Below are 57671 nucleotides of genomic sequence, written 5' to 3' on the forward strand. Positions count from 1 at the left end.
AGCTCCGCCCCCACAAAGTTCATCACCGAGAAGCCCGCCGATTCGTCTCGTACGAACCGGCGGGCTTCGGTGTGCGATGACCGATCACGGATGCGTGCGCAGGTACTCCAGCTGGGCCTGCACCGAACTGCGCGCCGCCAGCCACAGTCGTTTGTCGACGTCGGCGTAGACCTTGCGGACCACGGCCATCGCGCCCGCGTCCGGACCGAGTTCCCGCAGCGCCGCGCGCACTTGCTCCAGACGCTCCTTGCGGTGCTGGATGTAGTACCGCGCGACGGGCGCGAGATCGGGATGATCGGGACCGTGCGCGGGTAGCAGCGCCTTGCCGGAGCCCACGGCCAGCAGCCGGTCCATCGAGGCGAGATAGTCCGCGAGGGTGCCGTCGGTGGAATCCAGGACGGTGGTGCCGCTGCCCAGGATGGTGTCGCCGGTGAGCACGGCGTCGTCGAGTACGAAACTCACCGAATCACCCGTGTGCCCAGGGGTAGCCAGCACCGCTATCCGGAGTCCGGCCGCCTCGATCACCTCGCCGTCCGCCAGGACCGCGTCCGAGCCGCGCAGGAACGAGCGGTCGGTGGCGCGCACCGGCGTGCCGGTCAGTTTCACCAGCCGGTCGATGCCGCCGGTGTGATCGTGATGCCGGTGCGTGATCAGGGTCAGCGCGATATTGCCGTCGGTGACCCGGGTGATGGCCTCGCTGTGCGCCTTGTCCTTCGGGCCCGGGTCGACCACCACGTACTCCGGGCAGTCCGGCGCCCGCAGGATCCAGGTGTTGGTGCCTTCCAGAGTCATCTGGCCGGGGTTTTCCGCGAGCAGCACCGCGGCGGTCTCGGTGACCTGCCGCAGCTGCCCGTACGCGGGATGTTTCAGCACTCCCCCGCCTCTCCGCGACTTTCAGGCCGGGCTGAGAGCCGCATCAGCTTGCATCGGCGGCCGGCGGTCGTGTCGGCGGCCGGTTTCGGGCGTACCCGGCGAATTGCCCACGTGCACACCGAATGGTAGCGGCTAGGCCGTGCCGAGCACGTCCCGCAGATGCCCGCGGACCTGTGCGACGGCCGCTCGCGCCGCGCCCGCGTCGGCGCCCGCGGTGAAGAAGCCGTGCATCGTGCCGTCGTAGCGCCGGGCGGTGACCGGCACGCCCGCCGCGGCCAAGACGCGCGCGTACTCCTCGCCTTCGTCGCGCAGCGGGTCGTATTCGGCGGTCAGCACCAGGGCGGGCGGCAGACCGGCGTGGTCGGCGGCCAGCAGTGGCGAAGCGAGCGGATCCGATCCGTCCGCGGGATGAGCCAGATAGTTGTTCCAGAACCACCCGACTGTGGATCGGTTGAAGAACACCGGATCGGCGTAGTCCGCCATCGACCCGCCGCGCCGCCCGCAGTGGGTATTCGGATAGATCAGCACCTGCGTCGCGATCGCGGGGCCGCCCTGCTCGCGCAGCAGCAGGCAGACGGCCGCGGCGAGATTCCCGCCAGCACTGTCCCCGGCGACCGCCAAGCGATCGGGATCGCCGCCGAAACCCGAGGCATAGGCCGCTACCCAGCGCAGGCCGGTGGCGCAATCGTGCACGGCGGCAGGAAATTTGTCTTCGGGCGCGAGCCGGTAGCCGACCTGCACCGTCACACAGTCGGCCGAGTTGGTCAGCCTGCGGCAGATCGCGTCGCCGGTGTCGAGATTGCCGAGTGTCCAGCCGCCGCCGTAGTAATAGACCAGGACCGGCCGGGGCCTGGTGGCCGCGCCGTTCGGCCGGTAGACCCGGATCGGCAGCCAGCGATCGCCGGTTCCGGCGATCACGGCGTTGATCACGCTGTGCACAGGTTCCGGCTGCCCGCGCGTCGCCCGGACAGCCGTCGATTCGGCGGCGCGGGCCTGCGCGACCGTGAGCTGGTTCAGCGCCGGCGGGTTTTCCGAGATCGCCAGTTCACGTAATTGCCGCACTTGTGGGTGAAGCGGCATGTGATCCTCCTCGATTGCGCGGAAGCCATTGTTCAGCTATCTATTTCGGTGCTTCCGTGCCGAGGATGCTGCCGCCCTTGTCTGCGGGTCAACCCCTATACAGCACCCCCCGATCGGCTCACCGGACCACGACCGCGATCCGAAGCTATTGCTGTGCAACATGTTTGGGGTGGCTGGTGCGGGTGCGGCCGACCCTGCCTCGGTCCAGGAACGGCGATGCCGCGGAAACTGGGGGCAAACGCCGACTTATGACGGAAGAAAATCCGTCATATTCGCGAGGCACTGATCAGGGGTATTCGGCACTCCGCTACAGGCCGAATCGGAGGGAGCGCACAGCTCGAGCCGAATCAAAGATTCTGCTATATGCTCACTTTGGGGGTGGCGGGATGCAGTGCGACAGTCCGCTCGGACGAGGCGGCTATTCGCACGGTCGGCGTACGCCTCAATATTTTGATCGATTGATACGGGGGGCGGCACAGCCATCATGGAGTTCTCAATCCTGGGTCAACTGAGAGTAAGCGCCGACGGCAAGGAGCTTCCTCTCGGTGGAATGACGCAGCGAGCGGTGCTGGGCTATTTACTGTTGAATGCCAACCAGGTTGTACCGACCAGTCGCTTACAAGAGGTTCTTTGGCAGGGTGAACCGCCGTCGACCGCGCGCAAAATCATCCAGAACTCGGTCTGGGCGATCCGTCGCTTGATTGCCGACCACGCCGACGAGAAGGTGGCTCTGACAACGCGGGCCCCGGGATATCTTTTCTGGCTGTCCCCGGAATCGCTGGATCTGCACCGGTTTCGGCAACTCGCCCTGCAGGGCAGGCTCGCGATCGGCACCAGGAACTTCGAGGACGGCATCGAGCTGCTGCGCAAAGCGCTGGCGCTGTGGGCGGGCAACGCGCTGGAGGATCTGGGCGAGTCGCATACCCGCTGGTCGGAGCTGGTGGCGATCGAGGACGAGCGCATGGCGGTCTACGAAGACTGCTTCGACGCGGCCCTGGCCTGCGGCCGGCATCGGGAGCTCACACCCGAATTGGAGGTGCTGACCAATGCGGAACCGCTGCGCGAAAACCTGTGCCGGCAATACATGCTCGCGCTGTACAGATCCGGGCGGCAGGTCGACGCGCTGAACGTCTTCCGCCGCACCCGGGACGCGCTGGTGCACACCGTCGGCATCGAACCGGGCCACGAACTCCAGCATCTGCACCGGCTCATCCTGCGCCAGGACCCTATGCTGCTGGGTCAGCTGGACGGGGATTCGACGGGGTGGATGCGGCGGTAGCCGGCCGGGCGAGCCGCAGCACGTACCGCAGTTCCGAGCGCCGTGCCACGTTCAGTTTGCGATAGGCGCGGGTGAGGTGCTGTTCCACGGTGCTGATGGTCACCCCCAACGCGTCGGCGATGTCGCGATTGCGCGCACCGTCGGCGGCCAGCCGCGCGACCCGTGCTTCCGCTGGGCTCAGCCGGTCGGCCGCGGCTTGTTGCGTGGCCGCGAGCGAGTTCTGCTCGAGCAACGCCGGCCGGTGCGGCTCGACGTATTGCCGGGCGGCGCCGCATTCCCGGGCCATCCGAGCCACCTGGCGCCCCAGGGTGCGAGAGCGGTGCGCCGGTTCCAGTCCGGGCGTCTCGAGCACGCGATACGCTTCGGCCAGCGCCGCGAGCACCCGGGCGATTTCCAGTTTGTCACCGGAAACCCTTGCGATGGCCTCGGATTCGCGCAGCAATTCCAGACGTTGCCGGCGATCCCGGGCCGCGGCCAGCAGCCGCAGCGACACCCCTCCGGTCGGGTGCGCGTCCGCCCGGGTCAGTCGCGCCAGATGCGAGGACGCGAAATACTTGGCACGGTCCGGCTCACCGCGTCGAAGGTAGGCCTCGGCCAGGTCGTTACGCCACGGCACGAGGCCGGGCAGGTCGATGTCCCAGCGTCGCATCAGGTCGCCACAGGTCCGGAAATCCGTGATGGCGTCCTCGACGCGGCCCTCGGCCAGCGCCAGATGGCCGCGAGCGTGCAGGTAGCCGAGCCCGAACCGGGAGCGGAACAGCGATTCCGGCACCGCGCGGGCCAGCTGGGTTCGGGCTTCGGCGAGCCGGCCCGCCGCCGTAAGGGCGGAGACCAGAATCGCGATCGGGCCGCCCACCATGGTGCCGAGGTTCTTGGCGGGTATCTGATTCAACGCCAGCGTGGCCGAACGTTCCGCGGTCGCCAGATCTCCTTGCCGCAGTGCGATATCCGCACGCAGACCGGCGAAGATCGCCTTCCAGGCGGGGCCGTGGCGCGCTTGGGCCTCGGCGAGCAGCACGTCGCACCACGAGGCCGCGGCGGGAAGCCGGTCCACCAGGATCAGGCTTTCCACCGCCACGGTCAGGGCATCGACGGTGGCCGCACTGAGCCGGTGGCCGGCCAGGATCCGTTGCGCCCCGGCCGCGACCTCGCCCTGATCCGCCCCGGTCACGATGGCGGACAACACCGTCGCGGCCAGCGCCGGAGCCGAGCGCGCACCGGCGCGGGGCGCACCGGCCACACCGCCTGCCGGGCGGCGCGGTCGTGCCAGGTCCGGGTACGAATAGGCCAGCCAGGCCTGGAGAAAATCCACTTCGTCGGTTCCGGCGGGCGCGCTCGTATCCGGCGACCGGGCCAGCAGGGTCAGCGCGTGCTCGGCGTCGTCGAGGCACCCGTGCCACAGCTGATATCGGATGACGCACGGCAGCGTCCGGTGCTCGAGCAGGCCGGTGCGCGCGGCCGCGGTGACACGGGTGAAGCTGCGGGTCGCCGTCGATGGATTCACCTGCGACTCGATCGCCGCCGACTGCGCCGAGATCGCGGCCCGGTCGGCGGCTCGCCGCGTGACCCCATAGGCGAGTTCGAGGTACTGCAGCGCGCTGTCGAGCCGGTCGTCGCGGCGGGCCTGTTCGGCTGCGGCGCGCAGCACGTCGGTGGCCCAGGCGAATTGGGCGTGGCCGGCGCCGAGCAGCAGCTCGGCGACCACGCCGGCCGACGCCCGGTGCTCGTGTAGCAGCCCCGCCGCGCGGTGGAAGAGTATCCGGCGAACGTCGTAGGACATGTCCCGCAGCAGACGCTGCCGTACCGTGGGCAGGCACAGGCGCCCGCCCTCGATCAGACCGTCTTCGGTCAGCTGTTCCAGCACCGCGTCGACCCATGCCGCATCGGTTTTCAGCAGCACCGCCACGCGCTCCGCGGTGCTCTCGTCACCGAGTACCGCTATCGCCTCCGCGACCCGCCGTTCGGAATTCGCGGCCGCCCCGGAAGCGATTCGAACCACTCCAGCCCCCATTAGTGCATCCAGATTTCATTCAGCCGTTATAGGAGGGTTGCGCCGCTCCGGACAATAGTCGCCGCGCCGCCTCGAAACCGGATCGTGCGCACGCTTCCAACGGCGCGCCGAGCAGGTAATCGCCGGCCAATTCGAGACCGGCGAGACTGTGCGCTTGTGAATTTATCTGTGACAGAAAGTCACCATGAAATGGCAGATATCCACAATAAGCGGAATCCCACTGCTGGGTGACCATCCGCACGCGCTCGACTTTGCCGACTCCCAGCATCTCCTGAATCCGCGCTTGGGCGTCTTCGATCCACCCCGCCAACTGGTCGGCCGACGGTAATGGGCGGGCCGCCCGGCCGCTGAAGGTGTAGCGCACCACGTTGAGATCGTTGACGCCGTAGACACCCGCGTTGCTGCACGGTCCGTCGTCGAGGGCGATCGCGCGAATCGCCGGGCTGAAGACCGGGCGGTCGTATTCGACCACCGCGACGGTCGCGGGAAAATAGTTGACCCCCAGCAACAATCCGCTCAGACTCGGCAACTCCGACTTGACGATCGCGGCGGCGGCGTAGGCCGGCACGGCCAGCACCACGCCGTCGTAGTGCTGCTCGACCGGCGGCTCGTCCCCCGTCACCACGCGTAGTCCGGTCACCCGTCCGTGCCGCACGACGAGTCCGTCGACGCGAGAATGGAGCCGCACCGTCACGCGTTTCGACAAGGCCTCGAACGCGGGCTCGATCCCATGGGTCAGCTGGTCGTAGTTGTCCAGCATCATGGCGAGGTTGGTGCCGAAGGTGCCGAGGTAGACCTCGTCGGGTTCGGCGCCGTTCATGCGCACGGTCATCGGGCGGAACAGATTCTGGGTCAGGTCCGGCCCGAAGTGCTCGCTCAGCGGAATGTGGTCGCTCTTGGCGGCGATCTTGGTGAAGGCCGGCGAACCCAGGAACCGGTTCTCCACATTGCTTTTCACGCGGGTGCCCAGGTACAGCAGCTTCCCCACATCCTTGCGGGACCCGATCCGGCCGAGGCTCTTGCGCATCTCGCTGAACAGATGCTGACTGTCCAGCGTGGTGAGCTTGCCGTCGATCATCCGGGAGGTGTTGATGCCGAACGGCTCGTACAGGTGTACGCCCAGGTCGGCCAGCAGGGCACGCAGGGTCGCATAGTTGTGGCCGATGTTCTTGCCGCCCATCATGACCGGGCGTTCGCCGAGCCGGTTGATGCCGCACCGGCCGCCGAGGGTGCCGGTGCTCTCGATCAGGTCGACCCGGTATCCGGCCTGCTCGAGCCGGCACGCCGCGGCGATGCCCGAAATGCCGCCGCCGACCACGGCGACCTGGTTACCGATCGTGTGTGCTGAAGATTCCACTGGTCCGACTCCTAGACGTACAGGGAAGGGGCGTGCGGATAGGGCGCCAGTTCGATACGGGCCCGGCCGATCTGTTCACCGAACTGGTGCAATGCCAGATCGGCGAAGTACTCGCCGAGGTCCGCCTCGGCCGCGCCGGCGACGACGGTGCAGTCCAGGCGCGCGTCGAGTTCGGCGAAGTCGGTGAACTCGGCCTCGATGCCGACGATCGCCGCCGCTTCGGCCGCCAGCGACCCGGCGGCCACGGCGGCGAAGATCGCCGCCTGCCGGAACGCTTCGATCAACAGCGGGCCGGGCACGTGGTCGTATTCGTGATCGAAGAACGAGGGGTGCGCCGGGTTCGCGATGACCGGGAACTGCCATCCGGCCTGCTCGGGCAGCGCGACCGCCGTACCCAGCACCACATTGCGCGGATCGCGTCGGCCCACCAGGACCGGATCCAGCGGCGTCGAGCCGGTGGGCAGGCCGAATTCGGCGGACTGCAGCGAACGGCGGTAACTGCGCAGTTCGTCGTACGCCTCAGCGGGGAAGGCGATTCCGCCGCCGGTGAGGGTCATCGCCAGCGCACCCCCGACAGTCACCGTGGTGTCGAAGGAGGTGTCGGTGAAGTAGCCGCGACTGGCCGAGGCGCCGTCCGCGCGCGCCCGCACGATCCCTTCCAGCGGTGTGCGTTCGTTGTCGCGGAAGGCGCTGAGATCTTCGACGCAGATCGCCAGGCGCTGCAGACTCACCGGAGTGTTCGGCGGCACGCGCAAATAGCGGTGCCCGATCACGATCAGGGCTTGGCGCACCGCCTCCACGACCGAGAGCGGGTCGTGAAAGCGGGCCACCCGGTCGAACCACAGGGAGTGGGCCCGCGGCAGCTGGATCGCGGCCAGGTATTCGTCCGGCCCGGCGGCCGCGGTGTCGGCGACGAACACCTCACCCAGCGCCCGGCGGTGCGCCAGCCCGCAGGGCACCGTCTGCTCGAACCGCAACTCCCCGGAATGGGAGTCGGCGGCCGATATCGTCTCTTCGGTCGTCATCTCGTCCTCATAGTTTGATCAGCGCGTTCTCATCGCCGACGGTCTCCAGGGCGCGGTCGCGGATCAGTTCGGCGAGGGCGCGTGCGGTCGGATGGGTGAACAGGTCCTCCAGGGACAGCCCGATGCCGGTGAGCACCACCAGGCGGCTGCGCAATTCCAGCGCCGACAGGGAGGTGAGGCCGACCTCGAGGATGGTCGCCTCCACATCGATCTCGTCGTCGGCCAAATCGATGAGTATTTCCCGGATCTGGGACTTCACCAGCGTCAGCACCGCATCGACCTGCGCCGTGTCCGGCAACTCCAGCAGGCCGGCGCGCAGTGCCTCGGCAGCCTGCTCGCGCGATCGAATGTCGAACTCGCCCGCGGAGCCGGTGGTGTCCTGCTCCTCCTCGGAGCTTCCGCTCCAGTAGTTGCGCCGTTGAAATCGGTAGGTGGGCAGGTCGACGGCGCGGGCGCCGGAATCGGCGAACGTCGCGGCCCACCGCACGGGAACCCCCCGCGTCCACGCGCCGGCCAGCGCCCGCAGCAGGCCGCGCTCCTGCTGGTCGACGCCGCGCATGACGGGGATCGCCGCGCAGGCCGCGTCGGTCATGCACTCGTGACTCAGCCCGGACAGCACCTCGCCCGGCCCGACCTCCAGCAGCGTCGTGACCCCCGAGGCCAGCAGGAACTGGACGCCGTCGCCGAATCGGACCGGTTCGCGCGCCTGCCGCACCCAGTAGGCGGGCGACTGAAGTTCCGCCGCGGTCGCGAGTACCCCGGTGACATTGGAGACGAGCGGGATGCTCGAGTCCCGCAGCCGCACCGCCCCGAGCACCGCCGCGTACTCGGCCAGCATGCTGTCCAGCTGCGGCGAGTGGAAGGCTCGCTCGGCCTTGAGCCGCTTGATCCTTCGCCCACGTTCGCGCCAGCCGCGCGCCACCGCCAGCACCGCGTCCTCGGCGCCGGAGATCACCGTCGAATTGGGGCCGTTCGCCGCCGCCACCGCCACCTGGTCGGCGTATTCGGCCAGCGCGGCGGTCACCTCCTCGAACGAGGCCCGCACCGAGACCATGGCGCCCGGCGGGAGCGCCTGCATGAGACGGCCGCGCGCGGCCACCACGGCGACCGCGTCGGGCAGGGACAGGACGCCGCCGATATGCGCGGCGGCCAGTTCGCCTACGGAGTGCCCGAGCACGAAATCCGGTTGTACGCCCCAGGACTCGAGCAGACGGAACAGGGCCACCTCGACGGTGAACAGTGCGGGCTGGGTGTAGTCGGTGCGGTCCAGCAGAGTGCCGGCCGAGCCGAAGATCACCTCGCGCAGGGAGCCGTCGAGATGGGCGTCGAAGGCGGAGCACAGCTCGTCGAAGGCGGCCGCGAAAACCGGGAACCGGTCGTAGAGTTCGCTGCCCATCCCCAGCATCTGGCTGCCTTGACCGGGCAGCACGACGGCGAGCCGGCCGCGTTGGCGCGCCCGGCCCTGCACCGTGGCCGGCGCGAACGCGTCCTGCGCCACCGCGGCCAGACCCGCCGCGAAATCGGTGCGACTGTCCGCGATCAGCACCGCACGGTGCTCGAATGTCGCGCGGGTCGCGGCCAGCGAGTATCCGATGTCGGCCAGCGCGCGATCCGGATTCGCCACCAGGGCCTCACGCAGCGCGACGGCTTGGTCGCGCAGCGCGCCCGGCGATTTCGCCGACAGCACCCACGGTTGCGTGAGTACAGCCGGATCGGTTGGGCGATCGGGTGTTTCGGCCGTCGACTCCGGATCGTGCTCCAGGACGACATGCACATTGGTACCGCTGATGCCGAACGAGGACACCGCCGCCCGCCGGGGCCGCCCGGTCCGCGGCCAGGGCTGCGCGGCGCCGGCCAGCCGGACCGGGCCCACCGTCCAGTCGACGTGCGTCGACGGCTCGTCGACATGCAGGGTCGCGGGCACGGTGCCCGCCCGCATCGCCAGGACCGCCTTGATCAGGCCGGCGACCCCGGCGGCGGTCTGGGTGTGCCCCATATTCGACTTGATCGAGCCCAGCCACAGCGGTGACTCCTCGGGCCGATCGTGGCCGTACACCGCCAGCAGCGCCTGCGCCTCGATCGGGTCCCCGAGAACGGTGCCGGTGCCATGCCCTTCGACGACGTCGATGTCCAGGGGCGAGAGCCGGGCGTTGGCCAGCGCCTGCCGGATGACGCGCTGCTGGGCCCGGCCGCTGGGCGCGGTCAGCCCGTTGGATGCGCCGTCCTGGTTCACCGCGGAACCGCGCACCACGGCGAGCACGGGATGCCCGTTCTTGCGTGCGTCGGACAGTCTTTCGATCAGCAGCAGCCCGGCGGCCTCACCCCAGGCGGTGCCGTCGGCGCCGGAGGCGAACGCTTTGCACCGCCCGTCCGGAGCGAGCGCCCGCTGCCGGGAGAAGATCGAGAACGGCGCGGCGGTCGCCATCACCGTCACCCCGCCGACCAGCGCCAGCGCGCATTCGCCGGACCGCAGCGCCTGCGCGCCCTGATGCAACGCCACCAGTGACGACGAGCACGCCGTGTCCAAAGTGACCGCGGGACCCTCGAATCCGAACAGGTAGGAGATCCGGCCCGACGCGACGGCCGGCGCGTTGCCGGTCAGGGTGTAGCTCAGCCCGCCGGCCCACGACTCGGGGTCGGTGAGCGCGTAGCCCTGATCGTTCATCCCGATGTAGACACCGGTCGCGCTGCCGCGCAACGAGGTCGGATCGATCCGGGCCCGTTCGATCGCCTCCCAGGCGACCTCCAGCAGCAGCCGGTGCTGCGGATCCATCGACCGGGCCTCGCGCGGGCTGATCCCGAAGAACCCCGCGTCGAACCCGCCCGCGTCGGCGATGAACGCGCCGGTCCGCACCTCGGACGCGAAATCCGCGTCCGGGTCCGGATCGTAGAACGCGTCGAGATCCCAGCCTCGATCGTTCGGGAAGTCCGACATCAGATCCCGGCCCTGCGCCAGGGCCTGCCACAGCTCCTCGGGTGCGCGCAGCCCACCCGGGAAGCGGCAGCCGATGCCGACGATCGCGATGGGCTCGGACAGTCTCGCGTCCAATTCCCTTACGCGCTGCTGGCTTTCGTGGAGTTCGCGCGCCGCCTTCTTCAGGTACTTGCGAAGCTCCGCCTCGGTCGCCATCAGATCGAGCCCGCCGCACCGTAAGCCGCGGCCGAGCGCGGCTTGTCGATGAAGTCGAACAGCTCGTCGTCGTCGGCGCTGTCCAAGCTGGTCAGGACCTCGTCGGCTTCTTCGCCGCGCAGTGTGCGGAGCAGTTCGGTCAGCCTGGCGGTGATGTCGTCGAGCTCCGAGCGGTCGAGTTCGACGTCGGCGCAGACACCGCGCAGCGCGTCGATCTGCGCCACGATCCGCGCCGGACGGTCGTCGGCCGGGGCGATCTGCTGGCGCAGGTACCCCGCCAGCGCGCCCGGCGTCGGATAGTCGAACACGACGGTGGTCGGCAGCTTCGCTCCGGTCGAGGATTTGAGCCGGTTCCGGAATTCCACGGCGCTGAGCGAATCGAAACCCAGGTCCATGAACGGCTGGTCGACGCCAACCGCCTCGGGCGAATCGTGCCCCAGCACCGCGGCCCCGTGCGCTCGGATGATCTCCAGGATCAGCCGCTCCTGTTCGGTTTCGCTCTTCCCGATCAGGCTCGCCACCAGCTTCGAGGACTCGACCGACCCGCCGTCGGCGGTCCGCCGGCCGGCCCGCACCACCGCGCGCAAGGTGGCCGGCAGATCGTCGATGTTCTTGCGCAGGGTCGCGACGTCGATCTTGGCGGGCACGGCGGTGGCCTGCCCCAGGGTGAGCGCCGAGTCGAGCAGGGCCAGCCCCTCCTCGTCGGAGATCGGGAGGAAGCCCTCCCGATGGATCCGGGCGCGGTCCTGGGCGGTGAGGTGCTCGGTCATCCCGGTGGCACGTTCCCACAGACCCCAGGCCAGCGACGTCGCCGGCAAGCCGAGCGTGTGCCGGTGCTGGGCCAGCGCGTCCAGGAAGGCGTTGGCCCCCGCGTAGTTCGCCTGACCGGGTGAGCCGAAGACGCCGGCCACCGACGAGAACAGCACGAACAGCGACAGGTCGAGCTCACGCGTCGCCTCGTGCAGGTTCCACGCGGCGTCGGCCTTGGACCGGAACACGGCTTCGATGTGCTTCGGAGTCTGGCCGATGAACAGCGCGTCGTCGATCACACCCGCGGTGTGCACCACGGCGGTCAGCGGATGGGCGGTCTCGATGCCGGCCAGCACCGCCGACAGGGCGGCGGGGTCGGCGACGTCGCAGGCGGCGAAGCTGACCCGCGCGCCCTGCGCGGTGAGTTCCTCGGCCAGTTCGCGCGCCGAATCCGCTTGCGCGCCACGCCTGCTCACCAACAGCAGATGCCGGACGCCGTACCTGGCGACCAGGTGCCGGGCGACCAGGCCGCCCAGCGATCCGGTGCCACCGGTGATCAGCACCGTGCCCTCGGGGTCGAGCGCGCTGGGGATCATCAGGACGTTCTTGCCGATGTGGCGCGCGGAGCCCAGGAACCGGAACGCCTCCGGCGCCCGGCGCACATCCCAGGTGGTCACGGGCAGGGTGGTCAGCGCTCCGGCTTCGAACAGGCGGACCAGCTCGAGCATGATCTCGTGCAACCGGTCCGCGCCCGCCTCCATCAGAACGAAGTTGCGGTACCAGACCCCGGGATGGGCGGCCGCGACCTCGTCGGGATCGCGCAGATCGGTCAAGCCCATCTCGACGAAGCGCCCGCCGCGCGGCAGCAGCCGCAGCGACGCGTCGACCATGTCACCGGCCAGCGAGTCCAGCACCACGTCCGCTCCTCGACCGTCGGTCGTGGCCATGAACTTCGCCTCGAACTCGGTGGTCCGGGTGTTGCCGATCTGGTCCTCGTCGAAGCCCTGGGCCTTGAGCACCGGCCATTTCGGGGTGCTCGCGGTGACCAGTAGTTCCACGCCGAGATGCCGGGCCAACTGCACCGCGGCCATACCGACGCCGCCGGTGGCGGCGTGGATGAGCAGGGTCTCCCCGGCCTGCACCTGAGCCAGATCCACCAGGGCGTAGTAGGCGGTGGCGAACACCGCGGGTACCGCGGCGGCTTGCGCGAACGACCATCCGGCGGGCATCGGGACGAGGGTGCGGCGGTCGGTCACCACGGTGGAGCCCACCCCGGCGAACAGGCCCATCACCCGGTCGCCCGGCGCGAATTCGGTGACCTCGGACCCGACTTCCAGCACCACGCCGGAACCTTCGCCGCCGATCGGGGCGTTCGGGTCGGGGTACATGCCGAGCACGATCAGCACGTCGCGGAAGTTCATGCCGGTGGCGCGCACCGCGACCCGCACCTGATCCGGCCCCAGCCCGAAGGTCTCGACCGGGGTGAGAACCATGTTGTCCCCGCTGAGGGCGCCGGTGCCGAGCGCGGTGAGCGCCCAGTCCGTCGTGCCGGTGAGTGCCGCCGCACCGACGGTGTCGGCTCCCGCCCGGCCCACGCGCGGCGCGTGCAGTGCCGTCGCACGGACCGCCAGTTGCGGTTCGGTGTCCACCGCCAGCGCCACCGCGACCGCGTCCCGATAGTGCGTCCAGTCGTCGACGTCGACGACCATGATCCGGCCCGGGTTCTCGTTCTGGGCGCTGCGCAGCATGCCCCAGATCGAGCCGGCCGCGAGATCCGCTATGTCCTCGGCGCCGTGCACCGCCACCGCCCGCCGGGTGACCACCACCAGCGGGGTGTCCGGGGTTCCGCTCGCCAGCAGCGTCTGGACGCGGGTCAGGACCTCGGACACGCGCTCACGCACCACCTCCGCGGCGGAGCCGTCGGCGTCGGCGGTCAGCCGCAGGACGATCGCCGTGCGTCCGCCGCCTTCGTACTGCTCCACGTGCAGAGTGGACGACGACGCGACCTCGGCGCGGACCGAATCTTCCTCGGAGGCGTTGTCCGGCAACGCCGTCCACGCCCCCTCGGCCGGGGCGGTCTCCGGTCGCGTCACCGGCACCCAGCCCAGTGCGAACAGCGATTCGTCCGAGCTCGCCGTGCTGCCGCGCAGCTGATCCATCGACACCGCGCGGACCGTCAGCGCCTGCACGGTGGCCACCGCCCGGCCGGACGGGTCGGTCAGGACCAGGCCGATCCGATCGGCGCCGTCCGGCGTCACGCGCACCCGCACGGTGGTGGCGCCGACCGCGTGCAGTGCGACGCCCTCCCACGCGAAGGGCAGCCGGATCTCCCCGGCACCGGCGCTTTCCGCGTCACCGGTGAACGCCATCGCATGCAGCGCGGCGTCGAGCAGTGCCGGGTGCAGCCCGAAACGCGCTGCTTCCGAATGCGATTGGGCGGGCAGGGCGATCTCGGCGAACACTTCCCCGCCCAGCGACCAGGCGGCGCGCAGCCCGCGGAACAGCGGCCCGTACTCGTAACCGATACCGGCGAAGTTCTCGTAGAGCTCGGTCACCGCAATCGCCACCGCGCCGACCGGCGGCCAGGGCGCCAGGTCATCGGCGGGCACCTGTTCGGTGGCCGGCGCGAGCACACCCACCGCGTGACAGGTCCAGGTGCTCTCGGCCCCGAAGTCCTCGGCCACCGTCGCGGGCCGCGAGTAGATCGACACCGATCGCTCGCCGGACTCCTGCGGAGCGGCCGCGACGATCTGCACCTCCACGCCGTCCGTAGCCGGCAGGACCAGCGGTGCCTGCAGAATCAGCTCGTCCACCTGCGGGCAGTCCAGCAGATCGCCGATGTGCAAGGCCAATTCGACGAACGCGGTGCCGGGCAGCAGCACCGATCCGCTGATGGTGTGCTCGGCCAGCCACGGGTGGGTGTGCTGGGACAGCCTGCCGGTGAGCAGCAGCCCGCCGCCCTGCGCCGGTGTCACCGTCGCCCCGAGCAGCGGATGCTCGCTCGTGCCCAGGCCCGCGTCCCGGATATTCCCGCCGCCGAGCGGGCAGTCCAGCCAGTAGCGTTTGCGCTGGAACGGGTAGGTGGGCAGGACGACTCGACGCGCACCCGCCGCCGTGAGCGCCGCCGTCCAGCCGACGGAAGCGCCGGCGCCGTGCGCGGTGGCCAGCGCCGTGAGCAAACCGGTCAGCTCGTCGCGCTGCGGCCGGAGTACCGGCACCACGGTGATGTCGTCCCAGTCCGTGTCGGCGACGCAGTCCTGGGTCATCGCGCTGAGCGCGGCGCCGGGTCCGACCTCGACGAAGACTTTCGAGCCGCCGTGGCGGCGCGCCCACTGCGCACCCGCCAGGAACTGCACCGGCTCCCGCAGATGCCGGACCCAGTAGTCCGCGGAGTGCAGATCGGCGGTGTCGGCCAGCTGCCCGGTGAGGTTGGAGATGACGCCGAGCGTCGGCGTCAGGGGGGTCAGGCTCGCGCAGACCGCCCGGAATTCTTCCAGGATCGGGTCCATCAGCGGCGAGTGGAACGCGTGGCTGACGCGCAGCTGCTTGGTGCGGATTCCCTGTCCGGCAAGGGTTTCCACGATCCGCGCCACGGACTCGGCGACGCCGGAGACCACTACGGCGTTCGGGCCGTTGACGGCGGCGATGCTCACCTCGTCGGTGTGCCCGGCGAGCAAGGGCCGGACCTGTTCCAGCGGCGCCGCCACCGCGACCATCGCCCCGCCGGTGGGCAGCGACTGCATCAGCCGGCCGCGGGCCGCGACCAGTTTGCAGGCGTCGGCCAGTGACCACACCCCCGCGACATAGGCCGCGGTGATCTCCCCGATGGAGTGACCGATCACGTAATCGGTGCGCAGTCCCCAGGATTCGGTCAGGCGGTACAGCGCGACCTCGACCGTGAACAGGGCCGCCTGGGTGTAGGCGGTCTGATCCAGCAGCTCGGCCTCGGGGCTGTCCGGCTCGGCGAGGATCACCGCGCGTAGCGGGGTGTCGAAAGCGCCGTCGAAGTGGGCGCAGACCTCGTCGAAGGCCGCCGCGTACACCGGGTAGGCGGCGATCAGCTCCCGGCCCATGCCGACCCGTTGCGCGCCCTGGCCGGGGAAGAGCAGCGTCGTCTTGGTCACCGAACCGGCGACGCCGGTCACGACCGCGTCGGTGCGCACGCCGGTGGCCAAAGCTTGTACGCCGTCGAGCAATTCGGCGCGGTCGCGGCCCAGGATCACCGCGCGATGCTCGAAGGTGGCTCGGCTCGCGCTCAGCGACAGCCCGATATCCAGCGGTGCCAGATCGGGATTCGCCTGCGCGTGCGCGCTGAGCCGCTCCGCCTGCGCCGTCAGCGCCTCCGGGGAGCGCGCCGAGAGCAGCCACGGGATCAGCGGCATCGGAGTCGCGGTGGGTTCGATGACCTCGGCCGGCTCGGAGTCGGGTTCGGTGTACTGCTCCAGCACCAGATGGGCGTTGGTGCCGCTGATGCCGAAGGAGGAGACCGCGGCCCGGCGCGGACGGCCGTTGCGCGACCAGGGCCGCGACTCGGTCACCAGCCGCACTTCGCCGACCGTCCAGTCCACATGCTTGGACGGTTCGTCGACGTGCAGGGTCGGCGGCATGACGCCGTGCTCCATGGCCTTGACCAGTTTGATGACGCCCGCGACACCGGCAGCGGCCTGGGTGTGGCCCATATTCGATTTGATCGAGCCCAGCCACAACGGGTTGCCGTCGCGGCGCTCGGCGCCGTAGGTCGAGAGCAGGGCGTGCGCCTCGATCGGATCGCCCAGGGCGGTGCCGGTCCCGTGGCCCTCCACCAGGTCGATCTCGGCGGCGGGCACGCCGGCGTTGGCCAGGGCCTGGCGGATCACTCGCTGCTGGGCCGGGCCGTTCGGCGCGACGAGCCCGTTGGAGGCGCCGTCCTGGTTCACCGCGCTGCCGCGGATCACCGCCAAAATCGGGTGACCGTTGCGGCGCGCGTCCGAAAGGCGTTCCAGCAGTACCATGCCGACGCCCTCGCCCCAGGAGGTGCCGTCCGCGGCCGACGCGTAGGACTTGCAGCGCCCGTCGGCTGACAACCCCCGCTGCGCCGAGAAGCCCACGAAGGCTTCGGTGGTCGCGAACACGCACACGCCGCCGGCCAGGGCCAGGCTCGACTCCCGGGTGCGCAGCGACTGCACCGCCTGGTGCATCGCCACCAACGACGAGGAGCACGCCGTGTCCAGCGTGACGGCGGGGCCTTCCAAGCCGAGCGTGTAAGCGATCCGGCCGGAAGCGACGCTGGAGGTGCGCCCGGTCAGCAACAGCGCGCCGAGCCCTTCCCGGTCGCCGGTGATAGCCGGTCCGTAAGGAGTGGAGATCAGTCCGGCGAATACGCCGGTGTCGGAGCCGCGCAGCGTCGCCGGGTCGATGCCCGCACGCTCCAACACCTCCCACGCGGACTCCAGCAGCAACCGCTGCTGCGGATCCATCGCCATCGCCTCGCGGGGGCTGATCCCGAAGAACGCGGCATCGAAATCGGCGGCGTCATAGAGGAATCCGCCGTCACGCACGTACGAGGTGCCCTCTTTCTCCGGGTCCGGGTCGTAGGTGTTCAGATCCCAGCCCCGATCGGTCGGCCAGCCCGACACCAGGTCGCGGCCCTGCGCCACGACATCCCACAGGTCCTCGGGCGAGGCCACGCCGCCGGGGAATCGGCAGGCCATGCTGACGATCGCGATCGGCTCGTTCGCCCGCGCCACCGTCTCCTGCAGGCGCTGGTGGGTGGTCTGCAACTCGGTCGCTGCTCGCTTGAGGTATTTGCGGAGCTCTTCTTCGTTCGCCATGGGATACCGACCTCTAATTCGTGTGCTTTTCGGAAAAGGCTACGGACACCCGTGTAATTGCCCGGTAATCCTCGAGTCTGCGACTATTTCGACGTGCCTGATTACTCGGCAATTACCAGCCGCTGCAACGGGATCCGTTGACGCCGCGTACCAGGGCCCTTAGCCTCGGCTACCATGACCTCATCGCGTTCCCCGGGCCACTCGCGTTTACCGCGGATCGCGGTCATCGGGGCCGGCATGTCGGGTATCTGTATGGCGATCACATTGCAGCGTGCCGGGTTCACCGATTTCACGGTATTCGAGAAAACTTCCGCGATCGGCGGAGTCTGGCGTGACAATACCTATCCGGGATTGACTTGCGATCTGCCGTCCCGTATCTACCAGTTCAGTTTCGCGCCCAATCCGGAATGGTCCAGCTTCTTCTCACCCGGTGCGGAAATCGACCGATACCTGACCGACGTCGCCCATCGGCACAATCTCGAACCACATATCAGATTCGATACCGAAGTCCGTTCGGCTGAATTCGACGGCACCGCCTGGACCGTGCGCACCGACGACGGTGTGGAGATTTTCGATTTCGTCGTGTGCGCGACCGGAATTCAACACAATCCGCATATCGCCGAGCTGCCCGGCATGGCGAGTTTCGCCGGTTCGATATTTCATTCCGCGCGCTGGGATCACAGCGCGGAGCTGGTGGGCCGCCGGGTGGGCGTGGTGGGCACCGGCTCGACGGGCGTGCAGCTGACGACCGCGCTGGCCGGAAAGGCCGCGCACTTCTCCCTGTTCCAGCGGACCGCTCAGTGGATGCTGCCGGTGCCGAATCCCCGGTACTTCGATATCGCCCGATGGTTGCGCCGGCGGTATCCGGTATTGGACCGGCTCAGTTACCGGACCATCCATTTCAGTTGCGAATTCCTGTTCGACGCCGTGATCAACCCGGGATGGCGGCGCACCGCCGCCGCCTGGATCTGCCGGGCCAACCTGCGCCGGGTCCGCGATCGCGACCTGCGCCGGGCACTGACTCCCGACTACGTGCCGCTGTGCAAGCGCATCGTGGTGTCGACCAAGTTCTACCGCGCGGTGCAGCGACCGGATGTCTCGGTGGTCACCGACGCGATCGAGCGCGTCGAGCCGCGCGGGATCGTCACCGCGGACGGCACGCTGCACGAACTCGATGTCATCGTGCTCGCGACCGGGTTCGACCCACGCAGCTATATGCGTCCCATGAATTTGATCGGCACCCATGGCCGAACCATCCACGAAGAATGGGAATCCGGTCCGAACGCATTCGAAACCGTGGCGCTGCCGGGATTCCCGAATGTTTTCCTGATGTTGGGCCCGAACAGTCCGGTGGGAAATTTTCCGCTGACCGTGGTAGCCGAATGGCAGGCGCAGCACATCGTCGGCTGGTTGCAGCGCTGGAGCAACGGCGAACTCAGCACCGTCGAGCCGACCCGGGCGGCGGCCGAGGAGTATAACGCGAAAATCCGCGCGGCCATGCCGAATACGGTGTGGACCAGCGGTTGCCAGAGCTGGTATCTGGGCGCCGACGGCAGCCCCGATCTGTGGCCCTTCACTCCTCGTGCGCATCGCACGATGATGCAACGCATTCCGGACCTCGCGAATTATCACATCAGCACCCCCGCGCACCCTGCCCGCGTCGGCGAAATAGCGGAAGACTGAGTCGCCGCCAAACCCGTTCCCTGTACGGCTATTTCAGTTAGGATTACCGCCATGATCCACTGGTGGGGAAACATTCTCATCGCACGCCCGCGTGCGATTCTAGCGTTTGTGGTAGTCGCGATTATAGGCGCGGGAATTTGGGGCCTGGGGGTGATGAACCATCTCAGTCTGGGTGGATTCACCGACCCGGACAGCGAATCCACCTACGTCGACGAATATGTCGAGCAACATTTCGGCCGCATCGATGCCAGCGACCTCATCGTCCTGTACCGCCCGCAATCCGGTCAGTCGCTGGACGCACTCGGGCCGGCGGTGGCGGCATCCCTCGAGCACATCCCCCCGGATCGGATGGTCGCCACGCCGCGGACCTACTGGTCCATCCCGAATTCGGACCTGACCAAGCTGGCGTTCCGCTCCACCGACGGCAGCACCGGTCTGGCGACCTTCGCGTTCTCCGGTGACGAGGACGCCAGAATCCGCACCTACCTCGATGTTCGCGATCACCTGCGGATCCCCGGCGTCGAGGTCCGCTTCGGCGGTATCGCGGCGGTCGCCGACGCGTACAACCAGGAAGTGCTGACCAATGTGGTGCGCGCCGAACTGGTGTCGTTCCCGCTGATGCTGATCCTGCTGCTGTTCGTGTTCGGTGGCTTCGTCGCCGCCGCGGTGCCGCTCGCGGCGGCGGGATTGTCGCTGCTCGGTGCGTTTTTCGCGTTGCGCATGCTGCAGCAGTGGACCGAGGTCTCCGCCTTCGCCGCCAACACCGCGTCGCTGATCGGGCTGGGTCTGGCCGTCGACTACAGCCTTTTCATGGTCAGCCGGTTCCGGGAGGAGCTGCGCGCCGGGAGCAGCACCGAGGACGCGGTCCGCGCGATGATGGTCACCGCCGGTCGCACCGTCGCCACCTCGGCGGTGCTGCTGGCCTGCGGGTCGATCGGCATGATGTTCTTCGATCTGGCGTTGATCCGCTCCCTGGCCTACGGCGGGCTCGCGGCGATGACGATCGCGGTGGTGGTGTGCCTGACCGTGCTACCCGCCACCTTGCTGCTGCTCGGGCCGCGGATCAACGCCCTGGCGTGGCGGCGCGGAGTCATCGACCGGGTCGAGCAGCGATCGGTGACCTTCTGGGGCAACTTCGCCGACCGGGTGCTGCGGCGGCCCGTCGCGGTGTTCGCCGCGGTGACGGCGGTGCTGGCGGTCTGCCTGCTGCCGCTGTCCGGCATCAAGATCGGCGACGTCGACCACAACGGGCTACCCAGCGGTGCGCAGGCGCGCGTCACGATGGATCAGTTCTACGCCGACTTCCCGTTGGCCCGCACCGGCGCGAAAATCCTTGCCCAGCATGCGGACGGGACGCCGGCGAGCGCGTCGGAAGTCGCCGCGATCACTCGCGCGGCCGAACGCGTGCCCGGTGTCTTCCGGGTGGAAGCGGTGGGCGGCCCCGACTCCGGGGTGATCTACGCCCGGTTGACCGACGCCGAACGCAGCCCGGCCGCGCAACAGACCGTCGACAAGTTGCGCGCCATCGCCACCGAGCCGGGGACGGCACTGAAAGTCGGTGGTACCACGGCGGTTTCCCAGGACGGCATCGCCGCCACCAAAGAGCGGATCCCGGCGATGCTGGGATTCATGGTGCTGGCCACCTTCCTGGTGCTGCTGCTGAGTTTCGGGTCGGTGGTGCTGGCGGTGAAGGCGGTGCTGATGGCCGCCATCAGCCTCGGCGCCACCTACGGGGTGCTGACGTGGATCTTCGTCGACGGCCACGGGGCGGGATTGCTGGACATCACGCCCAGCCCGATGTTCGCGCCGATCGCGCTGATGCTCTCGACGCTGGTGTTCGGGCTCTCCAGCGATTACGAGGTGTTCCTGTTGTCGCGGATGGTCGAATCGCACGTCGACGGCGACGACACCGACACGGCGATCCGCAACGGCATCGCCCACACCGGCCGAGTCGTCACGGCAGCGGCGTTCCTGCTGGTCGCGGTGACCGTGGCCTTCTCGCTGACCTCGCTGACCATGATCCGGCTGATCGGTGTCGGCGTCATCGTCGGCCTGCTCATCGATGCCACCATCGTGCGCATGCTGCTGGTCCCGGCCAGCGTGAAACTCATGGGCCGAGCCAACTGGTGGGCCCCCGGGCCGCTCGCCGCCATCATGGCTCGCGCCGGCCACTCGCGGGTCCGCACTCCCGCGCAACAGCACGGGCTGCTCGAGTCCGCCGACAGTTCGAGTTCCTGATCCGACGAGAAGCGCTCCCGCACACCCTCTTCCGGAGGGGGTGCGGGAGCGCTGGTTCGTCACCGGGTCAGGCCGGGACGCCGGACGGGTAGGTGGACTCCCCGGCCTTGTCGGTGCGAACGTCTTCCGGGGCCACCGACCGCAACGCCGATTCCGCCTTGAGCATCATCTCGTCGAACTCCGCGGCGGCATCCGAATCCAGCAGGACCGCGCCGCCCGCGCCGGCCCGCAGCAGACCGTCGTGGATGACCGCGGTGCGGATGACGACGTTGAGGTCCGCGGTGCCGTTGGCAGCCAGGAAACCGAGTGTGCCCGAGTAGATGCCGCGGGCCTGCGTCTCCAGTTCGTCGGTGATCTCGATCGACCGCAGCTTCGGCGCTCCGGTCATGGAACCGCCGGGGAAGCAGGCCCGCAGCGCGGCGATCACGCTTACTTCGGGTCGTAACCGGCCGCGAATGGTCGACACCAGCTGGTGCACCGTGGCGTAGGACTCCACCCGCATGAACCCCGGCACCGACACACTGCCGATGTCGCAGACCCGGCCCAGATCGTTGCGCAGCAGGTCGACAATCATGAGGTTCTCCGCACGAGTCTTGGCGCTGCCGGCCAGTTCCCGCGCGAGGGCCAGGTCGACGTGCGGATCGTGATCGCGCGCGGCGGTGCCTTTGATCGGCTTGGACTCCACCACGCGTTCCGGCGAGACCCGCAGGAAGCGTTCCGGCGAGGAGCACAGCACGTGCAGTTCGCCGAATCGCAGGTAGGCCGCGTGCGGTGCCGGGTTGGTGCGGCGCTGCCGGCAGTACAGCTCCAGCGGGTCGCCGCGAAACGGCGCCTCCACCATGGTGGTCAGGCAGATTTCGTAGCTCTCCCCCGCGTGCAACTGATCAATGCACTGCTCGACGTTGTGCTCGTAGGTTTCCCGGGATTGCACCAGCCACGGTTCCGGGTCGAATCCCAGCACCGCCGATCTCGGGGGCGTGCCCTCGGCGGCCGACCACCCGGAGATCCGTTGCGTGGTCTGCGCGAGCCAGTGCCCGGCGCGCCCGGCGGCACGCGGCTCATCGGGGAACATCGTGACCACCCAGGTGCTGTCGTCCTCGTGATCGACGACGACGAGGCGGTCGGCCGACATCCACAGCGCGTCCGGATACGACGACACATGCTTGTTGGGCGACCCGCACTCCTCTTTCAGTTCATAACCGAAGTAACCGACGTAACCGCCGGTGCAGTCGAACGGCAACTCCGGGGTCGGCGGCAAGGCGCGCTCGGCGAGACGCCGATCCAGCACCTCGAACACCGAGCCCTGCTCGGTCCGCGTCGCACCGCCGGCGGCGCGCACGCCCACCACGCCCGAAGCCACGTCATAAGTGAGGGTTTCGCCGAGCGGGCCGTCGGCCGCACCCAGATAGGAGAAGCGCGACAAACCTGGCTCGACGCGGCTGCTGTCCAGCCAGAACGAGTGCGCGGCGTTCGCGAACAGCGTGCGGTACACCCGCTCGGTATCGACCGCACCGTCGATCCGCCGATGTTCGACCCGCCAGCGCGCCGCGGGTAGCGCGGGCACGGCGTTCGTTTCCGCGCGAAAGTCGCTGGGCCCCAGCGCGGTACCGTCGCTGTCCGCACCCACCAGCGCCCGGAAGTTCTCCAGCAGCCGCGCACCGTGCTCGGTGGCGATCGACTCCGGATGGAACTGCACTCCCCACCACGGCTCCCGCAGGTGCCGCAAACCCATCACCACGCCGTCGGCCGACCACGCGGTGACCTCCAGTTCCGGCGGCAACGGCGATTCGACACACAGCGAGTGATACCGCACGGCCGTGAAATCTTGGGGAATGCCGGCGAACAGGTCGGCACCGCTGTGCCGGATCTGTTCCAGGTGACCGTGCCGCGGCGCCGGAGCGCGCACCACCTCCGCGCCCGCGACGTAGGCCAGTGCCTGATGACCCAGGCACACGCCGAGCACCGGAAGCCCGGTGCGGCGGATCAGATCCAGGCTCATCCCGATATCGCGCGGCGTGCTCGGGGTGCCCGGACCAGGCGAGATCACCAGGGCGTCGAACTCGCCGGGTGCAATCGTGCGCAGCGCCTCGTCGTCGTTGGTGTAGACCACGGGTTCGCAGCCGTAGACCGCCGCCATCAGCTGAAAGAGGTTGTAGGTGTAGGAGTCGTAGTTGTCGATGAGTAGCGTCCGCATATCAGCTCCGGCTCTTGTTCGGTTACTCGTGGACTTCGGCGGCCGTCACTGGTTCGGTCGCGCCGACCCGTGCCACTGGTCGATGAATTCGAAGAGGGTCGCGTCGTCGGCTGCGGCCAGCTCCGCGCCCGCGGGCTGCTCGCCTGCGTTGCCGGCTTCCTCGAGGCGGCCGAGCAGCTCGCCGAGCCGCAGCGCGACCGCGCCCAGATCGGTGCGGGCCACGTCCGCCGCGACGATCCGCGCACCCAATTCCTCGACGAGCGACAACAATCCGGCGGTTCCGTTCTGCCCGCCGCCCATCGTGTCGCTGATGTGGCGCGCCAGCGCCGCGGGTGAGGAGTAGTCGAAGACCACCGTGGTCGGGATCGTCACATCGGTCACCGCGCGCAGGCGATTGCGGAACTCGACCGACCCGATCGAATCGAAGCCGAGGTCGTTGAACTGCGCGTCCGCGGCGACCGCGCCCGAGCCGCGGTGTCCGAGCACCGCGGCGGCGTGCTCGCGAATCACGTCCAGTACCAGCCGTTCTCGTTCGCTGGCCGGCTTCCCGTCCAACCGCGATTCGAGCTTGCCCGCATCGGCCGCGGCGGCGGCCGGGACCGAGACCAGCCCCTGCAACACCGCCGGCAGCGACGATCCCGAGGCGCGGGCGGTCAACGCGGCGAGATCGAACCGCGCCGCGACCGCGCAGGCCGGTCCGAACGCCAGCGCCCGGTCCACTAGGGCGAGCCCGTCGGCGTCGGACAGGCCGAGGATGCCGTCCCGGCGGATCCGGGCCTTGTCCCGATCCGCGAGCCGTCCCGCCATCCCGGTGGGGCTGTCCCACAGCCCCCAGGCCAGGGCGGTGGCGGGCAACCCGGCGCGGCGGCGGCGCACGGCCAGCGCGTCCAGGAAACTGTTCGCCGCCGCGTAATTCGCCTGGCCCGGCGTACCCAGCACACCGGCGATCGACGAATACAGCACGAACGCGGACAGATCCAGGTCGCGGGTCGCCTCGTGCAGATTCCAGGCGGCGTCCACCTTCGGCCCGAACACCGCCGCTACCCGCTCCGGAGTCTGGGCCAGGAACGAGGCGTCCTCGACGACGCCGGCCACGTGCACGACCGCGGTCAGCGGGTGCGCCGCGGGGACATCGGCCAGCAACTTCGCCAGCGCCGCCCGGTCGCCGACGTCGCAGGCCACGAGGTCCACCCGTGCGCCGAGCGCCCGCAGGTCCGCGGCCAGCCGATCGGCGCCGGGCGCATCCGGGCCGCGACGGCTGGTGAGCAGCAGGCGCCGCACACCGTGCGCGCTCACCAGATGCCGGGCCAAGCGGGCGCCAAGACCACCGGCCGCGCCGGTCACCAGGACGGTGCCGTCCGGGTGCAGCGGCGGCGGGATCGTCAGCACGAGCTTGCCCACGTGCCGCGCTTTCCGCAGGAACCGCAGGGCCTGCGGGGCGTAGCGAGCATCCCACGCGGTCAGCGGCGGCGGTGCCAGCACACCCCGGCCGAACAGCGCCATCAGCTCGGTGAAAATCTGCTGGATGCGATCCAATCCGGCCTCCATCAGCAAGAAGTGGCGGTACCGTACGCCCGGATACCGGGCGGCGACCTCATCCGGGTCGCGGAGATCCGCCACGCCCATTTCGATGAAGCGCCCGCCCGGGCGCAGCAATCGCAGCGACGCGTCGACGCGATCCCCGGTCAGCGAATCCAGCACGATGTCGACCCCGCGCCCCCCGGTGGCCGCGCGGAACACGCTCTCGAAGGCGGCGGTGCGGCTATCGGCGATCCGGTCCTGCTCGATCCCCATCTGCCGCAACACATCCCACTTCGGAGTGCTCGCCGTCGCGTAGAGCTCCAGGCCGAGATGGCGGGCCAGCTGCACGGCCGCCATGCCCACCCCGCCGGTGCCCGCGTGCACCAGCAGTGACTCGCCACCGGCCGCTCCGGCGAGGTCGACCAGCGCGTAGTAGGCGGTGGCGAACACCACCGGCACCGAGGCGGCCTGGGCGAAGGACCATCCCGGCGGCATCGGGGCCAGTGCCCGGCGATCGGCGACCATGGTGGACCCCATCCCGGGGAACAGACCCAGGACGCGATCACCGGGCCGCAGGTCGGTCACGTCGGCGGCCACCGCCCGCACGATCCCGGCGCCCTCGCCGCCGAGCGGGGTGCTGCTGTCCGGGTACATCCCGGACACGATCAGCACGTCACGGAAATTCAGTCCGGTCGCCCGCAACTCGACCAGCACCTGGCCCGGCGCCAGCTCGGCCGGGCCGGAACCAGCTGCGAGCACCAGATTCTCGCCGGTGCAGGTGCCCGCGCCGCGATGGACCAGACGCCAGTCGCCGGTGCGGAACAGCTCTGCCGCGCCGACCGTGCCGTCGCCGTGCCGATCCAGCCGCGGCACATGGAACACGTTGTCGCGCAACGCGAGATACGGTTCACCGGCGTCCAGCACGGAGGCGACGGCGTCGCGGTACCGCGACGGCTCATCGACATCCAGCAGGATGATCCGGCGGGGGTATTCGTTCTGCGCGCTGCGCAGCAGCCCCCACACCGCCGCGCCGGCGAGGTCGTCTATCGTTCCGGCGTCGCCGACGGCCACGGCCCCTTGCGTCACCACCACGATCGTGGCGGCGTCCCGGGCCAGCAACGCCTGGACCCGGGCCAGGATCCGCTCGACCCGTTCGCGCACCGCGGCGGGCACACCGGCAGCCGAATCCGTTTCCGCGCAGCGCAGGACGACCGCCGACCGGCCCGCACCGGCGAACCGTTCGAACGTCTCCTCCGACGACCACTCACCACTCGCGGCGGTCGTCGGGCCGGCGGGTACCCACGTCATTTCGTAGAGCCGCCCGGCACCCGAAAGGGACTGTTCGCGTGCGGCCGGACGCAGACCCACCGCGTCCACCCGCGCCACCGGTCGGCCCTGCGGGTCCGACAGCGACAGCTCGAAACGATCGCCACCCAGGGGCCGCAGCCGGACCCGCAGGGCTGCCGGGCCGCCGGAAAACAGCTGCACACCCTCCCACACGAACGGCAACCGCATCGCCGCGCCCGGCGCCTCCGCTTCGGCGGCGGCGATGACCTGCAACGCCGCGTCGAGCAATGCCGGATGCACTCCGAACTCGGTCGCGTGGGCCCGGATCTGTTCCGGCAGTGCGACTTCGGCGAGGATTTCCGCGCCGTGCCGCCACACCCGGCCCAAGCCGCGGAAGGCGGGACCGTACTGATATCCCTGAGCCCAGACCAGGTCGTAGTGATCCGGCCTGGTCAGAGGCTCGGCACCCGGCGGCGGCCAGGGCTCGGTCTCGGGCGGCGGCGGCAGCGGGTCGGCGGCCACCAGGGTGCCGGTGGCATGCGTGGTCCACTCCGCGTCCGAGTGGTCCGCATCCTGCCGCGAGAAGATGCTCACCCGGCATTCGCCGGCGGCCGACGCACCACTCACCGCGACCTGCAACTCGACGAAACCCTGTGCCGGAAGCACCAAGGGCGCGCTGAGCACCAACTCGGTCAGGCGCTCGCGCCGCACTCGCGCGCCCGCGTGTAAAGCCAACTCCAGCAACGCGCTCGCGGGCAGCAACACCCGATCCTGGATCCGGTGCTCGGCCAGCCACGGCTGGCGCGCCGCCGACAATCGCCCGGCGAGCAGCAACCCGCCGTCGGCGGCGATATCGACCATCGCACCCAGCAAGGGATGTTCCGGCACCGACAAGCCGGCGGCCGCGATCCCCGCCGCTCCGGCAGTCGGCGAGGTCCAATACCGTTCGCGCTGAAAGGGATAGGTCGGCAGGGTGATTCGGCGGGCGCCGGCCCGGGTGCACGAATCGAGCCAGGCGGCGTCCAGGTCCACCGGTTCCGGTGCCCAGCCCGGTGCGGTCAGGTCTTTCGCCACCGTGGCCAGTCCGTCGCACAACTCGTCCCGGTCGCGGCCGTACACCACTATCCGATGCTCGAACAGCGTGCGCGTGGTCAGCAGCGAGTAGCCGACGTCCACCGGATCCAGTTCCGGGACACGGTCGAGAAAGTCCGTCAGCCGCGTCACCTGCGCCGCGAGCGCGGCCCGATTCCGGCCGGACAGCACCCATGGAATGGGCTCCAGCCCAACGGATTCGGTACCGCGCGCCGCTTCGGCGGACGCGCCGGGCTCCTCCAGGATCAGGTGCGCGTTGGTCCCTCCGATACCGAACGAGGACACCCCCGCCCGGCGCGGCCGGCTCGCCCGCGGCCACGGCCGCGCTTCGCTCGCCAGCCGGATGGTGCCGCTCGACCAATCCACATGGGGCGTCGGCCGATCCACATGCAGGGTCGGCGGCACCAGCTCGTGGTGCATCGCCATGACCATCTTGATGACGCCGGCGAACCCCGCGGCCGCCTGGGTGTGACCGATGTTCGACTTCACCGAGCCCAGCCACAGCGGCGCGCCCGCCGGCCGATGCCGACCATAGGTGGCCAGCAGCGCTTGCGCCTCGATCGGGTCACCGAGAGTCGTGCCGGTACCGTGCGCCTCGACCACGTCGACCTCCCCGGCGGGTACGCCCGCATCGGCCAGCGCCCGCCGGATGACCCGCTGCTGGGCGGGCCCACTGGGCGCGGTCAGGCCATTGGACCTGCCGTCCTGGTTCAGCGCCGAACCGCGGATCACCGCCAGCACCCGATGCCCGTGCCGATGCGCGTCGGAGAGCCGTTCCAGCAGCAGGACCGCCGCGCCCTCACCGAATCCGGTGCCGTCCGCCGCGGCCGAGAACGGCTTGCACCGCCCGTCGCCCGCCAGCCCGCCTTGCCGATCGAATTCGGCGAATACGCTCGGTGTGGACATGATCGTCACGCCACCGGCGAGCGCGAGCGAACATTCCCGCAACCGCAGCGCCTGCGCCGCCTGATGAATCGCCACCAGACCCGACGAGCAGGCCGTATCGACGGTGACCGCCGGACCCAGCAACCCGAGGGTGTAGGCCAGCCGCCCGGACAGCACGCCGGACAGCCCCGCCACGCCGACCCGGTCACGGTTCTCGGCGGTGTAGTCCTGATACATCGCGCCGATGAACACGGCGGTGTCCGACCCGCGCAGGGCCGCGGGATCCTGGGCGGCGTGCTCGATCGCTTCCCACGCCACTTCCAGCAGCACCCGCTGCTGCGGATCCATCGACCGGGCCTCGCGCGGACTGATCCCGAAGAACTCGGCGTCGAAATCGGCGGCGCCGGCGAGGAATCCGCCCGTGTCGAAGTCCAGTTCCTCGGCGTGCCAGCCACGGTCCGCCGGGAACGCGCCGAGCACGTCGCGTCCCTCGGCGACCACATCCCACAGCGCGTCGGCGGAATCGATGCCACCCGGGAAACGGCAGCCGATCCCGATGATGGCCACCGGGTCCGACAGTGCGCTGTCCTGATCGCCGGTCATCTCGGTCGTCTCGGTCGTCTCGGAGACCGGGTGTTCGCCGACACCGATCACCCGGGCCAGATGCTCCGCCAGTTCCCGCGCGCAGGGATGGTCGAAGGCTACGGTCACCGGCAGGTCCAGGCCGGTTTCGCGGACCAGGGCGTTGCGGATGCGCACCGCGCCGATCGACGTCAGACCTTGGTCCCTGAAGGACATCTCGGGTGCGAGCGCCGCACCGTCCACGAGCTGATCGCCGAGGGCCGCGGCCACCGCGTCCCGCACCAGCCGCGTCAGCACCGCCAGCGCCTCGGCGGGCGTCCGTTCGTTCAATCCGGCGGTCAGGTCCGCCAGGGTGCGCTCATCGGACTGGTCCCAGGATTCCCGGTCGGCCGGGCTCCGCCCGATGTACAGCACCGGCGGGGTATCCCGGCGCGCCATCGCGTCGAAGATCGCGGGCAGATCGAGATCCGCGGGACTTCCGGTGCAGACCAACAGGGTGCCGTGCACGACGCGCGCGACCCGCGGATTGCGAAGGGTCGCCTCGTACCAGCCGATCGCGGCGGCCGAGAGCACCGCCTGCGGATCCTCGGGGTCCTCGGCCAGGACCAGCAGGACCCGGGTCGGGTGTTCCCGAGCCTCGAGCGACGAGCACAGGTCCAAAAACCGGGTCATCGCCCGCGCACGATCATCGCCCAGCCGTCCGAATACGGCTGTGCCAGAACCATTTCCGTCCGTCGCCAATTGATCGGCGATGTCGTCCAGGGAATCCACGCAGACCACACCGGTGTGGTCGGACCACTGCCGGAGGTGGTCGACCAGCCGGGCGTCCGGCAGTTCGGAGAGCACGACGAGGTTCGCCGCCCGATCGCTGGCGACCGCGCCCGGCGCGATCGGACCAGCGCCGACGAAGCGCGGTTCGACCAGGTCACCCGATCGAACCACGAGCTGGTCGTCGCCCTCGGCGCTGGCTATCGCGCGCACGACCGTGTCATCGGTGTCCGGCGTCTCCCCGGCGATGTCGATCAGCGCTATCCGGCCGGGGTACCTGGCTTGCAGGCTCCGGACCGATCCGAACAGCGCCGCCTGACCGGGATCGCAGGCCGCGCGGGCGGTACTTCCGTCGCGCGTCACCACGACCACCGTCGCCGGTCCCTGGAGCGCGGTCCGGACATCGGCCTCCAGCGCGGTCACCGCCGCGACGACCGCCGCCGGACCACTGCCCACCGGTAATGCGCTGCGCGACAACACAATCGGCTCGGCAGCCGACGCTCGGGCGAGCCGGGCGGGCCGGCGCGGCACCCAGTCGAGCTCGGCCCACATGTCCCGGGCGCCGTCGGAGCTGCCCAGCCAGCGCCGGGGCAGTCCGGCCAGCGCCTGCCGGACGATCTTCCCCGACGGAGTGCGCGGCACCGCGGCGATCTCGAAGACGTCGGTGGGCACCTTCGCATGCGGCAGCGCCCGGCGGCAGCCGACCACGAAGGCGGCCAGGTCCAGACCACCGGGCGCGAGTACCACCAGCACCGCCGGCACTTCCCCGAACACCTCGTGCGGTTGCCCGACCACGGCCGCGTCGGCGACGCCGGGCAGACCGCGCACCACCTCCTCGATCTGGGCCGGGTGGATGTTCTCCCCGCCCCGGATGATCAGTTCCTTGATCCGGCCGGAAATGCTCAGGGTGCCCTGCGCGTCACGGGTCGCCAGATCGCCGGTGCGAAACCAGCCGTCCACCATGGCCTCAGCGGTCTGGTCCGGCTGATTGTGGTAGCCCAGCATCATGTTCGGGCCGCTGATCCAGATCTCCCCTTCCAGGCCCGGCGCCACGTCCTGTCCGGTGTCGGGGTCGACGATGCGCACCCGCACGCCTTCCACCGCGCGACCCACCCCGTGCCGCGCCGATCCGCCCGGCGGGTCCATCGCCGCGATCGGACCGCACGCCTCGGTGCAGCCGTAGTTGTTGAGCAGCGGAATCCCCAGCAGCTCCTGCACATTCGCGGTCAGCTCCGCGGAGACCACGGCGCCGGCGGTCAACGCGGCCCGCAGCCGGTGCGGCGGCGCGGCGCCTTCCCGCACGGCCTGCGTCAACCGGTGGAAGGAGGTGGGAACGCCGACCAGGATGGTCGCGCCGGAGCGCTCCAGCGCGTCCAGCACCACGCCACCGGAATACCCGTCGATGATGGTCGCGCCGCAGCCGACCGACACCACCCCGAGCACGCCGAGATGATGGCCCAGGCAATGCGACAACGGCACCGGCCACAGCAGCCGGTCCTCCGGCGACATCCCGAGCACCGGGACATACCAGTGCTGGGTCCCCCACAGCGATTGCCGCAGCGTCGACCGCACGCCCTTCGGGCGTCCCGTGGTCCCCGAGGTGTACAGGATCCAGGCGAGATCATCGAGCCCGAGATCGTCCCGCGCCGCAGATACCGGGCCGCCGGTGGCCAAATCCTCGAAGGCGATGCCCCGCTCGGACTCCGGGCTCGGCTCGGTGACGATCAACGTCAGCCCGGGGTAGTCACCGGCCAGCTCCCGTGCCGTGTGCGAGGTCGTCATCAGGACGGCGGCGCCGCTGTCCGCGAGGATCCAGCCGACCTCGGCCGGCGAGGAATGCGCGTTGATCGGCACCCCGACCGCCCCGGCGCGCCACACCGCGAGATAGGCCTCGGCCATCTCGACCGTGTTGCCGAGTTTCAGCGCCACCCGGTCGCCGCGGGCTACGCCCAGATCGGCGAGATGCCCGGCCAGGCGGGCGGTCCGCTCCGCGAGTTCGGCGTAGGTGAGCTCGCGGCGGCGATCACCGAAGGCCACCTTGCCGGGCCACAACCGCGCGTTCCGGGAAATCGAATCCGACAGTGATCGAACTACATCGATGCGCGTCAACGACGAAACTCCTTGCGTTGCATGCCGGCAACCCCAGCCGCGGCCTGACCTACAGGTCCGGCCTCAACTTCTATCGGGGGAATTCATGCCGAGACACCCCTAGACCACGCACCCCTACGGGGTGCGCGCGGGCACGCGAGGAGCCGCCGCGACTACGCGGCGGGAGGTTCGATCCCGGCTAGTAGAGAGCCGGGACGAAACGTTTGGTGTGATCGATGTAGGTCGTATACCGCTGGCCGAACGCCTTGCGCAGCACGCCCTCTTCGGTGCGCGCTCGCACATCATGTGTCACCACGATGAGCAGGACCGCGACGAGAAATCCGGCCCTGGGCACCATCAGCAGCGTGCTCGCGTAGGCGCCGATGACGCCGGTATAGATCGGATGACGGATCAAGGCGAACGGCCCGCCGGTCATCAGCTCATGGTCCGCGTCGATTTCGGCGCGCAGCCGCCAGGATCCGAAAACCAGGAAGGTCCACACGATCAGCGCAATCGAGGCCGCCGCGAGCACGATTCCCGAGATCGCCGACCAGGGTCGCGGATCCACGAGCAGCGGGCCGGCGAGACCCGGACGGACAATCCAGGCGGCGAAAACCACGTAGTAGAGCGCCATGGCGACAATCACCCACACGACGACCGGGTCTGCGCGGCGCGGGCCGTCCGCCGGCTCGGGTGACCGAGACCGGACGCCGACCAGAATGCGCCCGAAAATCACCAGCAGCAGAGCGGCATTGATCGCGCCGACTATCGCGATATCGAGCGGGCGGTCGAATGCCATCGCTTACCCCCGGCTGTCGACGGCCACGGCGACATCGACGGTGCCCCGCGGCGTGTGGGCCGTGCCCCGCGGCGTGTGGGCGTCGAGGACGGCGCGTAGTACCGATTGCTCGCGCGCCAGTTCCAGGTAGGCCTCGGCCGCGGTCTGGCCCTGTATCTGTGCCTGGTCCAGTTTGGCGTCGAGGTGTAGTTGCCAGCGGTATCGCAGCGCTGTGACGAGTCCGGCGGGACCGCCGAACAGCCGGTCCAATCCGGGGATGTCTTCGAACAGATCCGGTCGATGTGGGTCTACGGCCGCGCGGTCGAGCAGAGCGTGCACGATGCCGGTGCGGGCGTGCTGGTCCTCCCAGGACATGGCCTGCGCCTTTCGTCCATCCAGTGATGCCTATGACGCTACGGTCGCCCGCGGCCGGTGTCGTCGTGCCAGGGACGCAAGCCGATCTCCTACCGGAAGCGGAGATCGGCACCGTTCTCGGCACGATGTATCGGGCCCGGCATGTGGTTAACCTGGCAAGGTGGATGTGACGCGCGCCGCACTCGACTCGGACGGAGAGCCACCCGTGGCTTCGCGTCGGCTCGGCGCGCAGGTCCGGCGGAAAGTCCGCAATTTCGTGCGTGATCCGGTGGGCGAGGCGAGCCGCCGCATCGAGCAATTGCCGTTCGACTACCCGCCCAAGGTGATTCTGGTCGCCGATATCGCACTGGCCGCGATCACCGTCTGCGCGGTCGTCCAGCGGCACGACTATTTCGGCACCCTCATACCGTTCCTCGCGGCGCCCCTGACCTTCCTGTCGATTCCGTTGTTCCTCGTACTCGGGATCTCGCCGCGGCCGATTCAGATGGTGCTGGTGGCGATGTCCTCCACCGCGCTGTTCCTTATTCAACCGGCACCCACAGATTTCGCGCCGTTCATCTTGGTGGTCGCGGTCGGCAAGGCCGCCGCGATCGGGAGCAAACGGTTCACCGCGCTGCTCGCGGCGGCCGCCCTGGCCGAACTCCTGGCCTTCGACATGCTCGGGCACGTGGCGTGGTCGGATACCGGGCAGCGGTTCGAGGGCGCGCCGATGTACAGCCTCGGCGTCGCGCTGGGCTGGATGGTCGGCGTGATGATGCAGTATCAGCGCCGATTCCTCTACCGGGAGCGCGAATATCAGGCGGTGCGCTCGGTGCAGGCGGCCGAGGAGGAACGGCGGCGGATCGCGCGGGAGGTGCACGATGTCATCGCCCATTCGCTGAGCATCACCCTGCTGCACCTCACCGCCGCGCGGCACGCGCTGAAAACCGATCGCGATGTGGACGAGGCGGTCGACGCCCTGGTCGACGCGGAACGGCTGGGCCGGCAGGCGATGGCCGACATCCGGCGCACGGTCGGCCTGCTCGGCGCCGGGCCGTCCAAGCAGGACGCTGAGCCGGGCGTCGCGGACATCGCGGATCTGGTCGCCGATTGCGCCCGCGCCGGGCTCGGCGTGGAATACCAGGCCACCGGCGATCTCAGCTCCGTCACGGCCACGGTGGGGCTGGCGCTGTACCGCATCGGCCAGGAATCGCTGGCCAACATCGCCAAGCACGCCGACGGCGCCACGGCGACCGTGCGGTTGACCGTCGGTCCGGCCGACGCGGCGCTGCTGGTGCGGAACTCGCTGCCGCTGGGCCTATCCGAGCGCGGCGAGAGCGGGATGGGGCTGTCCGGTATGCGGCAGCGCGCCGAACTGCTCGACGGTGAGGTCGTGGCCGGCCCCTACGACGGCGGCTGGTCGGTGCATGCGCGTATCCCGCTGGCACCGACCCGCAGCGTGTGGTTTGTGCCGCTCACCGGAAGCCCCTAGCCGCTGTCAGTCCCGCACTTCGGCGATGATCTCGACCTCGACCGGGACACCCTTGGGGAGCTCGGCCACGCCCACCGCGGCGCGCGCGTGCACGCCGGCCTCGCCGAAGACCACACCGAGGAACTCCGAGGCGCCATTGACGACCAGGGGCTGATCGGTGAAACCCGGTGCGGAGGCGACGAAGCCGGTGACCTTCACGATGCGCACCACATTGTCGAGTCCGACCAGGGCGTGGATCGCGGCCAGCGCGTTCAGCGCGCAGGCCTCGGCGGCCTTGGCCGCCTCGTCGAGGGAGATCTCCGCGCCGGCCTTGCCGACCCACGGGAGTTCACCTTTTACGAACGGGATCTGGCCCGAGGTGTAGACGAGCGACCCGCTCCGCACCGCCGGTACGTAGGCCGCGACCGGCGCTGCCACCTCGGGCAGCGTCAGGCCGAGCTTGTCCAGGTTGGCTTGCCACTGGGTGCTCATCGCTTACTGCTTGGGGCGCTTGAGGTAGGCGACGTGCTGCTCACCGGTCGGGCCGGGCAGCACCGAGACCAGCTCCCAGCCGTCGGCGCCCCACTGGTCGAGGATCTGCTTGGTCGCGTGCGTCAGAAGCGGAACGGTGGCGTACTCCCACACGGTCAAGTCACTCATGGGGCGAGTCTATGGTGCGGCCCGCGACGCCCGGCGTGCGCGTGCCTTCATGCGAAGCCGCCGACGACGGTTAGCTACGTCTCACTGTCTGATACAGAACTGCCGAAACGGCGCGCCTGTAGCGGATCCCTCAGGCGTGAAGTCGAAACGAGTTATAGGCTCGCGAACGTGGGAGTACCAACAGCAGTGCCCATTTCGGCTGGGCCGACGGGCGATACAGGGGCGGAGCCGGGGCTCGAAACGGGCTGGCCGGCCCGCGCCGAAAAAGCGCGGCTGCACTTCGTCTCCGGCAAGGGCGGTACCGGAAAGTCCACGGTCGCCGCCGCCTTGGCGCTCGCACTGGCCGCCGGTGGCAGGCGCGTACTGCTGGTCGAGGTGGAGAGCCGGCAGTCCATTGCCCAGCTGTTCGATCTGCCGCCGTTGCCGCCCACCGAGACCAGGATCGCCACCGCCGACGGCGGCGGTGAGGTGGTCGCGCTGGCGCTCGACATCGAGCACGCCTTCCTGGAATACCTCGACATGTTCTACAACCTCGGCTTCGCCGGCCGGGCCATGCGGCGGATGGGCGCGATCGAGTTCGTCACCACCATCGCGCCCGGTCTGCGCGATGTCATCGTGACCGGCAAGATCAAGGAATGCGTTGTCCGCGTGGACAAGGCGGGCAAGCAGGTCTACGACGAGATCGTGGTGGACGCCCCGCCGACCGGCCGCATCGCCAGCTTCCTCGACGTCACCCAGGCGATGAAGGAAATCGCCAAGGGCGGCCCGATCGCCTCGCAGGCCGAGGGCGTATCCAAGCTGCTGCATTCGGACCAGACGATGATCCACCTGGTGACGCTGCTGGAGGCGCTGCCGGTGCAGGAGACCGCCGACGCGGTCGCCGAGCTCACCGCCAACGACCTGCATATCGGCAGCGTCATCGTGAATCGGGCGACCGAGGGGCAGTTGCCCGCCGAGGTGCGCGCCCGCGCCGCCACCGGCGAGATCGATCGCGAAGCCATCGCCGCGGGCCTGGCCAAGGCCGGAATCTCGTTGTCCGACACCGATTTCCAGGGCCTTGTCACCGAGGCCGTGGAACATTCGGCGACGCTGCAGGCGCAGGACGCGAGCGCGAACGAACTGAAGAAGGTCGACGTGCCACAGCTGTATCTGCCCGCGCTGGAAGACGGCATGGACCTCGGCGGCCTCTACGAGCTGGCCGAACATTTGAGCAAACAGGGGGTCAAGTAGTGGTCCCGCTGGATATTTCGAAGATCATCGAGGATCGCACCGCCCGGGTCGTGGTGTGCTGCGGTTCCGGTGGTGTGGGCAAGACGACCACCGCCGCCGCCATCGCGCTGCGCGCCGCCGAGATGGGCCGCAAGGTCGTGGTGCTGACCATCGACCCGGCGCGCCGGCTGGCCCAGTCACTCGGCGTCGCCGACCTGGACAACACCCCGCAGCGGGTGGAACTCGGGCCGGAGGTCGAGGGCGAGCTGCACGCCATGATGCTGAACATGCGGCGCACCTTCGACGACATGGTGCTCGAGCACACCAGCCCGGAGAAGGCGGAGCAGATCTTCGCCAATCCGATCTACCAGACCGTGGCCTCGTCCTTCGGCGGCACGCAGGAGTACATGGCGATGGAGAAGCTCGGTCAGCTGGCCGGGCGGCGGGAGTGGGACCTGATCGTGGTCGACACGCCTCCGTCCCGCAACGCGCTGGACTTCCTGGACGCGCCCAAGCGGCTCGGAAACTTCCTCAACGGCAAGATGATCCGGCTGATCATGGCGCCGGGTCGCGGCGTGGGCCGGTTCGTCACCGGTGCGATGAGCCTGGCCATGCGCGGTGTGTCGACCATCGTCGGTGGGCAGATGCTCAAGGACGCGTCGAACTTCCTGCAGTCGCTGGAGTCGCTGTTCGGCGGTTTTCAGGACCGCGCCGATCGCACCTACGCGATGTTGTCCAAGCCCGGCACACACTTCCTGGTGATCGCCGCGGCCGAACCGGACGCGCTGCGCGAGGCCTCGTTCTTCGTGGACCGGCTCTCGACGGAGAAGATGCCGCTGGCCGGGCTGGTGCTGAACCGCACCCATCCGGCGCTGAGCGAGTTGCGCGCCGATCACGCGCTGACCGCGGCCGACCAGTTGGCCGAGGCCGATCCGCTGACCGCGGCGGTGCTGCGCATCCACGCGCAGCGCATGGTGACCGCCAAGCGCGAGCAGCATCTGCTGCATCGGTTCACCGGCGCGCACCCGCGGGTACCGATCGCGCCGGTGACCGCACTGCCGTTCGAAGTGTCCGATCTAGCCGCCTTGCGGGCGGTCGGTGACCAGCTGACCGGCGTCCGGCCGCGCTCCGCCTGATCGCTTAAACGTTCGATTATCAGATCCAATTGCTATGGGACAAAACGAAACCGAGCCCGCAACGCGGGCTCGGTTTTCGGATTCCTCCGGCTCAGATCGCGATCTGATGCTGCCGCTGGGCTTGGAAGAAGTCGGCCCAGGACGTCACCTCCGGATGCTGTTTCAGCAGCGCCCGGCGCTGCCGTTCGGTCATACCGCCCCACACACCGAATTCCACCCGATTGTCGAGCGCGTCGGCGCCGCACTGCATCAGCACCGGGCAGTGGCGGCAGATGGTGGCGGCTTTGCGCTGCGCCGCACCGCGGACGAACAGCTGATCGGGATCTACTTCCTTGCATCGAGCCTGGGCTACCCAGGCGATTCGCGCTTCGGCCTGCTCTACGTCCAATCGAGCGATGGGGGTTGTCATATGCATTTGGTGGGCCCCTTTGCAGTCCGAACACCGGGTCACGGCGCTCCAGAATCGCGTGCAGCCCTCGCAGCAACCCAAACCCCGCTGCGAACTGCACCACATTCCACTTTGAGTGTTAGCTCTATCACACTGGGTTCTCAATCTAGGTAAAGGTATGGGCCTAGCGCAAGACCGTCTCGAGATTTTTTGGTACGACCGTCCCCGCAATCACGAGAGAGAACCGGGCGGTCGAGTCGGCACGCTCCCCGCCATCTCGCGACACGCGGCAGCCCACACGACGACACGCCCAACGTGGGTGCGAACCGCGCGTTCAGAAGAATGCGCAAACACACCGGAGAGACCCGGAGGGGTTACCCGTAGGCTGGAGTTCGTGCCGATCACGCCGAATTCACCCACCCCGTCGGCTTCGCCTTCCGATATTCCGCGGACCCTCGCGAAACTGGCAGGCAGTTGCGCGTTGGCCGCGGTGCTCGTCGCCGGGCTGTTGTTCCCTCTCGCAGGCGGTTTCGGATTCGTCTCCAACCGCGCCGCCGACGCCGTGGACAATGTGTCCGCGGAACTGGTGGAGGGCACCGTGCCCGCCGTCTCGACGATGGTGGACACCACCGGAGCGCCGATCGCGTGGCTGTACGAGCAGCGCAGATTCGAAGTCCCCAGCGACAAGATCTCCAACGACATGAAGTTGGCGATCGTCTCCATCGAAGATCGGCGGTTCGCCGACCACGCGGGCGTCGACTGGCAGGGCACGCTGCGCGCCTTCCTCACCAACACCAGCAGCGGCGAGGTGCAGCAGGGCGCGTCCACCCTCGACCAGCAGTATGTGAAGAACTTCCAGCTGCTCGTCGTGGCCAAGACCGACGCCGAGCGCCGCGCCGCCATCGAGACCACCCCGGCTCGCAAGATCCGCGAGATCCGCATGGCGCTCACCCTGGACCGGGAACTCACCAAGGACGAGATCCTCACCCGGTACCTCAATCTGGTCCCGTTCGGAAACTCCTCCTACGGCATCCAGGACGCCGCCAAAACCTACTTCGGCGTCGACGCCGCACAGCTGAACGTGTCGCAGTCCGCGATGCTGGCCGGCATGGTGCAGTCCAGCTCCAAGCTGAACCCCTACACCAACCCCGACGGCGTGCTGGCCAGACGGAACATCGTGCTGGACACCATGATCCAGAACATCCCCAGCCGGGCCGACGAATTCCGTAAGGCCAAGCTGGAACCGCTGGGCGTGCTGCCCGAGCCCAAGGGCCTGCCGCGCGGCTGCATCGCCGCCAACGATCGTGGATTCTTCTGCGACTACGCGGTGCAGTATCTGGCCAACGCCGGCATCAGCCGCGACCAGATCGACAAGGGCGGCTACCTGATCAAGACCACCCTGGACCCGGCGGTGCAGGATTCGGTGAAGCGGGCGGTCACCGAGACCGCCAACCCGAATCTCGACGACATCGCGCAGGTGATGTCGGTCGTCGCGCCGGGCCAGGATTCGCATCCCGTCGTCGCGATGGCCTCCAGCCGCACCTACGGACTCAATCGCGACGCCAACGAAACCATGCAGCCCCAGCCGTTCTCCCTGGTCGGTGACGGCGCCGGCTCGGTCTTCAAGATCTTCACCACGGCCGCGGCGATGGAAAAGGGTATGGGCATCAACGCCCAGCTCGACGTGCCCGGCCGGTTCGACGCCCGGGGCATGGGCAACGGCGGCGCCCGGGGTTGCCCGCCGGAGACCTACTGCGTGGAGAACGCGGCCAAGTACAAGTCGCCGATGTCGGTGACCGAAGCGCTGGCCACCTCGCCGAACACCGCGTTCGTCAAGCTGATCCAAGCCGTGGGCGTCACCCCCACCGTCGACATGGCGGTCCGGCTGGGCATGCGCTCCTACACCGAGCCCGGCACCTCCGGCCACAGCAACCAGAGCCTGGCCGACATGATCAAGGACCAGAACCTCGGCTCGTTCACCCTGGGCCCGGTCCCGATCAACCCGCTCGAGCTGTCCAACGTCGCGGCGACGCTGGCCTCCGGCGGCAAGTGGTGCCCGCCCAACCCGATCCGCGAGGTGGTGGACCGCACCGGCAAGACGGTGCCGCTGACCCAGCAGGCCTGCGAGCAGGTCGTCGAGCCGGGCCTGGCCAACACCCTGGCCAACGCCATGGGCAAGGACCACGATCCGGGCGGCACCGCGTCCGCCGCCGCCGGTTCCACCGGTTGGAACCAGCCGGTCGCCGCGAAGACGGGAACCACCGAAAGCCACCGCTCCTCGGCTTTCCTCGGCTTCACGAACTCCCTCGCCGCCGCCACCTACATCTACGGTGACAGCCCGACGCCCGGGGAGATCTGCTCGTTCCCGCTGCGCAACTGCGGTAGCGGCAACCTGTTCGGCGGTAACGAACCCGCCCGCACCTGGTTCAACTCCGTGAAGGCCGTGCTCGACCGATACCCGGCGGGGTTGCCGCCGCTGGACGACAAATACGTGCGCGGCTCGAACAACGCGCAGGTTCCCGATGTCGTCGGGCTGAACCAGGGTGAGGCGACCGCCGCGCTGAAGGCGGCCGGATTCCAGGTCACCGCCGTGAACGGAAACGGTCCGCTGCCCAAGGGCGCGGTGATGAGCACCGCGCCGAACGGCTCGGCGATCCCGGGCTCGGTGGTGACGATCTACGTCAGCGACGGGACCCAGCGCGCGCCCACTCCCGCCCCGGGGCCGGCCCCGCCACCGCCGCCCGCGCTGCCGCCCGGCCTGCCGCTGCCGCCCTGGTGGCCCAGGTAGCTCCGCACGCGAAACCGCCGCCCCGGATCACTCCGGGGCGGCGGTTTCGTTTCAGCCGGTGTCAGAGCCGGGCTTTGACGGCCGCCGAGATGCGGGAGCCGTCGGCCTTGCCCTCGGCGAGCGCGGTGGCGATCTTCATGACCTGACCCATCTGACGCATGCCCGGACGTTCGCCGTTCTCCTGCGCGACCTGAGCGATCGCGGTGTCGGCCAGATCGGCGACCTCGGCCTCGGTGAGCTGCGACGGCAGGTACTCGTCGATGATCCGGGCCTCGGCGTGCTCGTTGGCGGCCAGTTCACCGCGGCCGTTCTGGGTGTAGATCTCAGCCGATTCGTTGCGCTTCTTCGCTTCCTTCTGCAGCACGACGATGACCTCGGCGTCGGAGAGTTCGCGCGCCTCCGAACCCGCGACCTCGGCGTTCTGGATAGCGGACAGCAGCATGCGCAAAGTGGCTAGGCGCAGCGTGTCCTTGGCTTTCATCGCGGCGGTCATATCCGTCCGCAACCTCGCTTTGAGTTCCGACATGGCCCTCACGGTAGCCGCTGCGTCGCGTCCGGCCCACTACATTTGCGGGCGCGGGCGGGGGACACACCCCTGTGCCTCAACACACTCGGCGGTTCGCGGGGGCCTCACCTATGCTGGGCAAATGCCCGTGTTTTCGACCTCCGCTGTCCGCCGAACCGCGCTGGGAGCCACCGGGGCCGCAGTGGCCGGAATCGGTTACGCCTCGCTGATCGAACGGAACGCGTTCGTGCTGCGTGAGGCCACCATGCCGGTCCTGCCGCCGGGTTCGTCGAGCCTGCGGGTGCTGCACATCAGCGACCTGCACATGACGCCCGGCCAGAAGCTCAAGCAGCAGTGGCTACGGGAGCTGGACCGGCTGGAACCCGACCTGGTCGTCAATACCGGCGACAATCTGTCGCACCTGAAGGCGGTGCCCGCGGTGGTGCAGGCCATGGGTGGATTGCTTTCCCGCCCCGGCCTTTTCGTGTTCGGCAGCAACGATTACTTCGCGCCGGTGCCGAAGAACCCGCTGAAGTACTTCAAGAAGGACCACCGGCGGGTCTACGGCGCGCCGCTGCCCTGGCAGGATCTGCGCGCGGCGTTCAACGAGCGCGGCTGGCTCGATCTGACGCACGTGCGCCGTGACCTCGAGGTGGCGGGCGTGCGCATCGCCACGGCGGGCGTCGACGATCCGCATCTGCAGCGCGATCGCTACGACACCGTCGCCGGCGCGCCGAACCCGCTCGCCGACTTGCGGATCGGGCTCACCCACTCCCCCGAGCCCCGCGTGCTCGACCGGTTCGCCGAGGACGGGTACGACCTAGTGCTCGCCGGGCACACGCACGGTGGGCAGTTGGTGCTGCCCGGTTACGGTGCGCTCGTCACCAACTGCGGGATCGACAAGTCCCGGGTGAAAGGTCCGTCGAAGTGGGGCGGACACACGCAGCTGCACGTGTCCGCGGGGGTCGGCACCTCGCCGTGGGCGCCGTACCGGTTCTGCTGTCGTCCGGAAGCCACGCTGCTGACGTTGGTCGCGGCGCCGCCGAAGCGTCCGGTCAGCGAATCCGATCGCGGGCGCTCCACTTCCGAGGCCGTAGCCCGTTGAGTTAGCCGTACGCCCCGCAGCTTGCTAGGGTCCCCTGCCGAGACGAGAAGTCAACGCAGGGGACAACTTTGAACAGCAGAGGGTTCGATGGTCCGCGCGACGAAGTCGTGGGCGGCACCGGGGTGGGGTATCCCCAGCAGGCAGTATTCGAATATTCGGGCGCCGCACCGCAGTCCGGGCAGTGGCAGCAGACCGGCTCGGGACCGGACATGCGATGGCAGCCCGCGTTTCAGACCGCCCCCGGGCAGGCCGATCCCCGGTTCGCGGTAGATCCGTCCTTCGGCGCGTATCCCGCACCTCCGCCCGGTCCCGCAACCGGTTGGTCAATGCCCGTGCCGACGGCGCACGGCGGTCCCGGATTCGGCGCTCCCCCACCCAAGTCCGGCGGCGGCAAAGGGTTGATCGGGCTCGCGGTGGCCGTGCTGGTACTCACCGGGGGCGCGACAGCGGTAGCCCTGCACGGCGAATCCGAGGACCCCGGCATCGGCGACGCGCCCGGCATGGTGAGCGCGCTGTCGACCAAACCCGAACCGGCCGCCAAATCGAAGGCGACCACGCCGGCCGCCGCCCCGAACACCGAGAAGCCGATGGTGCCCGGCTACCAAGTGGTGCTCGCGCCGGACAGCGGCGCGGCCTACGACGTCCCCGCCGATTGGACCGTGGCGCCCCCCGACGTCACCGGCAAGTTCGGCGCACCACCCAACACCGTCATGGGCAAGGGCATGGCCTCCGAGGGCAAGGACTACTGCCCCGGTTCGACCCGCACCGTGGCCCTGCTCACCGGCTCCGACGCCGCCGATACCACCAGCGCCGCAATCGAACTCGGCACCAAAGCCGCGCAGGCCTACTCCGGCGGCGCGAACCCCGGGCCGCCCCAGCCACTGGCCTCCTACGACGGCACCCAGAACGGCGTCTTCGTGGAAACCAGGGGCCGCATCAACAACCCCAATCCCGGCTGCGCCGCCGAATACTCCGTCTACACCTTCGCCACCGCCGCCGAAGAGGGCAATTTCGTCATGGTCATCGCCGCCGACATCGGCGTCCCCAAAGCCGTCGACCCGGACACCGCCAAACGAATCTTCGCCAGCGTCCGCCCCCTAACCACCTGACCAAGCGCCCAAATCAACCCCCTGACCTGCGGATTTAACTCCTACCCCCGCCCTGTTGTAAGCTACTCCAGGTTCGCTTCACGGGGTGTGGCGCAGCTTGGTAGCGCGCTTCGTTCGGGACGAAGAGGTCGCAGGTTCAAATCCTGTCACCCCGACGTGTTGGTTGAGACACAAGAAAGGCCCTGACCATTGGTCAGGGCCTTTCTGCTTTTCGTCGGTGCGAGCCGCCCGAGACGTCAGTCGGGCACGTTCTTGGGCCGGTCACATGTCCCGACGACAGAGTTGAAATGCAGGCCCTTGGGGCAGTGCTTCTCGCTGGGCCTCCAGTTGTGACAAACATAGAACGTGCCCTTGTTATCGGGGTCGGTGAACACACCGAATCGCTTCGGGCACTGGTACTTGTGGGGCGCAGCGGAAGCGATACCGGGCCCGATCAAGCAGCTGGCGATTGCTGCAATGGTGACGACTGCACGAATCATTCGAACCCCTGTCTCCATAGTTGGTCGCGAACCTGCCGCAGGGCTAGGTTATTTGCCAGGGGCGGAAATTCTCGGCGCTGAAGTCGGCGATTCGAGACCGCCCGTCGAGGATTGCTCGGGGCGGCGAATCCTCCGCACATGTGCCTTGTGCCAGCCATGTACGGAGTTTCACGCCGATACAGATTGCTGCCGTGGCATGGCCGTTGGCCCTTTCCCGCGCCGGGTTACGGAAAGATGCCATGCTCCGGCATATCCAGGCCTATCGTTGGGGCCGTGGAATCTCCTGTGCCACATGCGGACAACAAGCGGGCGGCGTTTCGTGAGCTGGTGGACCGGGTCTTGAACGGGCCGGGGCGCGCGGCGCCGGATGAACGTGCCCGCGCGTTCCACAACACCGATGTGCCGCCGCCGTTGCAGCCGCTGATCGACAAGGTCGCCACGAAACCGGCGGAGATAACGGACGCGGACTTCGAGGCGGCTGCGGGGTTCAGCGAGGACCAGCTGTTCGAACTGGTGATCGCCGCCGCTGTCGGCCAGTCGACGCGGCAGTACGACGCGGGGCTGGCTGCCTTGGCCGAGGCCACCGGTAATCAGGAGGCCCGCTGATGCGGCTCGACATCCTCGACAACGGTTACCGCCCCACGACCAAAGCGCTGTTCGCCCTGATCCGGTTGTTCTCCCGGCAGCCGATCCCGGACGCCGCCAAACTGGTCTTCTACCGCCCCGACTTCTACGGCGACCGCGCCAAAGAATTCACCCACCAGGCCATGCGCGGTCCATCCATCTGGTCGGTAGGTGATCGCGAGCTCATGGCGGCCTACGTATCGAAGGTCAACGACACCGCGTTCTGCGTCGGCGCACACACCGCCACCGCGTCCCAGGCCTACCAGGACGAAGCGAAAGTCCGCGCGGTACTGACCGACCTCGATTCCGCCCCCATCGACGACGGGCTCCGCGCAACGCTCGGAATGCTCGCCGAACTGACCCGCGAGGGCACGGTAACCGCCGACGACATGCGAAAAGTCCTCGCCACCGGCGTCACCCCCCAGCAGATCGAGGACGCCCTCGCCGTCTGCGCCGCCTTCAACACCACCGACCGCCTGGCCGACGCCTTCGGCTTCGAACTCCTGAGCCCGGAGGGCTACGCGTCGGGAGGCAAGTACCTGTTGAAACGGGGCTACCGGTAGGACCGCCTGGCGCGATGTCCTAAAACTTAAGACAGAATCAGTAGTTCTGTCCTAAGATTAGAGACATCGAGACAAGGAGGCCCGCCTTGCTCTACGCGACACCAGAGCTCGATGCCACCGATCAAGCGGTGCTACGGGGCATCTATCGACGGCGGGACGCGTTGGCCTCGGCCATGCGTGTACCCAAACGCTGGCCCGGACTGTTACGCCGGAACTTGATGGCCCGTGCGATCCGCGGCTCGAACAGTATCGAGGGATACGTCGTCGAGACCGACGATGCGGCCGCAGCTGTCGACTACGAGGAGGCACTCACCGCCGACGAGCGCACCTTCGCGGAGATTCGCGGTTATCGACAGGCGCTCGGCTACGTGCTCACCGTGGCCCAGGAGGCCGGCGCGATCGACGAATCCACCATCAAGGCATTGCATTTCATGATGCTGGGCCACGATCTACGGAAAAGTCCCGGGCAGTACCGCACTGGTTCGATCTACGTCCGGGACGATGCCACCGGTGACACCGTCTACGAAGGTCCAGGTTCGGAAATGGTCCCCGCTCTGATGGCTGAACTGGCCGAATCCCTCGGCAATGATGTCGAACCCATCATCGCGGGTGCCATGGCTCATCTGAACCTGGTGATGATTCATCCGTTTCGCGACGGAAATGGGCGGATGGCTCGCGCGCTGCAGACCTTGATGGTTTCACGCGGCGGCATCGCCGAACCGCCGTTCTGCAGTATCGAGGAATGGCTCGGCGCGAACACCGAGGACTACTACCGAGTGCTGGCGCGTTCGGGATCCGGCAGCTGGTCTCCGGAACACGATGCGCGACTGTGGTTGAAGTTCAACCTGCGTGCCCACGATATCCAAGCCCAGACCGTCGAAGGCCGCATGCGGCGTACCGAGGAAGCCTGGGCTCGACTCGATCAGGTCGTTGCTGCCCATAAACTGCCCGATCGCGTCTCGGACGCGCTCTACGACGCTCTGATCGGGTTCCGTATTCGACGGCACAGCTATTCGACCCGCGCCGAGATCGACGATCGCACCGCTACCCGTGATCTGAAAGCGCTCACGGACCTCGAACTGCTGTCCGCCCGCGGAGCGACCAATACCCGGCACTACGTCGCGGGCGACAAGTTGCTGGCACTGAAAATCGCGCTCCGAACCGACGTTCCGCGACAGATCAACGATCCCTACCCCCGCCTGAGGGCCGACCTGCTCACGCCCTAGCGGGTGCGGGATCGACCTTGGTTACGGGAACTATCCCGCGCCGCTGTGGGTTCCGGGTCACCATGGACAGATGAGTGAGCACCGACGGCCTGTCCTTTATGCGATCGCTACCGGGGCTTCGGCCGCGCGGGATATCGGGAAGTTGGTGGATATCGCGCAGGCGGCGGAGTGGGAGGTGTGTGTTGTCACTTCGCCGGCGGGGCGGCGGTTTATCGATGTGGCGGAGTTGGAAGGTAAGAGCGGGTATCCGGTGCGTAGTGAATACAAAGAGCCTGGGACGCCGGATCTGTTGCCGGCCGCGGACGCGATGATCGTGGCGCCGATTACCGCGAACTCGCTGGCCAAGTGGGCGGCGGGGATTTCGGATACCTTGCCGCTGGGGTTGCTGGTGGAGGGGCTTGGTAAGGGGTTGCCGGTGGTGGCGGTGCCGTTCTCGAATCGGGCGCAGTTGGAGTTTCCGGCGATTCAGGAGGCCATCCGGCGGCTGGCGGAGTGGGGTGTGATCGTGGTCGGCGGGGCGGATATCGATGAGCCGCACGAGCCCGGCGAAGGGGCGCGACATATTCCGCGGTTCCCGTGGGCACGGACCTGGCAGGCGCTGCTGACGCATCCGCGATATCGCCGGCCGGAGTAGGCGGCTGTGAGCGGAGTTTAACCCGCCGCTTACCTTGCGCGATCTGGTAGAAACGCGAGGTCAATAGCGTATACACCTATGTCGACACGGGTGGCTACAGCGGCGGGACGGCCGCTGCGGGATGTGGTCTACGAGACCTTGCGCGGTGAGTTGATGAACGGGGACATCAAGTTCGGCGAACGGCTCACCGAACCGAAACTGTCCGCGCGATTCGGGATTTCGCGGACGCCGATCCGCGAGGCGCTGACGGTGCTGTGCTCGGACGGGCTGCTGCGGCGCGAGGAGTACGGGTTCAGTCCGGTGCGGCCGAGCATTCCACTGATTCGGGATCTTTACGAACTGCGAATCACACTGGAGCTGGGCGGGATTCAGCGTGCGATCAACAATCCGGCGGTTCGGCACGACCGAGAGCTCCTGACCGGCGAGCACGCGGCCTGGCTGGCGTTGCGGGCCGATCCGCCCGAGCAGGAGCCAGGTTTCGTGGTGCGCGACGAGCAGTTTCACGTCACACTGCTGCGCTCGGCGGGCAACGCGGAGCTGGTGCGGGCGCTGGAGTCGGTGAACTCCCGGATCCGGCACGTGCGGATGTACGACTTCATGGTCAACAACCGGATCGAAACCACCATCACCGAACACCTGGCGATCCTGGATGCCGTGCTGGCACCGGATCTTCCGCTGGCCTATCGGCTGCTGCACCGGCACATCGGCGAATCGCTGGACGTGGTGCTGGACCGGGTCAGCCGGGCGATGGCCGCGATGTCCCTGGCCACCGAATGAACTCCGCGAAAGGCGCACTGATGCCGGCGGCACACGCCTCCCCCACCGAGCGGGTCACCGCGGCTTACCGGCGCATCGCCGAGGTGGACCGGCCCGAGGTCTGGATCACCCTGCGACCGGAAGCCGAGGTCACCGCCGAGGCAGCGGCGATCGAGACTCGGCTGCTCGCGGGTGAAAACCTGCCGCTGGCGGGGACATTGGTGGCGGTCAAGGACAACATCGACGTGGCGGGATTGCCGACGACCGCCGCCTGTCCCGAATTCGCCTATCCGGCCGAAGTGTCCGCTGTCGCGGTGCAGCGACTGGTCGCGGCGGGCGCGGTGGTGCTCGGCAAGACGAATCTCGACCAGTTCGCCACCGGCCTCGTCGGCACGCGCAGCCCCTACGGCGCGGTGCGGCATGCGCGGTACCCGGAGTTGATTTCGGGCGGGTCCAGTTCGGGCTCCGCCGTGGCGGTGGCGCTCGGGCTCGCCGATCTCGGAATCGGCACAGACACGGCGGGTTCCGGGCGCGTTCCGGCGGCACTGCACGGCATCGTCGGCATCAAGACTTCGCTGGGAATCATTCCGGCCCACGGCGTGGTACCGGCCTGCGCCGACTACGACGCCGTCACGGTTTTCGCCGCCGATCTGGCGCGTGCGGTCGACGCCGCGGCCGTTATGGCGGGCCCCGAACCCCGGGATCCGCGCAGCCGAGTGTGGCCGGCCGATGTCCGGCTCGCCGCGCCCGCGTCCCCGCGGCTGGCGGTCCCTCGCGCCGCGGATCTCATCCCACTCGCCCCGGCCTATCGGGCGGCATTCACCAGAACCGTTGCCGCCGTGCAGGATTCGGGAGTCAGCACGACGGAAGTCGACATCTCCGGCCTGCTCGACGCCGCACGGCTGCTCTACGACGGCGCCATCGTCGCCGAACGCTATGCCGCCGTCGGCGCGTTCCTCGACACGGCGCCCGCCGGAGCCGATCCGGTGGTCGCGGCCATCATCGGCGCGGCCCGGGACACCACCGGACCCGGTTTCGCCGAGGACCTGGGCACGCTGACCGAAGCCCGTGCGGCAGCGCTGGAACTGCTCGCCGACTTCGACGGACTGCTGCTGCCGACCACCACCGAGCACCCGAGTATCGCCGCGGTGCAGGCGGATCCGCTCGGTATCAATCGCCGCATGGGCACTTACACGAATTTCTGCAACCTGCTCGATATGGCCGCCGTAGCGGTGCCCGGCGCACCCACCGCCGACGGCAAACCGTTCGGCGTGATGGTGGTGGTGCCCGCGTTCGCCGATCAGGTCGCGGTCGACCTCGCCGCCCGTATCACCGGCGCCGCGGCCCCGGCCTTGATCGATCACGGCGTGGACCTCGCGGTGTTCGGAGCACACCTCCGGGGCCAGCCGCTGCACTGGCAGTTGGAACAGATCGGGGCCCGGTTCACCGGAGAAATCCGCACCACCGACGCCTACCGTCTGACCGCGCTGGATACGGTCCCGCCCAAACCGGGCTTGGTCCGGCACGGCGCTGGGTCGGGTGCGCCGATCGCGGGTGAACTGTTCCGGGTGTCACCCGCCGGTCTAGGCGGTTTCCTCGCAGCCCTTCCCGCTCCGATGGCGTTGACCAGCATCGATCTGGAAGACGGTCGCTCGGTCGTCGGCTTCGCCTGCACCTATGACGCGGCGCGGTCCGCCACCGACATCACCTCGTTCGGTGGCTGGAAGGGCTTCCTGGCCGACCGTGAGAGCCGGTGACAAACGTTCGTCTTACACATTTGTACTAGACAATTGTGCAAGTCCTCTGTTAGACATATGTCTAAGACATTCGCTCTAACAGAGGACCTCGCACATGAACGGCGACCGCTCCACCATCCAGCCCCGCATCCTCGTCTCCGGTGGCGGCATCGGCGGCAATGCCGTTGCGCTGCAACTGCTCCGGGCGGGCATCCAGGCCACCGTGGTCGAGCGCGCGACCGCTCCCCGGCCCGGCGGGCAGTCCGTCGATCTGCGCGGCGCCAGCGGCGAGGTCGCCGAACGGATGGGCCTGATGCCGGGCATCCGCGAGCGGCAGATGGACGAGCGCGGCCTGATCCACGTCGACGGCAAGGGCGCGGAAATCCTGCGCATGGACATGGCGGCCTTCGACGGCAAGGGCGCGGTCGCCGAGATCGAGATCGGTCGCGGCGATCTGAACCAGGTGCTGCTGGACGAGCTGGCGAAGGCGGGCGGAGTCGACTACCGCTACGGCGAGTGGATCACCGCCATCACGCAGGACGACACCGGCGTCGACGTCACCTTCGCCTCCGGCGCGACCGAGCGGTTCGACCTGGTGATCGGCGCGGACGGCCTGCACTCGGGCACCCGCCGCCTGGTCTTCGGCCCCGAAGAGGAGTTCAGCACCTATCTGGGCGGCTACATGTCCTTCTTCACCATGCCCACCCCGCGGGGTCTGGAGCCGAATTGGTTCGCCATGCACTCGATGGTCGGCGGCGCGTCGGTCGGCATCCGTCCCGACCTCGACCCGTCGACCAGCAAGGCCATCATCACGATTCGCACCGACGCCGACCCGGCGCTGCGCCGCGACGTCGAGGCCCAGCAGCGGCTGATCCGGGAGCGGCTGGCCCGCGGCGGCTGGGAGACCGGGGCCGTTCTGGCCGCGATGGAGCAGGCCGAGGATTTCTACTTCGACGAGCTGTCACGCATCGACATGGCGAGCTACCACAAGGGGCGCGTGGCGCTGCTCGGCGACGCCGCGTTCTGCGGCTCCCCGCTGCCCGGTCAGGGCACCGCGATGGCGATCACCGGCGCCTATCTGCTGGCCGGGGAGATCGCCGCACACCCGGGCGATCCGAAGCGGGCGCTGGCCCGCTACGAGGAACTGATGCGGCCGTTCGTCGCGAAGTCGCGCGACCTGCCCCCGGGCGGGCTGAAGGCGATGGCGCCGATGACCCGCTTCGGCATTCGCGCCGGGCACGCCCTGACCAAGCTGATGCTCTGGAAGCCGCTGCGCCCCTTGGTGATCAAGATGCTGAGCTCCACCGAGGACTACGACCTGCCGGACTATTCCGCGCGCACGGCCGGACACTCGCGCACGGTCTGACACCCGTCGAACCGCTGGGCGGGCCGGTCACCCCTCGCGATCGGCCCGCCCATTACCCGTGGGTGGGATCGTCGGCGCACCCCGAATGGTTACCTTCGGCAGCGGCGCGGCGCCGATCAGCTCCCGGAAGAGCCACTGAGTACTGCCCGGTAAAACCGACCGGGCCGGTCACCCCTCGTGGACCGGCCCGGCCGGCTTCACCTCCGCGACTCGGCCTGCCACCCCTCGTAGACAGGCCGGGTCCCGGATCCCCACCCCCGCCCCGTAGCAAATGGTCGTTCGGCTGTTCTCCGGTGTTGAGACAACTTTGCAACCGGCCTCTTAGCGGCGCCTTAAGAAGAACTTGTACGACCGAAAATGCAGGTAGGAGACAAATCGCCCACGCGTCGACGGCACATGCCGGATGATGGACGCGGGTGCACTGACAGGATTGGGGATGGCGATGGAAACCGTGGTGGTCTGGGTGCTGGCCTGCTTGCTCTACTGGTGGGGGCTGCTCTAGTTCGCCGCACGATCCGCTGATTGCGGCACCGGCCCCTGGGTAGACAAAAGTCGGGGAGGTGCGACCTGGGTGGACACGCACCTCCCCGACTCGGGGGCTCCCCGTGGGCTGTTCGGGGAGTTACCTATTCAGTTGCGGCTCAGAGGCTTTCGCGGACCGCCACCTCGATGCGCTTGCCGAGATCGGCGTCGACGTTCTTCCAGTACTGGAAGACGCGAGTCAGGATGGGCTCCTGGACGCCGCCGAGGATATGACCGGCGACATTGGCCACCAGGCGGTCACGCTCGTCGTCGTCGAGGACCTCGCGGACCAGCGTGCCGGCCTGGGCGAAGTCGTTGTCCTCAGCGTGCTGGATGTAGCCGGCGCGGAGCATGGTGGGATCGAAATCCCAGGCGCCGCCGTCGGGAGCCTGGTGTGCCTGGGCGTGCGGGCCGCCGAAGGAGTTGGGGGCGTACACCGGCACGCTCGCGTCGTTGTATTCGAAGCGCATGGCGCCCTCCTTGGAGTAGGAGTTCACCTCGGCGGCCCTGGCCCGGTTCGGCGGCAGCTCGTGATGGTTGACGCCGATGCGGTAGCGGTGCGCGTCCGCGTAGGCGAAGACGCGGCCGAGCAGCATCTTGTCCGGTGAGAAGCCGATGCCGGGAACGAGATTCGACGGCGCGAAGGCGGCCTGCTCGATGTCGACGTGGAAGTTGCCGGGGTTGCGGTTCAGGGTCCAGCGACCCACCTCGATCAGCGGGTAGTCCTGCTGCGACCACACCTTGGTCAGGTCGAACGGGTTGAAGCGGTAGGACTCCGCCTCTGCGACCGGCATGACCTGGACCTTCAGCGTCCAGCTCGGGAAGTCGCCGCGCTCGATGGCCTCGTAGAGGTCCTTGCGGTGGTGATCGGGGCTGGTGCCGGCCAGGTGGTCGGCCTCGGCCTGGGTCAGGTACTCGATGCCCTGATCGGTCTTGAAGTGGTACTTCACCCAGAAGCGTTCGCCCTCGGCGTTGATCCACTGGTAGGTGTGCGAACCGAAGCCGTCCATGTGGCGGTAGGTCTTCGGGATGCCGCGGTCACCCATCAGCCAGGTCACCTGGTGCGCCGTCTCCGGGCGCAGGGTCCAGAAATCCCACTGCATGGTGTGGTCGCGCAGACCGCTGCCGGGCAGGCGCTTCTGCGAGTGGATGAAGTCGGGGAACTTGATCGGGTCCTTGATGAAGAACACCGGGGTGTTGTTGCCGACGATGTCGTAGTTGCCGTCCTCGGTGTAGAACTTCACCGCGAAACCACGCGGGTCGCGCCAGGTGTCAGGACTGCCCTGCTCACCGGCGACGGTGGAGAAGCGAACCAGCGATTCGGTGCGCGCACCCGGCTGGAACAGCTTGGCCTTGGTGAAACGGCTGACATCGTTGGTCACGACCAGCTCGCCGTAGGCGCCCGAGCCCTTGGCGTGCACCACGCGCTCCGGCACCCGCTCGCGGTTGAAGTGCGCGAGCTTCTCGATCAGGTAGTGATCGTGCAGCAGGATCGGACCCTGCGTCCCCGCGGTGAGGGACTCGTCGTCGCTCGGGACCGGGGTGCCGGTGTTCGTGGTTGTCGGCTTGATCATGCGAAAGCCTCCTGGGCTCTTGAACTTTGACAGGTTGGGCAGGCGCCCCAGAACACGACCTCGGCCTCGTCGACGACGAATCCGTGGGCGTTCACCGGGGTGAGGCAGGGGGCTGGTCCTACCGCACAGTCGACATCGACGACCGCACCGCAGCTTCTGCACACCAGGTGATGGTGGTTGTCACCGGTCCGGGTCTCGTACAAGGCGGACGAACCCGCGGGCTCGATGCGCCGCAGGATCCCGGCATTAACGCAGGCGCGGAGCACGTCGTAGACGGCCTGCGTGGATACCGACCCGAGCGCTTCCCGCACCGTGCCGGCCACCGTCTCGGCATCGGAATGCGGCCGGTCCGCGACGGCACGCAGGACGGCCAGTCGCGGCGCGGTGACCCGCAGGCCCGCGTGCCGCAACCACTCGCGTGGATCGGTGCCGATGGTGTACATGCACCCATCGTGGCCCGTTTTCTGGAATTAGTCAAGAATCAGAATCTGTACACATATGGCCCAGCGGTGGCGACGGAAATCAGCAGCGGATCGGTTGCCGGGCAGCGGCCGGTCCGGGGCGTTAGGGTGTGCCGAAACGTAACTTCAGGTCCCGACCGGGGAAGGAGTTCCACCATTCTCGTCTACGAGAGCAGCTTGCCGACCAGCACGAATCCTCAGCAGAGTCTGCGCGAGTCCGCGTTCTCGATCATGACTCGGGCGGACTTCGACTACTCCCCCGCCGACGACGACGTGCTGGTCACGGCATTCGCCCACGAGATCGCGCGCGACCGGTGGCTGCCGCCCGGGGAGACCTACCGGCACCGCGCGTACCAGTGCTTTCGAATGTCGGTACGGGACATGAGTTTTCAGGCCGAAAGCGATCCCGACCCATACCTCCAGTCGAAAGAGGTCAATTCGATGGCCGGCGGGGTGCAGCGCTCGTTCGCCACCCTCGACCCGGATCATCCGGTTACCGCCGTCACCGCCCGAATCGCCGCCGCCGTCGCCCGCCAACTGCTCGGAGCCGGCGTGCTCGCCGCCGATACGACGCCGCATTGCCTGGTGGACGCGCACTACATCCGGATCTACGCGCCGGGCAAGCCGTGCCCGGAAGGCATCCATCGGGACGGCTTGATCGCCGGCTCCGCCCATCTGGTGCGACGGGAGAACATCACCGGCGCCGACTCCATGCTCTACGACCTGTCCGGCCGGGAAGTACATCGCTGCGTGCTGACCGATCCGCTGGACTCGTTCGTGTTCGACGACTCCCGAGTTATGCACTACACCACCGACATCGAGGTTGCCGAGGCCGGGCGCGCGGCCCATCGCGACGTATTGCTGATCGGCTTCCGCACGGCATGACGGATCCGGCCGCACCGTTCATCTCCCAGCTCGACCGGCTACTTCCGGAGGATGAACTGGTGCGGATCGCGGCCGAGTTGACGGCGGTGCCGTCGCTCACCGGAGCGGAAACCGAGCTCGCCCGAACCGTACGAAACATGTTGTCGGAGCATGACATTCACGTTGTGCTACAGGAAGTAGCGCCGGGCCGCGAGCAGGCCGTCGCAACGCTGGGGCCGGACCACGACACTCCCGCGTTGCTGTTCAACGGGCATCTGGACATGGACCCGCTCGGGGGCGAGTACACCGCCCGGCGCGTGGGCGACAAGCTGTACGGCGCCGGGCTGCACAACATGAAGAGCGGCCTCGCGGCCATGATCGGAGCGGCGATCGCGTTGCGGCGCAGCGGCATTCCGCTGCGCCGGGCGCTGCTGCTGGAGTTCGTCGTGGGCGAACTCCAGGGCGGGGTGGGCACGAAATTCGCGCTGGCGAGTGGGCTCACCGCGGACGCGGCGGTGGTGCCGGAACCGTATTCGGTGCGCCGGATCATCACGCGCACCGCGGGCGTACACAAGTTCGCGGTGGTGGTGCGCGGGCGCACGGCGCACACCAGCCGGCAGCACGAAGGCGTGGATGCCGTCGCGGTGCTGCGTAAGACCCTGGACCTGCTGGATGCCGCCGAGCTGGGTTTGCGCAATCCCGACTTTCCCCCGCTGCCGCGCATGCAGATCGCCGGGTTGATCGCCGGTCGGGGCGAGGACCATGAGCTCTCCGGGATCAGCTACTGCGCCGACAAGGCGACCGCCCTCGTCGATCTGCGGTATCCCCCGCCGTATGAGCCCGGCGCGGTCGGTGCGGCGATCGAGCAGGCAGTGCAGCGCGCCCGCCTCCGCTTTCCCGAAGCCACGATCACCGTGGACCAGCCGCCGGATCCCCGCTTCCGGGTCGGCGGCGCGGATATGCCACCGATGGATATGCCCGCGGATTCGGGCATAGTGCGCGACATCGCGACGCTGCTGCCGCGCGTCTCCGACTTCACCGTCGCCGAAACGGGATTGGCGTTGCCGTATTCGTATTGCGGGAACGACACCACTCATTTGAGCCGTGCGGGCATCGAATGCTGCCTCTTCGGTCCGCGTGGCGCGCCCGGCGACACCGAACTGCATGTATTGATCAGCGAAATGGCGGCCTGCGCGCGGACGCTCGCCGCCTTGGCGGTGCAGCGCTGCGCCTGAAAGGTCAACCGCCGTGCTGCGCGGCGCTAACCGTCGAGCCGGGCGAGATGCTCCCGGACCCGCTCGGCCAGCGGCACCCCGATGCTCTCGTAGAGCGCGAGCGCCTCGACCCAACGCTGCCTGGCTTCGGCCGTCCGGCCGGTCTCGCAGGCCACCTGTCCCAGCCCACGCAAGGCGTCGGCCTTGCCGTGCGGATCGGGGATCCGCTCGGCAACGGTCAGCGAATCGGTGTAGAAGTCCCGCGCGGCAGCGTAATTCGCGAAGTACCGCTCGATATGGCCGAGACCGCGCAGCATATCCACCTGGCCGAGCGTGAGATTGATGTCGACCGCGATGTCGTAAGCCTTCTCGAAGTACGCCCGAGCCGCCTCGTTCGCGGCCACGCTGCGTTCCACATGGCCCAGACCCCACAGCGACCACGCCTCGCCGTAGCGATCATGGATGTGCAGCGCGATCTCCATCGAGTCGTTGTAGTAGCGGCGGGCCGCCTCCCGGTCACCGACCAGCCGGGCGATATGCCCGAGCCCGCGCAGCGCGTCGCCCTCGATCTTCGGATGACTGATCTGCCGGGCCGTGCGTAGCGCGTCGGTGTAATTGCGCCGGGCCGTGTCGTAATCGCCGATCCGGCGGACCACCTCGCCGTGACCCCACTGCACCGACGCGGACCTGCCACGATCGTCCACCGCGGCGGCGATTTCCCAGGCCACCCGGAAGTGCTCCCGGGCCGCCGGATAATCGCACACCAGCCGTTCCACATGCCCGAGACCATTGTGGGCATCGCATTCGGTGGGGCGGTAGCCGATTTCGCGCGCGATCCGCAGAGCCTCGGTGTAGAAGTGCCGGGCCGGATCATGATCGCCGATGATCCACGCGGTCTGCCCGAGCTCGCACAACGCGTCCGCCTCACACCGCGGATCGCCGACCTGCACGGCGATATCACGGGCCAGCAGGAAACCGTCCCGCGCCTTCCGGTATTCGCCGCCGAGCTGGTCGATGCGTCCGAGCTCCAGCAGGGCATCGGCCTCGGCACGCCGGGCACCGACGAATCGAGCGGCCCGCAGCGCGGCTCCGTACAGCCGATGCGCGTCCGACCAGTGCCCCAGGCTCCAGAGCGCGGGCGCGAGCAGGCGGGCCAACTCCGCGACCTCCGAGCTGGAGCCCGCCGCCTCGATGCAGCCGAGCAGATTCTCGCGTTCGGCGATCAGCCAGTCGCGAGCCTGCGAAGTCTCCACGGAGGCATGGCTGTTCAGCGGCCGCACGTGGCGAGTACCGGTCGACGGGCCGGGCGGATCGGGCGCGACCATCCGGCGGACGGTCGCCAAGTTGCCGCTGATCAGCCGTTCGGTCATCGCTGTTCGCGCCGACGGCGGATTATCTTGTTGCGCATGCCATCTCGCGCACAGCCGGGTCAGATCGTGCAGGCTGTAGCGTGGCCCGCCGATGCCCCGGGTTTCCGCCGGATCCAGAAACCCCGCTTCGAACAGTCTGCGCAGCAAGGCCTTTGCCTGCGCCAGCGGCACCGCCGCCATCATCGCCAAGGCTTCGGCGCTGATTTCCGGCCCGGGATACCAGCCCAGCAGTTGGAGGGCACGCCGCTGCGCGGGATCCCGCAACCGTTGATAGGACACCTCGAACGCCGCCAGCAACGACTCGCCCTCGGCATTGAAGTGGCCGAGGATCTGCTCGACCGCCGCGTCACTGCGAATATGGTCTCCCTCAGCGGCTTTCAGCTCGGTGGTCAGGTTCGCGAACTCCCGGGCGGTGTCGGCGAGCAGGTCATCGCCGTGGTGCGCGATCTGCCCCGCGATCAGCTTGATCGCCAGCGGCAACCGGCCCGAGGTCTCCAGGATCTGCTGGACCGCGGACGCGTCGTAGCCCGGACGCAGGTTCGCCAGCCGCACCAGCAGCGCTTCGGCCTCGGCCCAATCCATCGGCTTGAGTTCCATGGGCGCCGCCCCGGCCAGACCGGTGAGCTTGGCCCGGCTGGTGAGCAGGACGAAACACCCCGGCGCCTGCGGCAGTAGATCTCTGGCCTGCTCGGTTTCGAGCACATTGTCGAACACGATGAACATGCGGCGGTCTTTCATCGCGTCCCGCCACCGCTTGGCGCGGGCGGCCCGATCCGCTTCGATCGGCTCCGGCGTGACACCGACCTCGAGCAGCAATTGTTCGAGCACATCGGCGGGATCGCGCGGTTCCCAGCCGTCGGTGTGCCCGCGCAGATCTAGCCACAGCGGACCATCCGGATAGCGCCGGGCGAACGCCGCGACCGCGTAACTGGCCAGTGCCGTCTTGCCCACGCCGGGCGGGCCCTCGATGACGTGCACGGCCGACGAATCACCGTGCAGATGCCGGAGCACCCGCTCGTGCAATTCCGTGCGCATATCCTCGCGTCCGGTGAAATGTGGTGCCTGCGCCGGTATTTCACCACCGAGCGGCACCGCGGATCGGATCGCCGCGCGGCGGGCCACCGCA

At 68.7% G+C, this 57671-nt stretch carries 38 protein-coding genes and 1 tRNA gene (2 of these 39 only partly in view); 20 read left to right on the top strand and 19 right to left on the bottom strand.

The features are described 5' to 3' along the window. Window position 1, top strand: a 1-nt sliver of a protein-coding gene (locus BJ987_RS04020) for a Crp/Fnr family transcriptional regulator (RefSeq protein WP_019044571.1). It extends 674 nt beyond the left edge of the window; a 1-nt sliver of its 675-nt coding sequence is all that appears in the window; the start codon falls outside the window, past its left edge; the stop codon is cut by the window's left edge — 1 of its three bases falls inside, at window position 1. Window positions 2-84: 83 nt separating this feature from the next. Here BJ987_RS04020 and BJ987_RS04025 read toward each other — a convergent pair whose 3' ends face one another. Next, on the bottom strand, window positions 85-873 hold the full coding sequence (locus BJ987_RS04025) for an MBL fold metallo-hydrolase (protein WP_209884797.1): 789 nt from the start codon (window positions 871-873) through the stop codon (window positions 85-87). Between the two features lie 132 nt (window positions 874-1005). Further along, on the bottom strand, window positions 1006-1953 hold the full coding sequence (gene lipP1 / locus BJ987_RS04030; RefSeq protein WP_209884799.1) for a LipP1 family hormone-sensitive lipase: 948 nt from the start codon (window positions 1951-1953) through the stop codon (window positions 1006-1008). Window positions 1954-2503: 550 nt separating this feature from the next. On the opposite strand from lipP1, the gene BJ987_RS04035 reads away from it, so the two are divergent. Beyond that, window positions 2504-3232: an AfsR/SARP family transcriptional regulator gene (locus BJ987_RS04035; protein ID WP_209884801.1), complete on the top strand. Its 729-nt coding sequence runs from the start codon at window positions 2504-2506 to the stop codon at window positions 3230-3232. Here the strand turns inward: BJ987_RS04035 and BJ987_RS37960 are convergent. From BJ987_RS37960 to BJ987_RS04060, 5 genes are read right to left on the bottom strand one after another with little or no spacing between them, the layout of a single operon-like run. Further along, on the bottom strand, window positions 3180-5231 hold the full coding sequence (locus BJ987_RS37960; RefSeq protein WP_209884803.1) for a LuxR C-terminal-related transcriptional regulator: 2052 nt from the start codon (window positions 5229-5231) through the stop codon (window positions 3180-3182). The genes BJ987_RS04035 and BJ987_RS37960 overlap by 53 nt on opposite strands. Before the next feature lie 31 nt (window positions 5232-5262). After that, complete coding sequence (locus tag BJ987_RS04045) at window positions 5263-6600, bottom strand: FAD-dependent oxidoreductase (protein WP_209884805.1); 1338 nt, start codon at window positions 6598-6600, stop codon at window positions 5263-5265. A gap of 11 nt (window positions 6601-6611) precedes the next feature. After that, complete coding sequence (locus BJ987_RS04050) at window positions 6612-7625, bottom strand: AfsA-related hotdog domain-containing protein (protein ID WP_209884807.1); 1014 nt, start codon at window positions 7623-7625, stop codon at window positions 6612-6614. Window positions 7626-7632: 7 nt separating this feature from the next. Then, window positions 7633-10755 (bottom strand): type I polyketide synthase, encoded by a 3123-nt coding sequence (locus BJ987_RS04055; protein ID WP_209884809.1) that lies wholly within the window; start codon window positions 10753-10755, stop codon window positions 7633-7635. After that, a complete protein-coding gene (locus BJ987_RS04060; RefSeq protein WP_209884811.1) occupies window positions 10755-17315 on the bottom strand; it encodes a type I polyketide synthase in 6561 nt (2186 codons plus the stop codon). Before BJ987_RS04060 ends, BJ987_RS04055 begins: the two co-directional genes overlap by 1 nt. 174 nt (window positions 17316-17489) lie before the next feature. Here BJ987_RS04060 and BJ987_RS04065 point away from each other — a divergent pair, with 174 nt between their 5' ends. Together BJ987_RS04065 and BJ987_RS04070 are read left to right on the top strand one after the other, a co-directional pair. Then, window positions 17490-18998 (top strand): flavin-containing monooxygenase, encoded by a 1509-nt coding sequence (locus tag BJ987_RS04065; protein WP_209884813.1) that lies wholly within the window; start codon window positions 17490-17492, stop codon window positions 18996-18998. A 153-nt stretch (window positions 18999-19151) separates the two neighbouring features. Beyond that, window positions 19152-21236 carry an MMPL family transporter gene (locus BJ987_RS04070; protein ID WP_209884815.1) on the top strand — a complete coding sequence of 695 codons (2085 nt, stop codon included), beginning with the start codon at window positions 19152-19154 and terminating at the stop codon, window positions 21234-21236. A gap of 67 nt (window positions 21237-21303) precedes the next feature. Here the strand turns inward: BJ987_RS04070 and pabB are convergent, their stop codons facing one another. From pabB to BJ987_RS04090, 4 genes are all read right to left on the bottom strand, one after another. Then, window positions 21304-23430 carry an aminodeoxychorismate synthase component I gene (gene pabB / locus BJ987_RS04075; protein ID WP_209884817.1) on the bottom strand — a complete coding sequence of 709 codons (2127 nt, stop codon included), beginning with the start codon at window positions 23428-23430 and terminating at the stop codon, window positions 21304-21306. Between the two features lie 45 nt (window positions 23431-23475). Further along, on the bottom strand, window positions 23476-31674 hold the full coding sequence (locus BJ987_RS04080) for an SDR family NAD(P)-dependent oxidoreductase (RefSeq protein ID WP_209884819.1): 8199 nt from the start codon (window positions 31672-31674) through the stop codon (window positions 23476-23478). A gap of 178 nt (window positions 31675-31852) precedes the next feature. Next, the gene (locus BJ987_RS04085; RefSeq protein ID WP_209884821.1) at window positions 31853-32452 is read right to left on the bottom strand and encodes a methyltransferase family protein; all 600 of its coding nucleotides are present in this window, start codon (window positions 32450-32452) and stop codon (window positions 31853-31855) included. 3 nt (window positions 32453-32455) lie between these two features. Next, complete coding sequence (locus tag BJ987_RS04090; protein ID WP_245365807.1) at window positions 32456-32806, bottom strand: hypothetical protein; 351 nt, start codon at window positions 32804-32806, stop codon at window positions 32456-32458. 205 nt (window positions 32807-33011) lie between these two features. On the opposite strand from BJ987_RS04090, the gene BJ987_RS04095 reads away from it, so the two are divergent. Then, on the top strand, window positions 33012-34277 hold the full coding sequence (locus BJ987_RS04095; RefSeq protein WP_307869461.1) for a sensor histidine kinase: 1266 nt from the start codon (window positions 33012-33014) through the stop codon (window positions 34275-34277). Between the two features lie 6 nt (window positions 34278-34283). Here BJ987_RS04095 and BJ987_RS04100 read toward each other — a convergent pair whose 3' ends face one another. Together BJ987_RS04100 and sp36 are read right to left on the bottom strand one after the other, a co-directional pair. Beyond that, on the bottom strand, window positions 34284-34748 hold the full coding sequence (locus BJ987_RS04100; RefSeq protein WP_209884823.1) for a RidA family protein: 465 nt from the start codon (window positions 34746-34748) through the stop codon (window positions 34284-34286). A gap of 3 nt (window positions 34749-34751) precedes the next feature. After that, window positions 34752-34916 (bottom strand): Sp36 family protein, encoded by a 165-nt coding sequence (sp36, locus tag BJ987_RS04105; protein ID WP_194816913.1) that lies wholly within the window; start codon window positions 34914-34916, stop codon window positions 34752-34754. Between the two features lie 186 nt (window positions 34917-35102). On the opposite strand from sp36, the gene bagA reads away from it, so the two are divergent. Both bagA and bagB read left to right on the top strand, forming a co-directional pair. Then, window positions 35103-36146 (top strand): ATPase BagA, encoded by a 1044-nt coding sequence (gene bagA, locus BJ987_RS04110; protein ID WP_307869463.1) that lies wholly within the window; start codon window positions 35103-35105, stop codon window positions 36144-36146. Continuing rightward, window positions 36146-37261 (top strand): ATPase BagB, encoded by a 1116-nt coding sequence (gene bagB, locus BJ987_RS04115; protein ID WP_209884827.1) that lies wholly within the window; start codon window positions 36146-36148, stop codon window positions 37259-37261. The genes bagA and bagB overlap by 1 nt, the downstream gene beginning before the upstream one ends. Window positions 37262-37352: 91 nt before the next feature. On the opposite strand, the gene BJ987_RS04120 is transcribed toward bagB, so the two are convergent. Continuing rightward, window positions 37353-37676, bottom strand: coding sequence for a WhiB family transcriptional regulator (locus BJ987_RS04120; protein WP_040686051.1), 324 nt, complete (start codon window positions 37674-37676; stop codon window positions 37353-37355). Window positions 37677-38043: 367 nt separating this feature from the next. On the opposite strand from BJ987_RS04120, the gene BJ987_RS04125 reads away from it, so the two are divergent. Next, entirely contained in the window at window positions 38044-40437 is a 2394-nt protein-coding gene (locus BJ987_RS04125) for a penicillin-binding protein (RefSeq protein WP_209884829.1), read from the top strand. A gap of 61 nt (window positions 40438-40498) precedes the next feature. Here the strand turns inward: BJ987_RS04125 and BJ987_RS04130 are convergent, their stop codons facing one another. After that, window positions 40499-40963: a GatB/YqeY domain-containing protein gene (locus BJ987_RS04130; RefSeq protein WP_209884831.1), complete on the bottom strand. Its 465-nt coding sequence runs from the start codon at window positions 40961-40963 to the stop codon at window positions 40499-40501. 121 nt (window positions 40964-41084) lie between these two features. On the opposite strand from BJ987_RS04130, the gene BJ987_RS04135 reads away from it, so the two are divergent. The 3 genes from BJ987_RS04135 to BJ987_RS04145 all read left to right on the top strand — a co-directional run bounded on the left by BJ987_RS04135 (window position 41085) and on the right by BJ987_RS04145 (window position 43311). Continuing rightward, on the top strand, window positions 41085-42047 hold the full coding sequence (locus tag BJ987_RS04135) for a metallophosphoesterase (RefSeq protein ID WP_209884833.1): 963 nt from the start codon (window positions 41085-41087) through the stop codon (window positions 42045-42047). Window positions 42048-42115: 68 nt separating this feature from the next. Next, window positions 42116-43156, top strand: coding sequence for a DUF8017 domain-containing protein (locus BJ987_RS04140; RefSeq protein WP_209884835.1), 1041 nt, complete (start codon window positions 42116-42118; stop codon window positions 43154-43156). A gap of 81 nt (window positions 43157-43237) precedes the next feature. Further along, window positions 43238-43311, top strand: a tRNA-Pro gene (locus BJ987_RS04145). A gap of 81 nt (window positions 43312-43392) precedes the next feature. Here BJ987_RS04145 and BJ987_RS38185 read toward each other — a convergent pair. After that, complete coding sequence (locus tag BJ987_RS38185) at window positions 43393-43653, bottom strand: chitin binding peritrophin-A domain-containing protein (RefSeq protein ID WP_372446834.1); 261 nt, start codon at window positions 43651-43653, stop codon at window positions 43393-43395. Between the two features lie 255 nt (window positions 43654-43908). Here BJ987_RS38185 and BJ987_RS04155 point away from each other — a divergent pair, with 255 nt between their 5' ends. The 7 genes from BJ987_RS04155 to BJ987_RS04185 all read left to right on the top strand — a co-directional run bounded on the left by BJ987_RS04155 (window position 43909) and on the right by BJ987_RS04185 (window position 50540). After that, a complete protein-coding gene (locus BJ987_RS04155; RefSeq protein WP_307869464.1) occupies window positions 43909-44241 on the top strand; it encodes a carboxymuconolactone decarboxylase family protein in 333 nt (110 codons plus the stop codon). Continuing rightward, window positions 44241-44822 carry a carboxymuconolactone decarboxylase family protein gene (locus BJ987_RS04160; RefSeq protein WP_209884839.1) on the top strand — a complete coding sequence of 194 codons (582 nt, stop codon included), beginning with the start codon at window positions 44241-44243 and terminating at the stop codon, window positions 44820-44822. The genes BJ987_RS04155 and BJ987_RS04160 overlap by 1 nt, the downstream gene beginning before the upstream one ends. 86 nt (window positions 44823-44908) lie before the next feature. Continuing rightward, window positions 44909-46048, top strand: a complete 1140-nt coding sequence (locus tag BJ987_RS04165) for a Fic family protein (protein ID WP_209884841.1) — start codon at window positions 44909-44911, stop codon at window positions 46046-46048. A 70-nt stretch (window positions 46049-46118) separates the two neighbouring features. Then, on the top strand, window positions 46119-46682 hold the full coding sequence (locus BJ987_RS04170) for a flavoprotein (RefSeq protein ID WP_209884843.1): 564 nt from the start codon (window positions 46119-46121) through the stop codon (window positions 46680-46682). Window positions 46683-46760: 78 nt separating this feature from the next. Further along, a complete protein-coding gene (locus tag BJ987_RS04175; protein WP_209884845.1) occupies window positions 46761-47459 on the top strand; it encodes a GntR family transcriptional regulator in 699 nt (232 codons plus the stop codon). 20 nt (window positions 47460-47479) lie between these two features. Continuing rightward, window positions 47480-49195, top strand: coding sequence for an allophanate hydrolase (gene atzF / locus BJ987_RS04180; RefSeq protein WP_209884847.1), 1716 nt, complete (start codon window positions 47480-47482; stop codon window positions 49193-49195). A gap of 94 nt (window positions 49196-49289) precedes the next feature. Further along, window positions 49290-50540, top strand: coding sequence for an FAD-dependent monooxygenase (locus tag BJ987_RS04185; RefSeq protein WP_209884849.1), 1251 nt, complete (start codon window positions 49290-49292; stop codon window positions 50538-50540). A gap of 641 nt (window positions 50541-51181) precedes the next feature. Here the strand turns inward: BJ987_RS04185 and BJ987_RS04190 are convergent. Together BJ987_RS04190 and BJ987_RS04195 are read right to left on the bottom strand one after the other, a co-directional pair. Next, the gene (locus BJ987_RS04190; RefSeq protein WP_209884851.1) at window positions 51182-52636 is read right to left on the bottom strand and encodes a catalase; all 1455 of its coding nucleotides are present in this window, start codon (window positions 52634-52636) and stop codon (window positions 51182-51184) included. Then, complete coding sequence (locus tag BJ987_RS04195) at window positions 52633-53079, bottom strand: Fur family transcriptional regulator (RefSeq protein WP_209884853.1); 447 nt, start codon at window positions 53077-53079, stop codon at window positions 52633-52635. The genes BJ987_RS04190 and BJ987_RS04195 overlap by 4 nt, the downstream gene beginning before the upstream one ends. 195 nt (window positions 53080-53274) lie before the next feature. On the opposite strand from BJ987_RS04195, the gene BJ987_RS04200 reads away from it, so the two are divergent. Both BJ987_RS04200 and BJ987_RS04205 read left to right on the top strand, forming a co-directional pair. After that, window positions 53275-53982 carry a 2OG-Fe dioxygenase family protein gene (locus tag BJ987_RS04200; protein ID WP_209884855.1) on the top strand — a complete coding sequence of 236 codons (708 nt, stop codon included), beginning with the start codon at window positions 53275-53277 and terminating at the stop codon, window positions 53980-53982. After that, window positions 53979-55196: a M20 family metallopeptidase gene (locus BJ987_RS04205; RefSeq protein WP_209884857.1), complete on the top strand. Its 1218-nt coding sequence runs from the start codon at window positions 53979-53981 to the stop codon at window positions 55194-55196. Before BJ987_RS04200 ends, BJ987_RS04205 begins: the two co-directional genes overlap by 4 nt. A 26-nt stretch (window positions 55197-55222) precedes the next feature. Here BJ987_RS04205 and BJ987_RS04210 read toward each other — a convergent pair whose 3' ends face one another. After that, a protein-coding gene (locus tag BJ987_RS04210; RefSeq protein ID WP_209884859.1) for a tetratricopeptide repeat protein crosses the window boundary here: on the bottom strand, window positions 55223-57671 show its 3' portion. The gene runs 407 nt beyond the window's last position; only the last 2449 of its 2856 coding nucleotides appear in the window; its start codon lies off the right edge, out of view; the stop codon is at window positions 55223-55225.

It is taken from the genome of Nocardia goodfellowii, assembly GCF_017875645.1.
In the GTDB taxonomy this organism is placed as follows: domain Bacteria; phylum Actinomycetota; class Actinomycetes; order Mycobacteriales; family Mycobacteriaceae; genus Nocardia; species Nocardia goodfellowii.

Bases quoted from the DNA above. Each gene is read 5' to 3' on its own strand.
- BJ987_RS04160 (WP_209884839.1), top strand. From the start codon at position 44,241: ATGCGGCTCGACATCCTCGACAACGGTTACCGCCCCACGACCAAAGCG.
- atzF (WP_209884847.1), top strand. From the start codon at position 47,480: ATGCCGGCGGCACACGCCTCCCCCACCGAGCGGGTCACCGCGGCTTAC.
- BJ987_RS04055 (WP_209884809.1), bottom strand. From the start codon at position 10,755: ATGGCGACCGAGGCGGAGCTTCGCAAGTACCTGAAGAAGGCGGCGCGC.
- BJ987_RS04190 (WP_209884851.1), bottom strand. From the start codon at position 52,636: ATGATCAAGCCGACAACCACGAACACCGGCACCCCGGTCCCGAGCGAC.
- BJ987_RS04050 (WP_209884807.1), bottom strand. From the start codon at position 7,625: ATGACGACCGAAGAGACGATATCGGCCGCCGACTCCCATTCCGGGGAG.
- BJ987_RS04170 (WP_209884843.1), top strand. From the start codon at position 46,119: ATGAGTGAGCACCGACGGCCTGTCCTTTATGCGATCGCTACCGGGGCT.
- BJ987_RS04205 (WP_209884857.1), top strand. From the start codon at position 53,979: ATGACGGATCCGGCCGCACCGTTCATCTCCCAGCTCGACCGGCTACTT.
- BJ987_RS04090 (WP_245365807.1), bottom strand. From the start codon at position 32,806: ATGTCCTGGGAGGACCAGCACGCCCGCACCGGCATCGTGCACGCTCTG.
- pabB (WP_209884817.1), bottom strand. From the start codon at position 23,430: ATGCGGACGCTACTCATCGACAACTACGACTCCTACACCTACAACCTC.
- BJ987_RS04120 (WP_040686051.1), bottom strand. From the start codon at position 37,676: ATGCATATGACAACCCCCATCGCTCGATTGGACGTAGAGCAGGCCGAA.
- BJ987_RS04070 (WP_209884815.1), top strand. From the start codon at position 19,152: ATGAACCATCTCAGTCTGGGTGGATTCACCGACCCGGACAGCGAATCC.
- BJ987_RS04130 (WP_209884831.1), bottom strand. From the start codon at position 40,963: ATGTCGGAACTCAAAGCGAGGTTGCGGACGGATATGACCGCCGCGATG.
- sp36 (WP_194816913.1), bottom strand. From the start codon at position 34,916: ATGAGTGACTTGACCGTGTGGGAGTACGCCACCGTTCCGCTTCTGACG.
- BJ987_RS04135 (WP_209884833.1), top strand. From the start codon at position 41,085: ATGCCCGTGTTTTCGACCTCCGCTGTCCGCCGAACCGCGCTGGGAGCC.
- BJ987_RS04085 (WP_209884821.1), bottom strand. From the start codon at position 32,452: ATGGCATTCGACCGCCCGCTCGATATCGCGATAGTCGGCGCGATCAAT.
- BJ987_RS04175 (WP_209884845.1), top strand. From the start codon at position 46,761: ATGTCGACACGGGTGGCTACAGCGGCGGGACGGCCGCTGCGGGATGTG.
- BJ987_RS38185 (WP_372446834.1), bottom strand. From the start codon at position 43,653: ATGGAGACAGGGGTTCGAATGATTCGTGCAGTCGTCACCATTGCAGCA.
- BJ987_RS04195 (WP_209884853.1), bottom strand. From the start codon at position 53,079: ATGTACACCATCGGCACCGATCCACGCGAGTGGTTGCGGCACGCGGGC.
- BJ987_RS04065 (WP_209884813.1), top strand. From the start codon at position 17,490: ATGACCTCATCGCGTTCCCCGGGCCACTCGCGTTTACCGCGGATCGCG.
- BJ987_RS04060 (WP_209884811.1), bottom strand. From the start codon at position 17,315: ATGGCGAACGAAGAAGAGCTCCGCAAATACCTCAAGCGAGCAGCGACC.
- BJ987_RS04100 (WP_209884823.1), bottom strand. From the start codon at position 34,748: ATGAGCACCCAGTGGCAAGCCAACCTGGACAAGCTCGGCCTGACGCTG.
- lipP1 (WP_209884799.1), bottom strand. From the start codon at position 1,953: ATGCCGCTTCACCCACAAGTGCGGCAATTACGTGAACTGGCGATCTCG.
- BJ987_RS04185 (WP_209884849.1), top strand. From the start codon at position 49,290: ATGAACGGCGACCGCTCCACCATCCAGCCCCGCATCCTCGTCTCCGGT.
- BJ987_RS04035 (WP_209884801.1), top strand. From the start codon at position 2,504: ATGACGCAGCGAGCGGTGCTGGGCTATTTACTGTTGAATGCCAACCAG.